The following is a 57,671-nucleotide window of genomic DNA, read 5'->3' as shown; positions in this document are numbered from 1 at the left end:
TCCCGGCCGAGGCGCTGGCGCATGAACTGAAGCGGCGCGGCCATGCCGTCCACCTGGCGACCGACCACCGGGCGACCAACTACGGCCAGGAGTTTCCGGCCGACGGCGTGCACCTGATCGCCTCGGCCACCTTCGGCAGCCGGTCGCCGGTTCGGATGGCGGCGGCGGCCGGCAAGCTCGCAACGGGAATGCTACAGTCGTGGTCGCTGGTCGGGCGGCTGAAGCCCATGGTCGCGATCGGCTTCGGCGGGTACCCGACCCTTCCGCCGATGGTGGCGGCCGTGGCGCGCCATGTGCCCACCATCGTGCACGAGGCGAACGCAGTGGCCGGGCGCGCCAACCGGTTCCTGGCCGGCAAGGTCACGGCGGTGGCCACGTCCTTCCAGACGACCGGGCTGTTGGGCGATGCCGCAGCCAAGGCGGTGATGACCGGCAACCCGGTGCGGCCGCGGGTGACGGCGGCGGTATCGCCATACGCCAAACCAGCCGCGGACGGTCCTTTCGAGCTTGTGGTGTTCGGCGGCAGCCAGGGCGCGCGGGTGTTCTCCGAGGTGATGCCGTCGACGCTGGCGCTGCTGCCGCCGGAGCTGCGGTCCCGCCTCAGGCTGGTGCAGCAGGCGCGGCCGGAGGACCGGGACGAGGTGGCGAGCGAGATCGCCAAGCTCGGCGTGAAGGCCGAGGTCGCGCCCTTCTTCGCGGACCTGCCGCAGCGGATCGGCAGGGCGCATCTGGTGATCGGACGTTCGGGCGCATCGACCGTGGCGGAACTCGCGGTGATCGGGCGACCGGCTGTACTGGTGCCGCTGCCGCATGCGCTCGACAACGATCAGAAGACCAATGCGCTGGAGCTGGAACGGGTTGGCGGCGCGGTGATGGTGGAGCAGGCCGGGCTGACGCCCCGTGGGCTCGCCACTCTGTTGCAGGAGTTCATGACGGCGCCGGACAGGCTGGCGGGGATGGCGGAGGCCGCCAAGGCGCTCGGCCGGCCGGACGCGGTTTCCAGGCTCGCCGATCTCGTCGAATTCATCGGGGCTGGCGGCAAGCCGGCGGACTTTTCCAAGAGGACGTAGATTTCCATGAAAATGCCCAGGGATATCGGGCCGGTTCATTTCGTCGGCATTGGCGGCATCGGCATGAGCGGCATCGCTGAGGTGCTGCTCAACCTCGGCTACCGCGTCCAGGGCTCCGACGTGGCCGAGAGCACCAACGTGGAGCGGCTGCGCGCCAAGGGCATCCCCGTGATGGTGGGGCACGCGGCGGAGAACCTCGGGCTCGCCGAGGTCGTGGTGGTGTCGTCCGCCATCAGGCGCGACAATCCCGAACTGATCGCCGCGCGCGACCGGCACCTGCCGATCGTGCGGCGGGCGGAGATGCTGGCCGAGCTGATGCGCTTCAAGCAGGCGATCGCGGTGGGCGGCACCCACGGCAAGACGACCACCACCTCGCTGGTGGCGGCGCTGCTCGACGCCGGCGGCATCGACCCGACGGTGATCAACGGCGGCATCATCAATGCCTACGGCACCAACGCCCGGATGGGCGAGGGCGACTGGATGGTGGTGGAGGCCGACGAGAGCGACGGCACCTTCGTGAAGCTGCCGGCGGACGTAGCGATCGTTACGAACATCGACCCGGAGCACCTGGACCACTACGGCTCGTTCGACAACGCCCGGGCGGCTTTCCGCCAGTTCGTCGAGAACGTGCCGTTCTACGGGTTCGCGGTGATGTGCCTGGACCATCCGGAGGTGCAGGCGCTGGTGCAGCGGATCGAGGACCGGCGCATCATCACCTACGGCGAGAACCGGCAGGCGGACGCCCGCTTCGTCGACGTGCGCTTCGAGGGCGGGTCGTCGCACTTCACCGTGGTGATCCACGATCGGGTGACCGGCAACGAGACGCAGATCCCGGCGCTGACGCTGCCGATGCCGGGGCGCCACAACGTCTCGAACGCGACGGCGGCGGTGGCCGTGGCGCACCAGCTCGGCATTCCGGCGGACGCGATCCGCAAGGGCCTGGCCAGCTTCGGCGGCGTGAAGCGACGCTTCACCAAGACCGGAGAGTGGAACGGAATCAAGATCTTCGACGATTACGGTCATCATCCGGTGGAGATCCGCGCGGTGCTCCGCGCAGCCCGCGACGGAGCGAGCGGGCGGGTGATCGCGATCGTCCAGCCGCACCGCTACTCGCGGCTCGCGAGCCTCTTCGACGACTTCTGCAAGGCCTTCAACGACGCCGACACGGTGCTGATCGCGGATGTCTACGCGGCCGGCGAGCAGCCGATCGAGGGGGCGGACAAACTGCATCTGGTCTCCGGCACGCGGGCCGCGGGGCACCGTGACGCGCGGGCGCTCGACGGTCCGGAGTCGCTCGCCGGCATGGTGGCCGACGTGGCTCGACCGGGCGACATGGTGGTCTGCCTGGGGGCGGGCAACATCACGCAGTGGGCCTACGCGCTGCCCAAGCAGCTCTCCGAGCTTTCGATCGCGCGGGGAGGGCCGGCGGAATGAGCGAGCCCTTCGCCGACCTCCGACCCCGTCTTGGTGACCTCTCGGCGATCCGCGGACACCTGGAGCCGAACCGCTCGCTGAAGGACCTCGTCTGGTTCCGGGCGGGTGGTGCCGCGCAGCTCCTGTTCCAGCCGGCAGACGAGGATGACCTAGCGGCCTTCCTGCCGAAGGTGCCGGCGGACGTGCCAGTGACCGTGATCGGCCTCGGCTCCAACCTGCTGATCCGCGACGGCGGCGTGCCGGGCGTGGTGATCCGGCTGTCCGCGCGCGGCTTCGGCCAGGTCGAGCCGGTGGGCGAGACGCGGCTGAAGGTCGGCGCGGCGGTGCCGGACAAGCGGCTGGCCGCGGCGGCTCTGGAGGCGGGGCTGTCGGGTTTCGCCTTCTACCACGGTATCCCCGGCGGTATCGGCGGGGCGCTCCGGATGAACGCCGGTGCGCACGGCTCGGAGACCCGCCAGCGCGTGGTGGAGGTGCGGGCCGTGTCGCGGGCGGGTGAGATCGTCACGCTCGCCAACGAGGACATGGGCTATGCCTACCGGCATTCCTCGGCTTCGCCGGACCTGGTGTTCGTGTCGGCGATCTACGAGGGCATCCCGGAGGACCGCGAGGCCATCCGGCGCGACATGGACGCGGTGACCGACCACCGGGAGAAGGCGCAGCCGATCCGCTCGCGCACCGGCGGTTCGACCTTCAAGAACCCTGAAGGACATTCGGCCTGGAAGCTGGTGGATGCGGCGGGCTGCCGCGGGTTCCGGGTCGGCGACGCGCAGGTGTCGGAGATGCACTGCAACTTCCTGATCAACACGGGCGAGGCGACCGGCCACGACCTGGAGCTGCTCGGCGAGACGGTCCGGGCTAGGGTGCTGGAGACCAGCGGGATCCGGCTTGAGTGGGAGATCAAGCGCTTCGGCGTGTTTCAGGACGGGCGCGTCGTGGAGCCCTTCCTGGGACGCTGACGGGCGGAAACGCATTCGGTCGGTGGCCGGACCGCGATCGGCCCCCCGATTATCACCTCTCCGCGGACGGAGAGGACAATGAGACTGCGGATGAGGGGCGGCGGCAATCGAACCAGCCCGGCTCGTCACGAAAACAAGAGGATTGCCATGCCCAAGCACGTTGCTGTTCTGATGGGAGGGTGGTCCTCCGAACGGCCGGTCAGCCTCAACTCCGGGCGGGCCTGCGCCAAGGCGCTGGAGGAGGCCGGCTACCGCGTGACGGCGATCGACGTGGACCGGACGATCGCCTCCGTGCTGGACGACCTGCGCCCGGACGTCTGCTTCAACGCGCTGCATGGGCCCTACGGGGAGGATGGGACCGTGCAGGGGATCCTGGAGGTGCTGGAGATCCCCTACACCCATTCCGGGGTGCTTGCCTCGGCGCTGGCGATGAACAAGCCGAAGGCCAAACATGTCCTGAAAGCGGCAGGCATCCCCGTGGTGGAGCACCGGCTCGTTAACCGTTTCGACGCGGTGAAGGCCCATGTCCTGCCGCCGCCCTACGTGGTGAAGCCGCCTGCGGAGGGATCGAGCTTCGGCGTTCTCATCGTTCCGGAGGATGCGGCTTTTCCGCCACAGCAACTCAGCAGTTCCGACTGGCCGTATGGCGATCTTGTCATGGTGGAGGCCTATGTTCCGGGCCGGGAACTGACCTGCGGCGTGATGGGCGGCAAGGCGCTCGACGTGATCGAAGTCGTGCCCGCCGGGGAGGGGTTCTACGACTACGACGCCAAGTACCGTCCAGGCGGTTCAAAACACCTCCTGCCGGCCCCGCTTAAACACTTTGTTTACCAAAATGTCCAAAAGCTTGCAGCTGAGGCTCACGAAGCACTCGGGTGCCGCGGGGTCAGTCGAGCCGACTTCCGCTTCAACGATCGGGGCGACGGAACCGGCGAGCTGGTCTGCCTCGAAGTGAACACCCAGCCGGGAATGACGGCGACGTCACTGGTTCCGGAGATGGCTCAGCACGCGGGCATCAGCTTCGCTGAGCTGGTGAGCTGGATGGTGGAGGACGCGAGTTGCAGGCGTTGACGTTCAGGTTGTTCGGGACTGTGCTGGGGGCAGGGGGGCGTCGATCCTCTTTCCGCCGCCGCGGGGTCTCGCGCCTGCACCGCACGCCGGTCTGGCGCCAGATGCAACTCCTCGCCGATCTGCCGCGCGGGGCCGGACTGATCGCCTCCGCGCTCTATCTGGCCGCCTGGGGCGGCTACGGCATGGTGCTTTCCGGCCAGACGCTCGACGTCGTCAACGACACCACCTCCGAACTCGGCTTCCGCCTTGCCGAGGTGAACATCACGGGGCAGCGCGAGCTCCTGGAACAGGACGTGCTCGACACGCTGTCGATCCCGTCCGGCCAGTCGCTGTTCCTCTACGACGCGCAGGCCGCGCGGGTGCGGCTGGCAGCGGACCCGTGGGTTTCGGCCGTTTCGGTCATGAAGTTCTACCCGGACAAGCTCCGGGTGATCCTGGAGGAGCGGGTTCCGACCGCGCTCTGGCAGAAGACGCCGACCGACCAGGTCTCGATCATCGACGGCGCCGGCAAGGTGATCACCACCCAGCTGCAGCACCGCTTCCTCAGCCTGCCCCGGGTGATGGGCGAGGGGGCGGAGACGCGGGTGGCGGAGATCATGTCGATCCTCGACGACGTGCCGGACCTGAAGGCCCGCGTCCGGGCGTCGATGCTGGTTTCCGAGCGGCGCTGGGACCTCTTCCTCGACAATGGCGTCCAGGTGATGCTGCCGGCGGACGATCCGTCCGCGGCCGTCGCCGAGCTCGCGCGGCTGGAGGAGCAGAGCGGGTTCCTGGAGCGCGACATCACGGTGGTGGACTTGCGCCTCTCCGACCGGATGGTGGTGCGCCTTTCCGACACGGCGAAGGCCGCGCGGGACGAGCTCGTCAAGGCGCGCGAGAAAGCCCTCAAAGACCGCATGAGGGACGCATGACCCGCGACGGCGATCATCGCGTCCAACGCATGCGCCCGCTGCCGGGGCGCCGACCCGTCGTGGTCTCCGTGCTCGACGTGGGCACGTCCAAGATCTGCTGCGTGATCGCCCGGTTGATGCCGCGGCCGTCCGGCGACGTGCTGCCCGGGCGCACGCACGCCATCGAGGTGCTCGGCTTCGGCTTCCAGCGGTCGCGCGGGATCAAGGCCGGCGCGGTGGTCGACCTGGAGCAGGCGGAGAAGGCGATCCGGCTGGCGGTGGACAGCGCCGAGCGGATGGCCGGGCTGACGGTGGAATCGCTGATCGTCTCCGTTTCGTGCGGGCGACTCGGCAGCGAGACGTTCAGCGCCGGGTTCGACATGGCGGGCCGCGAGGTGAGCGATGCCGACATCCAGCGCGTGCTGGACGCCGGAAGCCAACACACGGTGAAGGACGGACGGGCGGTGGTCCACGCACTGCCGATCGGCTACGCGCTCGACGGCAACCGCGGGATCCGCGATCCGCGAGGCATGCTCGGTCAGCAGCTCGCGGTGGACACCCACGTTGTGACGGCGGACAGCGCGCCGATCCGGAACCTGGAGATCTGCATCAACCGGGCCCACCTGGAAGTGGAGACGATGGTCGCCACCGCCTACGGCTCGGGCTTGGCGACCCTGGTGGACGACGAGGCGCAGCTCGGCGTCGCATGCGTCGACATCGGCGGCGGGACGACCAAGATCGCGGTCTTCGCCGATGGGCATTTCGTGCATGTGGACGGCTTCGCGCTCGGCGGCCACCACGTGACGATGGACCTGGCGCGCGGGCTTTCCTGCCGGCTTGTCGACGCGGAGCGCATCAAGACGCTGCACGGCTCGGTGATCGGCGTCGACAGCGACGAGCGCGACATGATCACGGTGGAGCCGGTCGGCGACGACGACGTGCCGACCCACGTGCCGCGCTCCCACATCGTGCAGATCATCACGCCCCGCGTGGAGGAGATCCTGGAGGTCGTCCGTGACCGCCTGCACGCGTCCGGTTTCGCTGGCCGAGTCGGCCGGCGGATCGTTCTGACCGGCGGCGCGAGCCAGCTGACCGGCCTTGCCGAGCTTGCCCGCAAGGTGCTCGGCCGCAACGTTCGGCTCGGCCGCCCCGTCGGGGTGGCCGGGCTTCCGGAGGCGGCGCGGGGGGCGCCGTTCGCCACGGCGGTCGGTCTCCTGATCTATCCGCAGGTGGCGCAGATCGAACAGTTCTCGTCCCGCCGGCCACGATTGGCGCTCGCTGCGAATGGCGGGTTCGTGTCGCGTGTGGGGCAGTGGATCAGAGAGAGCTTCTGAAGCGGGCAGAAGCCCGGTGCAGTCGCTTGCCCGATGTGTGTAGGGCGGGTTTCCCGCTGAAGTGACCTTAGAGAATGCCGGTAAACCGGACCTGGATGACGAGGATGCCATGACGATTAACCTCAAGATGCCCGATCTGACGGAACTCAAGCCTCGCATCACCGTGTTCGGTGTCGGAGGCGCCGGCGGCAACGCCGTCAACAACATGATCCAGGCCGGGCTGCAGGGGGTCGAGTTCGTCGTGGCGAACACAGACGCCCAGGCGCTGACCTCGTCCCGCGCCGAGCGCATCGTCCAGATGGGCGTGGCGGTCACGGAAGGCCTCGGCGCCGGCTCGCAGCCGGAAGTCGGCCGGGCGGCGGCGGAGGAGGTGATCGACGAGATCAACGACCATCTCGCCGGATCGCACATGGTGTTCATCACCGCCGGCATGGGCGGCGGCACCGGCACCGGCGCTGCCCCCGTCATCGCACGGGCGGCCCGCGAGCATGGCATCCTCACGGTCGGCGTCGTCACCAAGCCCTTCCAGTTCGAGGGCATGCGCCGCATGAAGATCGCGGACTCCGGCATCACCGACCTGCAGAACAGCGTCGACACGCTGATCGTCATCCCGAACCAGAACCTGTTCCGGATCGCCAACGAGCGCACCACCTTCGCCGACGCCTTCGCGATGGCCGACCAGGTGCTCTATTCCGGCGTCGCCTGCATCACCGACCTGATGGTGAAGGAAGGCCTGATCAACCTCGACTTCGCCGACGTCCGCTCGATCATGCGCGGCATGGGCAAGGCGATGATGGGCACCGGCGAGGACAGCGGCGAGAAGCGCGCGCTGAAGGCCGCCGAGGCCGCGATCGCCAACCCGCTGCTCGACGAAGTCTCGATGAAGGGCGCCAAGGGCCTGCTGATCTCGATCTCGGGCGGCAAGGACCTGACCCTGTTCGAGGTGGACGAGGCGGCGACCCGCATCCGCGAGGAAGTGGATCCGGAAGCCAACATCATCCTCGGCGCGACCTTCGACGACACGCTGGAAGGCGTGATCCGCGTGTCGGTGGTGGCGACGGGCATCGACCAGGACGCCGCCGCCATCGCGGCGAGCAACGAGGCGCATATCGCCAACATCAACAACCGCGTCGCCTCGCGCCCGCAGTCGGTGACGACGTCGGCCGCCGTTGCCGCCGGCGAAGTGCGCAACCCCTACGCGCCGCGCCCGGCCGCCGCTGCTCCGGCGCCGGCCCCGGCTCCCGCGCCGGTCCAGCACGTCGTCCATGACGAGGTGGCAGCGATCGAGGAAGCGCTCGCGCTGCCACCGATCGAACTGCAGCAGTCGGTTCCGACGACGCAGGACCCTGCCGTCACGATCTCGCCCTACCAGCCGGCCGCCTACTCCGAACCGGAGGCCGCAGCCGAGCCGGAGCAGCGTGCTGCCCCGGTGGAGATGGTCGAGCCGGCACCGGCACCCTACGTGCCGCCCGCCGCCGAGCGTCCGATGATGGCGCAGCGCTCGCGGATCCCGCCGATCGAGGACTTCCCGCCGATGGTGCAGCGCGAGGTGCGGGGCGTTGCCCAGCCGCCGATGCACGAGGAGCACGAGGAGGAGCGCCGGCCGATGAGCCTGCTTCGCCGCCTCGCCAACGTCGGGCTCGGCCGTCGCGAGGACGAGCACCTGGATTCCGGCGTACGCCCGGCCCAGCCGGCGGCTCCGGCCCGGACCCAGCCGCAGCCGCAGGCTCCGCGGATGGCGCAGCCCGCCCCGCAGGCGCCGCGCCCGCCGCAGGCCGCTCCCGCCGCCGGCGAGTATGCCAAGCGTCCGGTCCAGCCGCAGCCGCAGGCCCGCGGCGCCGCGGGGCAGCTCGACCCGCAGGGCCGGCCGCAGCCGCAGCGCCTGAGCGAGGACGACCAGCTGGAGATCCCGGCCTTCCTGCGCCGCCAGAACTGACAAAAGCAGCCTAAAGGATTACTGACCCGCGGGAGCAATCCCGCGGGTTTTTCATGTCACCGCCGGGCGGTTGGGCCACGGGTGGACCGCAAGTTCTTCGACTACCCGGTCGCGACCCTGCGGGCGCGCTGATCAGCCCATCACGGCCCGCAGCGCAGCGACCGAGCCGACGCCGATGGCGACGACCGCGATCAGCGGCAGGCGGAAGGCGGCGAGGACAGTGATCAGGCCGGCGATCGCCTCGGCTGGTCCGGCGAGCACGGCGGGGGCAACCACCGCGGTGAGGACGGCCGGAGGCAGGGCGTCGAGCGCGACGCGGATGCGGCCGGTGCGGGGCAGGCGGTCGGCCAGGAACAGGCCGGAGATCCTGGTGAGATAGGTCGCGACGCCCATGGCGACGATTGCCAGGAGATTGATCGGGTCGATGCTCATGCGGCGGCTGCCTCTTCGGTGGGCTTGGCCGTGACGATGGCGACGGCGCAGCCGGCCAGCGCGCCCGCGAGCACGTACCAGGCGCCCGGCACCAGGAGGTGCACGACGACGGCGACGAGCGCGGAGGCGGCGATCACCGGGGCGGTGCGCCAGCCCTGCCAGAAACCGAGCGCGAGGGCGATGAAGATGGCCGGGAAGGCGAAATCCAGGCCGTAGCGCTCCGGCTCCTTCACGAACGATCCTACGACGGCGCCGAGCACGGTGAACAGTTGCCAGGCGGAGAACAGGAAAATGCCGGCGCCGAACCAGTAGGCCGGCGTGATCGGCCGGCGGAGCGCCCGCCGTTCGGCGACGGCCCAGACCTCGTCGGTCATGAAGTGGACCGCCGGATAGCGCCAGGCTCCGAAGTGCTCGATCTTGTGGGCGATCGAAGCGCCCATCAGGACATGCCGCAGGTTGATGAGAAAGGCGGCGAGCGCCAGCGTCAGGGCGGGGGCCGGGCTCGACCAGAGGCTTACCGCCAGGAACTGCGAGGCGCCGGCGAACACGATGGTGGACATCGCCAGGACTTCGGCGGGGCTCAAGCCCTTGGCGGCGGCCTGGCTGCCCATGATGAGCGCGAAGGGTATCATGGCGAAGACGGGCGGGAACACGTCGACCACGCCGTCGCGGATGTCGGAAACTACGGGGGAACGCATAGGGTTATCCGGATCGATTGGCCGGCAACCCTAGACGATTCCGGATCGGCTTCCACCCGGAAAGCGGCGCTATCCGATGTCGGCGCTCCGGCCGCGGACGACGCCCGCGGCGGCCATCGCCGCCCAGGCCTTTTCCAGCGAGCCGCCGAGGTCGATGGCGCGGCAGGCATCTTCGAGGACGGTCGCCTCCAGGCCGGCGGACCGGGCATCGAGCGCCGTCCAGCCGACGCAGTAGTCGGTGGCGAGGCCGACGACGAAGACGCGGCGGATGCCGCGCTCCTTCAGGTAGCCGGCCAGCCCGGTGTGGGTGGTGCGGTCCGCCTCGCGGAAGGCGGAGTAGCTGTCGACGGCGGGGTGGTAGCCCTTGCGGATGATCAGCTGGGCATGGGGAACGTCGAGGGCCGGGTGGAGCGCGGCGCCCGGCGTGCCCTGGACGCAGTGGTCGGGCCAGAGCACCTGGAGGCCGTAGGGCATCTCCGTCGTTTCGAAGGGCGCCTTGCCGGGGTGGGCGGAGGCGAAGGAGGCGTGGCCGGCCGGGTGCCAGTCCTGCGTCAGGACGACGTTGGCGAACCGCCGGGCCAGGGCGTTGATCACCGGCACGACGGCGTCTCCGTCGGCTACCGCGAGCGAGCCGCCGGGGCAGAAGTCGTTCTGGACGTCGACGACGATCAGGGCATCGGAAGCGGCAGGCGTGACGGTCATCAAAAGGCTCCGGTCGGAAGGGGCTGATCGGAGAGTGGCAAGGGGGACGGCGCGGGGCAAGGGGGATGAGGCAATCGGGCAGTCGGCAGTGAAGGGGGCCGTGGGCAGTGGGGCTAGGGGAGGCGCCGCGATCGGGCGAACGCGGCGCCGCTCTCCTCAGAGCTTGATGTCGAGCGCCTTGCCAGTGCCGGCCGGGGCCGCGGCGGAGACCGGCGCGGAGGACGGGGCAGGGGCGGGGGCCGTGTTCCTGGGGGCCGGCGCAGACTTCACCGCGCTGTGCGACCCGCAACTCGTGCAGCTTCCAACAGACATGTCCGGGACCTCCCTTGGCTGGACGGGATCATCCTGGGATCGTGCCCTTTGTGCATTGTTAAAATGCGAAGTGTTTTGCGAGGATCGGCCATCACGTTCGCGAGATCGGCGGGTGGCGCCGGCGGAGGCGGACAGGCGGATGCGGTCACGCGCGGGGAAACGCCGTGGTCTGGGAGGCACGTCGCACCGCCCGGAGGCGGGGTCTTGAACAGCGCCCCTGAAATGGGGCGTCGCGGGCGCGGCCAGGCCGCGCTGGGAGTGGAGTGGGATGCGGCCAGGCCGCGCCCGCGTACGGGTCTCACGGAGGACGCGCCACGGGTTACCAGCCCGCGTCGCTTCTTCGACGTGGTCCTCGGACCGACCACCCCCCGAACGACGTCGCCGCCGCGCGGAAAAAGGCCGTTCCTACCGGCTCAGTTCACCGTCCCGGTCGTAGTGCCGGGCGTGCCCACGAGTGCTCCGTCCCGGGGCCGATTCCAGGAGACCGGCCGCGGGCCCGCTCCCCCGCCCGCGCTTCGGTGCTGGATCCTCGGCACGCGCCCCGCGGCAGGGGACGGGAGGAGTATGGGGGAGGTTGGAGGGGCGGGGATAAGTGGGGGGAGGGGGGGTGGGGGGATGGGGGCGAACGAACGATGAGGTTCAGAAAGGCTGCTCCTGACCCGTAGCGGAACTTCGGCAGGTCCGGTATTGGGCAACTTGCCGGCTCAATCCGTCTGGTCGGAGTGAATAGAACTGCGCTAGTGCCTGAAGATTCTGAGACGGGCGCTGGCGCGCCCAAAAGCACCGTGCGACGTTTTGGGATCAAAGTTGACGGCGCTTTGAGCCTATCAGAGCAAAGGGAGATTTGACGCCCGGCAGGGGCGAAAGAATGGTTGCCGATGCCGCTGCCCAGGCGACCTCCAGTGCCGTCCGCGCGGGGGCCCATCGCCGTCCTACCGACCCTCGTTCGGTTAAGGTTGGCAGCGATATGCCTTCCGCGTAATGTTGATTCTCGAGGGATGAGCTCGCGATGAAACTCGAAGGCAAGGTATTCGAAGCACGTCTGGATGCGCCGTCGCAAGGCGACGAGCATATCGGCGCCCGCCTGCGCGAGATCCGCAAGTTGGCGGGAATAACGCAGGCCGACCTCGCCGCCCGGCTTAACATCGGCCAGGGCGCCCTGTCCCGCGTCGAGGGCCGCAAGGACATTCTAGTCTCGACTCTGCGCGATTATCTCGCCGCCCTCGGTGCCACCTTGCGGATTGACGCCCAGTTCAGCGACTCGGCTGCACTGGTGACCAGCATGCGCGAGGCGGCCTTCCAATTCGATCCTGTCGACGACAACCAGCTTCTTCTGCCAATCATCGGCGAGGCCACGTATCCACCGCGCCGGGACATTGTGTTTAGCATTAAGCCTGAATATTGCGATGCTATCATCGAGGGCCGTAAGACCATCGAGCTGCGCCGCCGATTTCCTGCGACCGCGCCATTTGGATCCAGGGCTTTCATCTACGCCACCAGCCCAATCCGCGCCCTGCTCGGTTTGGCCGAGATCGGCGAGGTGCACTGCCGCACGCCGCGCGACATCTGGGACAGCTTCTCTGATCGCGCCTGCATCGCGCGCGAGGACTTTGATCGTTATTTCGAGGGCGTTGACAGCGGCGTCGCCATTGAACTCAAGCATGCCCGCCGTCTGCGCCGCCCGCTCGACCTGAGCGAGTTGCGCGAGCGATTTAGTTTTGAGCCTCCGCAGTCCTACCTCTATGTGACGCCCAAGATGCGGGAAGCGCTGCATTATGAGTGCTCCGAAATACCTCATTGATACAAATGTCTTCATCGGCCTTGAGGATCACGCTGAGGTCGTGCCCGTCTTCGCCGCACTTCAACAGGAAGCAGCGCGGTATGGCGTCGGCATCTGCGTCCACGCGGCGTCCGTGGACGACATCCAACGCGACAAGGACGCCGCCCGCCGCCGCGTCTCGCTGAGTAAGATTCAGAAGTTCCCGGTCATTGCCAGAGTGATCGGTCTCGACAATGCGACCCTCGAAGCGCGCTATGGCGCGTTGCGCAGACCCAACGACATCGTCGACGCCACCCTGCTGCACGCCCTGGATATTGGGGTGGTAGACTTCCTGATCACTCAGGACCAGGGTCTGCACGACCGGGCGCTCCGAGCCTCGGCGGCCTTGGCCAGCCGAGTGCTGCACGTCGCCGACGCCGTCTCCCTGCTGCGCAGCACCTATGCAAGGGTTAACGTCAACCTCCCGGCGGTGCAGGAGGTCGACGCCCACACCATCCCCATCGACGACCCGATCTTCGCGACCTTGCGCGCCGATTATCCGCCGTTCGACGCTTGGTGGCGCGACAAGTGCGTCCGGCCGATGCGAAAGTGCTGGGTGGTGTTAGACGACAGCCGCATCGCCGGCCTTGTTGTGCGTAAGGACGAAGGGCCGGGTGACACCGACGCCCGCCTCCCGGGCGGCAAGATTCTCAAAGTCTGTACCTTTAAGGTTCGCCCCGAGAGCCGCGGGGTGAAACTTGGCGAGCTGCTGCTGAAGCAGGTGCTCTGGTATGCCCAGTCGAACAAGCACGACGTCGTTTATCTGACGACCTACTCCAGCCAGACAACCCTGATCGGGCTTCTCGAATACTATGGCTTCGCCCACACCTACGACAAACCCAACGGTGAGCGGGTTTATGAGAAGGCCCTGCCGCGCGGGCGGCTGGAGGTTGCCGACGGCGGATCGCTGTTTGACCTCGCTCGGCGGAACTACCCGCGGTTCGCCGCTGGCGCGGGTGTCGAGGCGTACGCGATTCCGATCAAGGAAGAATTCCACCGGGTGCTGTTCCCGGAGTTGTTCGAACAGCCACAGATGAATCTGTTCCCGACCTCGGCCGACGTAGGTCTTCACCGGCCGGGCAACACCATCCGCAAGGTCTACCTCTGCCGGGCCCAGGCTTGGATCGCGCAGCCCGGCGCTCTGCTATTCTTCTATAAGGGTAAAGCGGTGCTGCCGCCGTCGCAGGCGATCACCACCGTCGGCGTATTCGAGGAGATGACTCTGGCGCGTTCGACCGAGGACTTGCGGCGACTAGCCGGGGGTCGGTCGGTCTATACCGACGCCCAGTTGACGGGCATGGACGCCTCCGCCGAGCGGCCGGTAAAGGTCATCAACTTCCTCCTCGCCGGGCATTTCGAGCCGCCGGTCGGACTGGCAGCGCTCAAGCGCGACAAGGTGTTCGCCGGACACCCGCCGCAGTCAATCACGCACCTTGAGCCCGACCAGTTGGCGTCGCTACTCAAACAGGTCGATCTAGGGTTCGCGGTGTGACGCGCCGGGTAGCATTGCTTGGCCTCTCGGGGGTTGGTAAGTCGACGCTCATCGACCGAGTAGCAGTATACACACCGCTACTCCACCTACCGGCCAGCAGCCTGATCAAGGCTGAGCAGCAACATCGTACCCAAGCGCCCGACACCTCTGGGGCCCTAGGCACCGGACCAGTGATCGACAGCAGGCCTTATGATCGCTGCCTTCGAACGGCTGACCCGGACGACCACCCTGCCGGTCGTGTTTGACGGGTAAAGTCTCATAGACAGCCGCAATGGCCTGATCGAAATCCCCAGCACGGTGTTCGCCGCCCTGAGCCTAGACGCCATCGCCTTCCTGGCCGCCGATCCCGCCGTGATCTTCGAGCGGCGTCGTCCCGACGCCGGACGCGAACGCCCGGCTCGAGACGTGGCAATCATCGCACATCACCAGAGTCTCGCCGAGATCGCCGCGCGGCAGATCGCCGATACGATGGAAAGACAGTCTTCCTACAAATGTCCGTGTTCCGACCTGAACCAAATGTCCGCTTCTGGCGCGTTTCGGAACTCCAGCTCCGGCGGCTCCGCATCCGTAGCGGCCATGTCGGCCTGTCGAGCCGGCGCGATCATAAGATCCGTTCCCCCTCGGAACGTCAGGACATCACCGTCCGAGCAACAGGTCCTGCCACCGCTTGTGCCGCTCCGGATCCAGGAGCTCGTTCTCGGCCAGGAGTTCCTCGATGGGGCCGATTTCGTCCGGAACATAGGGGACCAGCGTTTTGCCTTGTCCTCTCGTCCGCTCGATCGCGTCCGCCAGCAGGCCGCCGGAGGCATCGAGCGCGGCCTGGAGCGATGCGGCCGTCGTGCCGAGATGCTCCGCGACCAGTCCGTTGCGGACGCGGGTGATCGCCTCGGAGACGGCACCCGGGTCGGCTTGGCCGGCGGCGTCGATCGCGACGTCGCATTCGGAGTCGAAGCCGAGCGAGCGGTTGTTGAGGTTCGAGGATCCGATCCGCAGGAAGCGGTCGTCGACGATCATGACCTTGGCGTGGACGTAGATCGCAACGCCGTTGGCGGTCACCGGCGTGTAGATGTGGAACCGGCCCCAGCGGTCGGCCTCCCGGACGAGGCCGAGCAGCCGGGCCCGGGCCGTGTCCATCGTCTTCGCCTCGATCAGTCCGTCCGCGGAGCGGGGGTTCACGACGACCACTTCCGGCCCGTCCGGTTCCCGCAGCCGCGCAGCGATCGCCTCCGCGATGCGGCGGGAGGCGAAGTACTGGCTCTCGAAATAGATCGTGTGCCGGGCACCGGCGATACCGTCGAGGTAGAGCTGCTCGATCTCCCTGACCTCCGGCTGATCGGCATGGGCCGGCAGCGTTCTGGCGATGGCGACGTCGACGTCGGTCATCAGAGGCTCGATGGCGGCGGGCCAGATGGGTCGCGCACCGGACGGGATGGGCAGGTGCTCTCCGGTCGCCGCATGCCAGCGGTCCCGCGCGAGGTCTCCGAGCAAGCGGGCGACAGGGCCGTCGAGCACGGACGTGGCGTCGTGCCAGGGACCGTAGAGCTTTCCGCTCGGCCGCCTGCGACGCACGTCACGGTCGAGATGCTGGGGGGTGTCCCAGCGGTCCGCCGTCATGTCTATACCGCCACAGAAGGCGAGAACGTCGTCGATCACGACGATCTTCTGGTGATGCGCGGATCCGGTGGGGTGCGCCCCATCCAGCTTGAACCGGATGTTCGAGGCGGTCATCAGGTCGAGAAGCCGGAAGGGCATCGTTCCGCGGAACAGCCCGTTGAATGCGCTGAGATCCCATCGGAGAACGTAGATCTGGAGCTCCGGGCGGCGTTTGGCGATCCAGCGGAGGAACCGCCCGAGCTTGTTGGGCCCCTCCTGATGCGGTTCCGGGACCTCCAGTTTGATCCGCGTGTCGAAGTCCCAGCCGATGAGACAGACGGATTCACGGGCCTGGAGGATCGCGTCCTTGACGGCAGGGAAATAGTCACCGGCATCGACAATGACGCCGAAGCGGTTCGCGCGGGCGACCTTCCAACAGTTTGAGCCTCGCCGGATGATGCTCTGCATGAATTTGACCCCATCCCTCATACGAATAGCGAAGCCGACGCGCGATCGAACCCCGGAGCCAGGCGCTGAGGCGGTCTGCGAGCGTCGCGCTCGCGCAGGCAGCGGACAGATTGCCGACCGATGCGATACCGATCTGGACGGAAGACCGGGACCGCGCGGGACCGGCTGCACGGGCGAGAGTCTTGCCGCCTTCCGGTGTTCCACGCTCGGCCACCGCCCGCAACCGCGGCCGCCGCGCGGAGACCGCGGCGAGCTCAGACATGGCGAATTCGCCGTCGATCACAATGGGGGCCATGGTCCATCCAAGCGCGGGCAGACACAGTTGAACCCACTTGGCATCCAGTCCGTTCCGCAGCGGGAGATCGGCCGCGTCTCGGCACGCTCCAACGCCAAACGAGAGATCCGGAACCGCAGACAGCGGCTCAGGACGACAGGGGAACCACCGGGGTCACTTGGGGCTGAGACGGCTGGCGACACTCTCGCGGCCCGGCTGACAACAGCCGCCGCGGCGATAGAGCTTCAGTCGCGTTGAGGTCACCGAGGCGGTGAGTGGTTCTGGACCATCCCGGAAAGGACGTCCGAAGGCTCCGACCAAGAGCCTACATAAGACGGATGGTTCTACCGGCCCGCAACGGGCCAGACGAGCGGGCTGGCGGTGTGACGAAACACGCTCGGCGATCGCCACCGGTCCGGGGAGCAGGGAGCTCTCCGCGCGTGTTCCGCCCATCCGACGATGATTACATGCTATCCGGTCCGAAAACGCTTGCCGGCCCTACCTCAAAGTCTGAAGCCCTCGGCGTTTTCATATCCCAACGGTCCCTGATCGTGCAGCACGTGTCGCCGCCGAGTCTGGCTATGGCATCCAGCGCTGCGGGGTTCACGGCGAGGCGCTCCGTGTCGACGGCGTCCGCATGGAAATGCGCGTGCAGGATCTCGCCGAGGATGATCTGGCGCGATTTCCCGAGTTCCAGGGTCATCGTCCGCCGGCATTCGAATGCCGCGGGCGATTCTGCAATCCAGGGCGATATGACGGCCTTGCCGGGCCGCGCCGTCAGACCCGCGAGGGCCAGCTCGTTGACGCCGTCGGGAAAGTCGGCCGCGCAGACGTGCATCGCCTCGGCGATCGCCACGGACACGATGTTGACGGTGAAGACCTCCGTCAGGCGGATGTTGCGGGCCGTATGCTTGAGCGACATGTCGGGCCGGTTCTCGATCCCGAGCGCAAGGATGGGCGGGTCGGAGGAAAGGCAGTTGAAGAAGCTGAACGGGGCCGCGTTGATGCGACCCTCCGGATCGACCGTGGTGACCAGGGCGATCGGGCGCGGCACGATGGCGCCAATCATCAGCTTGTACTTCTCGCGGCCCGTAAGCGCGGTGAAATCATAGTCGATCGTCTTAGGCATCTTCGCTTTACCGCCCCTCGATGACGCGCAGGCGCTCGGCGAAGGGCGCCAGGATGTTCCGGACGTCCGTCTCCGGCGGGGGCTTCAAGAGCGCACGGCCCGCGACCTGGTCGAGATGACTGCCCATCAGGTCCGCTGCTCGAGCTGCATCCCCCTCGACGAGGGCGGCGAGGATCTCCTCGTGCTCGGTCGCGCCGCAGTCGGCCGAATGAGGACGCGCATACATCGCCAGGATGAGCGAGCAGCGGGAGACCACTTCGGTGACGTAACGGATCAGGAGAGGACGCTCGGTGAGGCGTGCCAGCACAAGGTGGAACTCGCCGGCAAGGCGGATGGATTCCGCCTCGTTGTGCCCGGCCACCGCCTTCTCGCGTTCGACATGGGCCCGAAGCGTCTCGCGGGCTTCCGTCGTGAGTCGTCCGGCCAGGCATTCGGCGACGGTGCGTTCCAGGCTGCGGCGGACGAGAAAGGCGTCGTGCGCCTCCTCCAGCGAAGGGTTGGCGACAAAGGCGCCGCGGTTGGGCAGCAGGTTGACCAGTCCCTCCACGGCAAGCCGGCCGAGCGCCTCGCGGGCGATGGTACGGCTGGTCCCGAAGGTCTCGCCGATGGCGTCCTCCGGAAGTTTCGCGCCCGGCCTGAGCTTCTGCTCGATGATGGCCTGGCGCAATGCCTCGTGGACGGCTTCGGTCCGGGACACGGACCGGGTACGGCTTGCCGCCCGGGGAGGCCCCTTGCCCTTCGCGGTGGGATCGTTCACCGAGCGGTCCGCCGCACCCGACGTCTTTCCTCGCGCCATGATCATCCGGCTTTCTTCAGTTCGACCCAATCCTTGAGGACGTCGACAGCGGCGGCATCCTCGTGCTGCTCCGCGGGCATGCGCCGCTCCTGAACCGGGAGGGCGCATTCGGAGGAGAGCACATCCGTGTCGATCGGGTGCCGCTCGGCCTTCGTCAAGGTCTCGAACGCCTTGCCCGCCTGCGCCATGGACGCGGCATAGTAGAGCTTGCCGATGCCGACGATGTTCATGGTGGCCACGCACAGCGCACAGGGTTCGCAGGTCGTGTAGAGCTCCGCACCCGTGAGGTCCACGCACTCCAGCCGGCGGCAGGCGTCCCGGATCGCCTCCACTTCGCCGTGCGAGGTCGGGTCGAAATGGGCCGCCGAGTGGTTCAGGCCCTCGCCGACGATGACGCCGTCGCGCACGACGACGGACCCGAACGGCTCCGTGCCGGGCTTCGTCAGCGCCTCTCGCGACAGGTCGAGGGCGCGTTGCATGAAGCGCTGTTCGTACATGGTCATGCTCCTGATTGGCTGAGATCAGCGGGAGTCGGGAAGGAGCCAGGCATGGCGCGGCTCCCAGGATAACGAAATCTGGCGGCCCGGCGCGAGATCGAGCGCCTCGATCTCGTGCTGCTGCTTCTGGATACGGAACTCGTGACCGGACGCCGTCTCGACAAAGACGGTCTGGGTGGAACCCACGAACTCCAGACCGATCACCGTCGCGTCGAGGCCGCCGGCCGCGCCCGCGGCGGCAAGCGCGATCCGATCGGCGGCGATCACGAAGGCGGCCTGGCTGTCGACGGGGCGGGTTTCCTTCGCGGGTACGTCGAAGCTTCCGAGCGGCGTCTCCACGGCGAGACGATTAGCGCTCGCGCCCCGCACCGTGCCGCGCAGGATGTTGTTCATGCCCATGAACTCGGCGACGAAGGCGTTCACCGGCTCGCGGTAGACATCCTGCGGGCGCCCGACCTGCTGGATCGCGCCGTCGCTCATGATGACGATCCGGTCGGCGAGAGCGAAGGCCTCGGATTGGGCGTGGGTGACGTAGACGAAGGTGATCCCCAGCTGCTTGTGGAGGCGCGAAAGCTCCGTCTGCATCCGCACCCGGAGGTGCGCGTCGAGCGCCGACAAGGGCTCGTCGAGGAGGAGGATGGACGGTTGGGTGACGAGAGACCGGGCGATCGCCACGCGTTGGCGCTGGCCGCCGGACAACTGGGCAATATCGCGGTCCGCCATGCCCGAGAGGCCCATGCGGTCGAGCCATTCCAGCGCGCGCCGCCGCCGCTCGGCCGCGCCGACCTTCTTCATCCGCAGCGGGAACGCCACGTTTTCGGCGACCGTGAGGAACGGAAACAACGCCAGCGACTGCCAGACCATCGGCGTGTCGCGCTGGAAGGCCGGTATGCCGCGCATGCTGCGGCCTCCGATGCGGATGTCCCCGCCGGTCGGCTCGTCCAGCCCGGCAATTAGGCGAAGCGTCGTCGACTTGCCGCAGCCGGACGGGCCCATGATGGCGACGAACTCGCCGGCCGCGATCTGAAGGTCGATGCCGCGGACGGCATGATGGCCTGGGAAGCGCTTGTCGAGACCCTCGAGGGCGACGAAGGGAGCGGACATGTCTGGGTCTCCGGCTCAGGTCGGGTCGGTGCGCTTGCCGACGCGCACGCCGACAAACCATTGGGCGAGAACGACGAGCGCGATGCTCACGGCCAGCACGACGGTGCCGATGGCGTTGATCTTGGGGTTCACCTGGCCTTGAAGCAGGTTGAGGATGCGGACGGGGATGGTCTCGTGAACGCCGCCGACAAACCAGGCAATCATGAACTCGTCGAACGAAACCGCTGCCGAGAGGAAGAAGGACGCGATCAGCGCCGGCCGACAGAAGGGAACGACCACCGTGAAGAGCGCGGCGGCATGCGAGGCGCCGAGGTTCCAGGCGGCTGGCTCCAGGTCGCGGCCGAAGTCGTTGAGACGCAGGCGGATCAGCGCCATGGAGAAGGAGGACGCGACGGCAGTGTGGCACGCGATGACCGCCTCCAGCCGCCCGAACAGGCCGAGCCGGGACAGGAAGGCGAGCATCGCCATGCCGAGGATCGTGACGGGCACGGCCGGCGGGATCGCGACCAGGAGAACGAAGGCGCGCTTGCCGAAGAACCGCCAGCGATAGTCCACGTAGGCCGCAGCGAAGCCGAGCAGGGTCGAGAGCACCGCCGTTCCGAGCCCGACCAGGATGCTGTTGAGGAAGGCGTCGCGCACCATCGCGTCCTCGAGGATCGCGCGGTGCCAATCCAGGCTGAAGCCGCCCCATGGGATGGTTGGAAAGCGGTTGGCGTCGAAGGAGAACACCACGATCACCAGCATCGGCGCCGCGATGAAGACGAAGAGCCCCGCGAGGAAGAGATGCTGGGCGAGACGCGACAGGCGCGGGAGTATCCGGGTGGCCATCAGCGTCCTCCTCTGCGCAAGCGGGTTCGCCGCGACAGGAGCTGGCCAAGGGCGAGCACCGCGACGAGGATCAGGAGCATTGAGACGCCGACGACGGAGGCACGGGGCCACTGCGACCCGGATTTCACGGTGTCGACGACCACGATGGAAAGTGTCGGCGGCTTGCTCCCGGTCATGAAGAGCGGGCTGACGTAGTCGCCGAAGGCAAGGAGGAAGCTTGTGGTCGCCGCAAGGGCGATCGCGGGGCGGATCGCCGGCAGCAGCACGTGGGCGACGACCCGGCTGCGCCGGCAGCCGAGGTTCTCCGCCGCCTCGATCAGCGTGCGGTCCACGCCCGCGAAGCCGAAGGTGAGGATCAGGACGGCGATCGGCAGGGTCAGGGTGAGGAGGCCGATCTGCAGGGAGAAGGCGCCGCCGAGGAGCGGCAGTGGCTCGATGCCGACAAGGCCTGCGATGCCGTTGATCACGCCCTGCGGCGACAGCACCACCTGCCAGGCGTAGATCCGCAGGATGTAGCTCGAGAAGACCGGCACCACCAGGAAGGCGACCGCGAAGTCCCTGAGGCGCGGAGGCAGGCGGAAAGCAATGGTGTAGGCGGCGGGAAGCGCGATGGCGGTCGCCAGCACCGTGGTGGTGCCGGCGACCGTGAGCGTGTGCCCGAGAGCGCGGAGAAAGGCGGTCGACGTCAGCACCTTTTCCCAGTTGTCCGCCACGAAGGCGGGCGAGAGCCGGAAGGACTTCACCTGCCAGAAGGTGATGACGACCAGGAAGACCAGCGGCCCGGCGAAGAAGATCAGCTGCCAGAGAAGGACGGGCAGCCCGAGCAGCACCGGGAACACGGCTGGCGAACCGGCTGTGGACCGGCTGCCGATGAAGAAGCTGCCAGGGCGATCGGCGGCTCCTGGCGGTGGACTGCCTGTCATGATCGTCTCCGCGGGTCGAGGGGCGTCACGCTTCGCGCAAGGTCCGGACGCTCCGGAATTCACGCGATCGCAGCGACCAAGGCCGGCGCCCGATCGGGCGGGCCCCGGTGCGGATCGTCCCGGTCGATCGGGACGATCCGCGCCCTGGATCAGAGGCTCTTGAACTCGCTCCAGACGTCGTTCCACTCCTCGATCGACTGCTGGGACGGCAGCTGGCGGAACTGGATCTTCTTGGCCTTGTACTCGTCCATGACGTTCGGCGCGTCGAGGCGCAGGCGCAGGATCTCGGCCTCCTTGGGCATCGTCTCGTTGAGAAGCTTCCAGCCCGCGATCGAGGGGATGGACTTCTTGTTGTCCACCTTGGTCGCCTGCAGCACCTGCCCCTGCGGCGAGGCGGTGTACTGGATGAACTTGCGGGCGAGGTCCTTCTTCGGCGTGCCTTTCACGATCGAGAGCGACTCCGTCCACTGCAGGCCGCCCTCCTCGGGGATGATGGTATCGACGGGCACGCCGCTCTGGCGCAGGCCGAGCGTGATCCACTCGCCGATGCCCGGGATCAGATGCGCCTGGCCGTTGGTCAGCGAGGAGAAGATGTCGGCGATGGTGTAGAAGCCCGAAGCCTGGGGCTTCAGGGAGAACAGCTTCTCCTTCAGCGCCTCGAACTTGTCGCCGTCGATGTCGAACGGCGGGCGGTTGCCGTTGGAGAGGCTGACGCAGCCCATCGACGGCAGGTACCAGTCGAAGAAGCCGACCTTGCCCTTGGCCTTCTCCGCCCACATCGCGGCGTAGGAGGAGAGCTCCTCCGGCTTGTAGATGCTGGTGTTGTAGCTGAGGCCGAGATAGCCGAAGTCGGTCATCACGCCGTATAGCTTGTCATCGAACCAGTGCAGCGGGAACTTCTGGAACTCGGGCCAGTAGTCCTGCAGGGGATAGTCGGCGGGATCGAGCTCTTCGATGAAGTCGGCTTCGTGCAGAAGATGCATGTACTCGGCATCGGCGAGAACCACGTCGAAGGAGCCGGGCGGGGACTGGTTGATGACGGCCAGCATCTGGTCGCCGCCGACATACTCCTTGATGCGGATCTTGCAGTTGTTCTCCTTCTCGAAGGCCTCGACGAGGTAGGGATCGGCGTTGCCGGGCCAGGAGAGGTAGTTCAGCACGCCGGGCTCGTCGGCAAGAGCCGGCGACCAGCGGGAGGTGGCGGCGAGCGCGCCGGCAGCGGCGCCGGCCTTGAGGAAACCGCGTCGGCTGAGGTCAGGAAGGAAGGGCTTGGGCACTGCACGGGACTCCTGATGGGAGAGGAATCTGCATGCGATAGTGCATGCAAAACATCTCCAAGCACGCTCCGTGCCATGCGTGGAATCGCTCGATCATGCCGGGTCTGCCGCCCCCTGCTTCCCGCGGGATGGCTGTTTTTCGCGGCATGTGATGAATATCTGTTCACAAAAGGACGAAGTCAGATCGTACGCAATCGTGCACACGGTTTCGCGACGGCGTCAGGATACGGAGACGCTGGAGCGGCTCGTTCATTGCGTTCAGATCACAGTGTGCGGCGAGAGCTGGCACGGCATGCCGTCCTGAGGGTCGGAATCCGGCCACCGGAAGGGCCTCGGGGCGGGCGCGGGCGGGCTTCGGTTTCATCATTCCCGCGACAGCTTGGACGACGTGCAGAGTTCGATCGACGCTGTCTTTCTCTGCTCATGCGTTTTGGTCAGCGCAGGCGAACCATCCGCGACCTTGTGAGCTCATCCGCTTCTCGGCATGGGGTCGGAGTGAGAGGGTAAATGCGTCGGTGTCCGCTTGCGCGGACCATGATTAGAGGGGGTGGTGCGATTTCGTCCGTACCAGGCTTAGCTGGTCGGCGGAGCGGGGGAGATCGACGCGTGGGTGGTCCCCCGGCGTGGACCATGACGCGTGGGGCTGGGCTGCTCCGTCACAGCCCCTCGACGAGCGCCAGCCACGCGTCCTCATCGATCACCTCGATGCCGAACTCCGTTGCCTTGGCGAGTTTGGAGCCGGCGCCAGGGCCGGCGACGACGAGGTCGGTCTTCTTGGAGACGGAGCCGGCGACCTTGGCGCCGAGGCGCTCGGCGGTGGCCTTGGCTTCGTCGCGGGTCATCTTTTCCAGCGAGCCGGTGAAGACGACGGTCTTGCCGGCGACCGGGCTGTCGACGGCGACGGGGGCCTCCATGGGTTCCGGCTCGATCTCGTTGAGGAGGCGGGCGACGGCTTCCAGGTTGTGCGCCTCGGCGAAGAAGTCGACCACGGCGTCGGCCACCACCTCGCCGATGCCGTCGATGGCGTTGAGGCCGCGCCAGGCGTCGGAGCTGCGGTCGGCGGCGGCCTGCATCTCCTCGGCGAAGTGGTCCCAGGTGCCGTAGGCGCGGGCGAGGAGCTTGGCGGTGGTCTCGCCGACGTGGCGGATGCCGAGGCCGAAGATCAGCCGGTTGAGCGCGATGCGGCGGCGGGCGTCGATGGCGTCGAAGAGGTTCTTGACGGAGGTGGCGCCGAAGCCGGGGAAGTCCTTGAGGCGCCGGAAGGAGCCAGCCTCGCGGGCCTTCAGGGTGAAGATGTCGGCGGGCTCGCGGATGGACAGGTTGTCGTCTTCGAGGGCGTGGAAGAACTCGATCTGCTTGTCGCCGAGGCCCTCGATGTCGAAGGCGTGGCGGGAGGCGAAGTGCTTCAGCTTCTCCACCTGCTGGGCCGGGCAGACGAGGCCGCCGGTGCAGCGGCGGACGGCGTCGACGCGGCCGGTCTTCTCGTTGACGTCGCGGACGGCGTGGCTGCCGCAGCGCGGGCAGAGGGTGGGGAAGGCGTAGGGCTCTGCGTCCGGCGGGCGCTTGTCGAGCACGACGTCGACGATCTGGGGGATGACGTCGCCGGCGCGCTGGACGATGACGGTGTCGCCGACGCGGATGTCGCGGCCCTCGCGGATCGGCTGGCCGGAGGTGCCGATGCCCTTGATGTAGTCCTCGTTGTGGAGGGTGGCGTTGGAAACGACGACGCCGCCGACGGTGACCGGCTCCAGCTTGGCTACGGGGGTGAGGGCGCCGGTGCGGCCGACCTGGATCTCGATGTCCTTCAGCGTGGTGAAGGCGCGCTCGGCGGGGAACTTGTGGGCGGTGGCCCAGCGCGGACTGCGGGAGCGGAAACCGAGGCGCTCCTGCAGGGCGAGGTCGTCGACCTTGTAGACGACGCCGTCGATGTCGTAGTCGAGGCTGGCGCGGTCGGCCTCGATGCGGCGGTAATGGGCGACGAGCTCGTCTACGGTGGCGCAGCGGACCATCAGCGGGTTGGTCTTGAAGCCCCAGGTCTCGAACAGGCGGACCGTGTCGTACTGGGTGTCCGCCAGGCGGGGCAGGTCGCCCCAGGCATAGGCGAAGAAGCGCAGCGGCCGCCGGGCGGTGATCGCCGGATCGAGCTGGCGCAGCGAGCCGGCGGCGGCGTTGCGCGGGTTGGCGAAGACCTTGCCGGTCTCCTCGCGCATGCGCTCGTTGAGGGCGAAGAAGTCGCCGCGGCCCATGTAGACCTCGCCGCGCACCTCCACCACGTCGGGCACGCCAGCCGGGAGCCGCTCGGGGATGTCGGCGATGGTGCGCACGTTGGCGGTGACGTTCTCGCCGGTCAGCCCGTCGCCGCGGGTGGCGGCGACCGCGAGCCGGCCTTTTTCGTAGCGGATGGAGAGCGACAGGCCGTCGATCTTGGGCTCGGCGGTGAAGACGGGGATCCGGTCGGCGGGCAGACCGAGGAAGCGGCGCACCTGCTCGACGAAATCGAGGACATCCTCGTCGGTGAAGAGGTTGTCGAGCGACAGCATCGGCCTGGAATGGCGGACCTCGGCGAAGGCGGCGGACGGCGTCGCGCCGACGCGGCGGGAGGGGCTGTCGTCGCGCACGAGGTCCGGATAGCGGGCCTCGATCGCGAGGTTGCGGTTCTTCAGCGCGTCGTAGGCCGCGTCGGTGATCTCCGGGTTGTCCTCACCGTGGTAGAGGCGGTCGTGATGGGCGATCTCGGCGGAGAGGCGCTCCAGTTCCGCGGCGGCCTCCTCCAATGTGAGCTCTTCGACGGGCTTTTCGGAGAGGGAGACGTCCGACACGGGTAACCTCGGCTTGCAACGCGATTCCGGCCGGGGATTTAGACGTGGGATTGCCGGGTGGGGCAAGAGGGTAGGGCGCGGCCGGTCGGCGGTTGCCTCAAAGGGCGGCGGCGACGGCGGTGCCGGCGATCAGCGTGGCGAAGACGGCCAGCACGATCGCGGAAACACGGGTGACGAGGCGCGGCGTCGCGGTCGATCCGGCGGAGCGGACAAGAACCTGGCCGACAATGATCCAGCCGGTGCCGACGACAACGACCGCGGACAGGAAGAGCGCGGCGTAGGGGGCGATCTCCGGGAGCGGCAGGGCGGGGAAGACCGCGAAGGCGAAGACGAGCGCCTTCGGGTTGAGGAGGGTGGTGACGAAGACGCGGAGCGGCGTCACCGGGCGGGGGGCGTGGGCGAAGCTGTCGGCGGCGGACCGCCACAAGACGACGGCGGACCAGGAGAGGTAGGCGGCGGCCGCCAGCCGGAGCGCAGCGGAGAAGGCGGGATGGCCGGCGACGAGGGGCCCGACGACAATCGTGAGGATCGCAATAGAAAGGACGTAGCCGGCGATCTCGCAAGGAACCAGGCGCAGCGACCAGCGCAGCCCGGCCGTGGCGCCGGAGGCGGCGAGAAGCGTGTTGGTCGGCCCGGGCGTGGCGAGCAAGGCAAGAACGGCGAGGGCGAAGGTCAGGAGGTCGTGCATGGGGGGAAGCTAGCACGGGTGGAGGCCGGGGCGTTTGACGGAGCGCAAAAGGGGGGTGGTCGGGCTTCGGTAGTGGGCGGTTGGCGATCGGCGGTAGGTGGTAGGCAGTGGGGAGTAGGTGGTGAGTGGTGGGCGGTGGGCGATCGGCGGTCGGCATGAAGCCGTTTCGCATATTCGTCATGGTCCGCGGAGGCGGACCACCCACGACTTTGTGGCGGCCGCCGGGTGTCGTCTTTGCCGATGGAGCATCGTCCCGGAAAAATGCGTGGGTGGTCCGCCTGCGCGGACCATGACGGCGAGAGGGGGAGAGCTGGTCCGCCTGCGCGGACCATGACGGCGCAGGGGGGGGGGCGCCTGCGCGGACCATGACGGCTAGAAGGGGAGAGCTGGTCCGCCTGCGCGGACCATGACGGCGAGAGGGGGAGAGCTGGTCCGCCTGCGCGGACCATGACGGCGAGAAGGGGAGGGCCCGACTGCCGATGCCTGACTGACGATGCCCGGCTGTCCGACAGCCGACTGTCTGCTCCCCTTGGCCACCCTGCTGGCCCGCCATGGGCAGGTGGTGGGTTATTCGCCGGCGATCAGTTTGTCGGCGGCGGCGCGGGCTTCTTCGGTGATGCGGCTGCCGGCGAGCATGCGGGCGATCTCCTCGCGGCGGTCGGCGGCGGCGATGGGCGTCACCCGGGTAGCGACGCGGGCGCCGGCGTCGACGGCCTCCTTGGCGATCAGAAGGTGGCTGAGCGCACGGGCGGCGACCTGCGGCGCGTGGGTGACGGAGAGTACCTGGACCCGGTCGGACAGGCGGGCGAGGCGGGTGCCGATGGCCTCGGCGACAGCGCCGCCGACGCCGGTGTCGATCTCGTCGAAGACGAGGGTCGGCGCGGAGCCCTTGTCGGCGAGCGAGACCTTGAGGGCGAGCAGGAAGCGGGACAGCTCGCCGCCGGAGGCGACCTTCATCATCGGACCGGGGCGGGTGCCGGGGTTCGTTTGCACCCAGAACTCGATGGTGTCGACGCCGTCGGCGGTGCGGTTTTCAGCGTCGGACGAGGCTTCGACGATGAAGCGGGCGCGCTCCAGCTTGAGGGAGGGCAGCTCGTGGGCGACGGCCTCCTCCAAGTGGCGGGCGGCGACCAGGCGCTTGGCGGTGAGTGCGCGGGCGGCGGCGTCGTAGGTCTGGCGCGCCGCCACGCTCTCCTTCTCGAGGGCGGCGAGGCGGTCCTCCCCGGCGTCGAGATCGGCCAGATCGGCAGCCATGCGGGCGGCAATCACGGGGAGCTCATCGGGCTGGACGGAGTACTTGCGGGCGGCAGCGCGAATGGCGAACAGCCGCTCTTCGGTGCGCTCCAAGTCGGCGGGATCGTAGGCGCCATCGCGCAGCGCCACCTCGAAGCCGACGCGGGCTTCCTCCAGGCTGTCGAGGGCGGTGGAGAGGGCGGTCATGGGCTCGGCGAGCATCGCGCCGAGCTCGGCCTTGCGCTCCAGGCGGCGGAGCAGGCTGGCGAGCTCGGGGATGGGGGAGCCGGAGCCGTTCAGCTGGTCGTAGGCCTCGCGGAGGTCGCCGGCCACCTTCTCGGCGCGCATCATGTGGCTGCGCCGCTCGGCGAGTTCGGTTTCCTCGCCGGGGGCGGGCGCCAGCTTGCCGAGTTCTTCCACGGCATTGCGCAGGTAGTCCGCCTCGCGGCGGGCGGCTTCGATGCGGAAGCGCAGGTCGGCGAGTGTCTTCTCCGCGGTGCGCCAGGCGCGGAAAGCAACCGCGACGGCGGCGACGTCCGCCTCCAGGCCGCCGAAGGCATCGATGAGCGAGCGGTGCTCGGCGGGATCGACGAGCGCGCGGTCGTCGTGCTGGCCGTGGATCTCGACGAGGCGGGCGCCGATCTGGCGCAGGAGACCGGCGCTGACGGCCTGGTCGTTGACGAACGCGCGGGTGCGGCCGTCGGCGGTCTGGACGCGGCGCAGGATGAGGTCGCCGTCATCGTCGATGTCGTTGTCGACGAGGAGCGCGCGGACGGGGTGGGCGGCGGCGACGTCGAAGACGGCGGTGACCTGGCCCTGGTCGGCGCCGTGGCGGACGAGCCCGGCGTCGCCCCGGCCGCCGAGAGCGAGCGAGAGGGCGTCGAGGAGGATGGACTTGCCGGCGCCGGTCTCGCCGGTCAGCACGGTGAGGCCGCGCGCAAACTCGATGTCGAGCCGCTCGATCAGGACGATGTCACGGATCGTCAGCGTCTGCAGCATCGGGCGAGCGGCACCTCCGAAGGCGTCAGCCGAGAACCGCCTTGAACGCCTTGGACATCCAGGAGTTGCCGTCCTCGCGCGGCTCCAGGCCCTTGCTCTGCAGCAGGGTGTAAGCGTCCTTGTACCAGCGGCTGTCCGGATAGTTGTGGCCGAGCACGGCGGCGGCGGTCTGCGCCTCGTTGACCACGCCGAGGGCGTAGTAGGCCTCGGTCAGGCGCTGCAGCGCCTCCTCGACGTGGCGGGTGGTCTGGTAGTCGGTGACCACGACGCGGAAGCGGTTGATGGCGGCGATGTAGTTGTTGCGGTTGAGATAGAAGCGCCCGGTCTCCATCTCTTTGCCGGCCAGCTGGTCCTTGGCCATGTCCAGCTTCTTCTTGCCCTCGGAGGCGTAGGGGCTGTCCGGATAGCGCTGGACCAGCTCCTGCATGGCGTCGAAGGCCTTGCGGGTCATCTCCTGGTCGCGCGTGACGTCCGGAATCTGGTTGAAGTAGGACTGGCCGATGATGAACTGGGCGTAGGCGGCGTCCTCGGATCCGGGATAGAGCGCGTTGTAGCGCTTGGCCGAGATCACGGCGTCGTCCCAGTTGCCGCGGGTGTAGTTGGTGTAGGCGGCCATGATCAGCGACTTGCGCGCCCACTCAGAATAGGGGTGCTGCTTGTCGACTTCCTCGAATCGCTCGGTGGCGCGCCGGTAGTCGCCCTGCTGGAGATAGGCGATTCCCTCGTTGTAGAGCTTCTCGGCGGGGATCTCGACGAATGGCTCCAGCGGCTCGTCGGACGAGCAGCCGCTCAACGGAATTGCCGAGAGAAGAGCGGCGGCGACGACCGCGATACGAAGGAACGACTGCCTCATGAAGACCCCATCGCGGCGTCGGAATTGGTCAACGTCGAACGCTCCTGCCCCGACCCGAAGCGTGAACCCGTTGGGTTCTAGCAGGACGTTCGGAGCCTGTCACGGCCCTGGACGCGCGTTCGCACGGCCATGACGACGCCTTGCGAGCCTGTTTTCCAGAGGATTGCGGCAACGCGGCGGCAGAACGTCCCCGCGACGGCCTGGCTCAGGCCTTCTGCGGCGAAAGGGCGGGGACGGACACGCCCACTGCACCGGCAGAATGGGCGCGGCGGACGGTTTCGCCGACTATCTCGTAGTTCGAGGCGTCCGCGAAGAGGGCCTTGAGCACCAGCCAGTTCATCTTGTGGCCGCCCTTGTAGGAGCGGAAGTGGCCGATGAAGGGCATGCCGGCGAGGGCGAGGTCGCCCACCGCGTCGAGTGTCTTGTGGCGGACGAACTCGTCGTTCCAGCGCAGGCCCTCGGGGTTGAGAACGCGGTCGTCGCCGATGGCGACCGAGTTCTCCAGCGAGGAACCCATGGCGAAGCCCATCTTCCAGAGCTTCTCCACATCCTTCATGAAGCCGAAGGTGCGGGCGCGGGCGATCTCGTCGCGGAAGGTGTCGGCGTCGAGGTCGAGCACGTAGGACTGGCGGCCGATCAGGCCGGTGGGGAAGTCGATGGTGACGTCGTAGCGGGCGCCTTCGTAGGGGAGCAATTCGGCGAAGGCGTCGCCGTTCTCGACCCGGACCGTGCGAAGAACGCGGACGGCCTTGCGCGACGCGTCGAGCGAAACGACACCCGCGTCATCGATGGCGGCGACGAAATCGGCCGAGCAGCCGTCGACGATCGGCATCTCGGGGCCGTCGATCTCCACGAGGACGTTGTCCACGGAGAGCGCACGCAGGGCGGCCATCAGGTGTTCGATGGTTGCGATCGAGGCGCCGGCGGCGCCGATCACCGTGCAGAGCTCGGTGGCGACCACGTGGTCGAAGCGGGCGGGGATCTCGACCTCGCGCTCCAGATCGGTGCGGACGAAGACGATGCCGTGGTCGTTGCCTGCGGGAACCAGCGTGATCGTGGCGGGCTTGCCGGAGTGGACGCCGATTCCCGACAGTTCGGTGCGCCGGGCGATGGTCGTCTGTTTGCCGATCGTGTGCCGCATTGAGATCACGTGCTTCCTGTCCTGGGGGGATCGCCACCTACCGCCCCCGCGGCAGGTGGCCGGGATTCCCTCCCGTAACCCACTCAACTCGTGAAGCGAGTCTTGGACCCACTTCCTTCAACGGCCATTAATCACGTCTGGTGCCCATCCCTGAAATCAATGTTTGTTACCGATTGTTACGCCAAGCACTTAGCAAAACGGGTTTGTTAACAAAGTGTTACCACCAGCAAGCAGAACCGCGGACCAAGCCGGGGAAAGCTGAAGCTGCAACGATCTCCAGAGGGTTCCGGAGCGACGGTCTCAGAGCGGCGCGGTGGCGGACGCGAGCCAGGCCTGGTCGGCCTCATCGAGGTGAGGGGCGATCGTGTCGAAAACCCACCGGTGGTAGGCATCGAACCAGGACCGCTCGTCGACCGAAAGAAGCGCCGGGTCGATCAGGCGCCGGTCGATGGGGGCGAGTGTGATGGTCTCGAAGCCCATCATCGGGCGTTCGCCGCCGGAAATCTCCGATGGCAGCGTGACGACGACCAGGTTCTCGATGCGGATGCCGAATTCGCCGGCCTTGTAGAAGCCCGGCTCGTTGGACAGGATCATTCCAGGCTCGAGCGCGACGTGGCTGGCCTTGGAGATGCGCTGCGGTCCCTCGTGGACGGAGAGGTAGACGCCGACGCCGTGGCCGGTGCCGTGGTCGAAGTCCAGGCCGGCGTTCCAGAGAAGCTGCCGGGCGAGGATGTCGATGTGGGCGCCGGTGGTGCCCTTGGGAAACCGGGCCATGGCGATGCGGATGTGCCCGGCGAGGACCCGGGTGTTCCGGTCGCGCATCTCAGCCGTCGGCTCGCCGACGATGACGGTGCGGGTGATATCGGTGGTGCCGTCCTCGAACTGGGCGCCGGAGTCGATCAGGTAGATCTCGCCGACGCGAATCGGACGGTTGCTCGCCGTGGAGACGCGGTAGTGGGGGATGGCGGCGTTGGGGCCTGCGCCGGAGATGGTGTCGAAGGAGAGGTCCTTGAGGGCACCGGTTTCGGCGCGGAAGCGCTCCAGGGCCTCGGCAGCGGCGATCTCCGTGAGACGGCCTTTCGGCGCCTCGCGGTCGAACCAGGCGAGAAAGCGCGTGACCGCGATGCCGTCGCGGATATGGGCGCGCCGGGTGGCGGCGAGTTCGGCGTCGGTCTTGCGCGCCTTCGGCATCGTCACCGGATCGCGACCGTCGACGATGGTGCCCCCAGACGCTGTGACGAGGTCGGCGATCCGGTAGGCGGCGGTGGCCTTCTCGGCGAGCACCTTGGTGGCTGCCGCGCCGAGGGCGGTGAGCGCCGGTTCCAGGGCGGCAGGCTCGGCGATCTCGGCGAGAGCGGACAGCTCGGCGCGGACGCTGTTGGAGAGCTTGCGGCCGTCGATGAAGAGCGTCGGCTTGCCGCTGGCCGGGACGATGGCGAAGGAAAGCGGCATCGGGGTGTGCGGCACGTCGCTGCCGCGGATGTTGAAGAGCCAGGCGATCGAATCGGGCTGGGTGATGACGCTGGCGCCCGCTCCGGCCTCGGCGACGGCCTTGCCGACGCGGGCGAGCTTGGACGTGGCGGATTCCCCGGCGATCTCTTCGGGGAACAGCGTCACCGCGCCGACCGGCGGAGCCGGTCGGTCGGGCCAGATCGCGTCGACCGGATTGCCGTCGACGGGCACGAAGGCGGCGCCGACGCTTTCCAGCGCCTTGGTGAAGCGTTCGACATCGCCGGCCGTGTGGAGCCAGGGGTCGAAGCCGATCCGCTTTCCGGGGGCAGCCGACTTGAGCCAGAGGTGCGGGGGATCGTCCACCAGATGGCGCGGCTCGAAGGCCGAGACGTCGACCTGCTCGCGGACCTGGAGGGTGTAGCGACCGTCGACGAAGATCGCAGCCTGGTCGGCGAGGACGACGCAAAGGCCGGCCGAGCCGGCAAAACCCGTCAGCCAGGCGAGGCGCTTGGCGCAATCGGGGATGTATTCGCCCTGGTGCTCGTCGGCGAGCGGCACCAGGAAGCCATCGAGGCCGCGCCGTTTCAGCTCGCTGCGCAGCGCCTTGAGGCGGGCGGGGCCGGTGGAGGGATCGGACACCACGTCGAACGTCTGGAACAAGGCAGATCTCCTGGAAGCATCGGCGCCATGAAGCGGTGCGGGAGGGGTGAGGTCAAGCGGGCGGCGACGGGGCCGTGTTGTGCGCTGCGAGGAGATCGTGTTGCATTGCACAAAGCGCAGGGCTGCCATTCCCGTCGGATGACTGGTCGCAGGACGGGGTCGGCGCCAGATTGACGAAAGCCGAATCTTTTTCGGTTCGGCGGGACCTGGACGGCGCATTTCGCCGATTCCGGGTTCTTTGATGACGATTTCAGCACCCGGTGATGACCATGGCCCGCACCCTTGCCCATCCTGCCCTGCGCACGTCCCGCGGGGCAGGGCTGTTCCGGCGGACCTTCGAAGCGATGCTCGGTTCGCGCGAGAGGCAGGCGCGGCATGCGCTTCAGCCGCATCTGCTGGCGCTCGACGACGGCGCGCTGGAGGCGCTCGGCTACAGCCGGAAAATGCTGGAGCGTGAGGGCGTTAGGTCGCTGAACCTGTGACGGTGATTCAACCGGCCTTGCGCAGCACGAGCGTGCTCCAGACGTCCTTGCGAATGGTGGCGACCCGCACGAAATCCTGCGCTCGGTAGGCGGCGAGGACGGCGGCGGCCTGTTCGTTGAGGATGCCGGAGAGAATGAGGATCGCGCCGGGTGCTGTGTTGGCGCGGATGCCGGGGGCCAGTTCGCGCAGCGGCGCGGCGAGGATGTTCGCGACCACCAGATCATAGGCGCGGCCGCGAAGAGCGGGATGGGCGAGGCCGGGCGCGACCACCGTCCGGACGAGGCGTCCGACGCCGTTCAGGTGGGCGTTTTCGGCGGCGATCTCGACTGCGACGGGGTCGATGTCGCTGGCGATCACCGGTTGGCGGGTGAGCTTGGCGACCGCGATGGCGAGCACGGCGGAGCCGGTGCCGAGGTCGAGGACGCTGCGGAAACGGCGCAGGCGCAGGATCCGGGAGATGGCGACTAGGCAGCCCCAGGTGGTCGGGTGGTGGCCGGTGCCGAAAGCCTGGTTGGCCTCGATCTCGACCCCGATCGCGCCGGCGGGCAGGTTGTCGCGATCGTGGGCGCCGTAGACGACGAAGCGGCCGGCGAGGACGGGCTTGAGGCCCTCCAGGCTGAGGCGGACCCAGTCAAGATCGGGCGTTTCAAAGACTTCGAGAGGCGCGCCGAAGGCATCGGAGCCCAGCACATCGCGGACCTTGGCCTCGATTTCGGCCGGATCCTCGCCGAAAAACCAGCTGTCGACGGTCCAGCCGTCCGGCGTCTCGAACCAGGAGACGGTGACCGCCTCCTCCTCGAAGGCTGCTTCGATCAGCCGGGCGATCCGCTCGGATTCCTCGCGATCGGCGGAGATTCGGACCTGGTACTGGGGCATGAGGCGGCCTTCCGGGACAATCTGGCGCTGGTTTAGGGGGCGGATCGGCCGGTGGCAAGAGTGGGGCGGGGTGGGCACAGGATCCTGCGCCGATTGAGAAATTTATCGATCGGGGTTCAAGCTTCCTCAAGAAGTGACCGGTACAGTCCCCCCGGTCCGATCCTGACGGCAGAGTTTTCGATGAAGAGCTTGCGATCGTTCGTGTACAGGTCGACCTATGCTGCCGCCGTGCGGGAGCGCCGGGCGGCCAAGCGATACCACGGCTCTTCACAGGTCCGGGTCAAATTGGATGGAACCGACGTTCCGGCTGCGATGGTCGATGTCAGTCTCACAGGTTTCCGGCTGAGATGTGGTGAGCCACATGACTGGCCGGAGAAGGTGGAGATCTTTATCGTTTCGCTCGGATTCACGGTCAGTGCCGCGCTCGTCTGGCGGGATAGCGATCAGACGGGCTGGCGTTTCCTGTTCAATACAAGACAGGTCGCACAGATCCAGGCGCTGATCAGAGCGCAGGCGATGAGCCGCTACCAGCGGCTGCCGATCGGCACTGTCCGCTGGGGTCTCTGACGCAGAGGCCTATTTCCGCTCCAGGAAGCTGTCGACGACCCGCTTCTGGCCGGCCTTGTCGAAGTCGACCGTGAGCTTGTTCCCGTCCACGACGGCAACGGTTCCGTAGCCGAACTTGACGTGAAAGACGCGTTCGCCGGTGGCGAATTTCGCTTCGGAAACAATGCTCTTGGCAATCAGTTCGCCCTCGATGACCCGCGGCCCACCGCGTGCCGAGTAGCTCTGGGAGGGCGACGAGAAGCCGCCGTGGCCGGACTTGTTGCGTTGGGCGCGCTGCCAGCCCGGGGTCTCGTAGGAGGACTTGAAGGTCTCCACCTGGTCGAAGCGGGAGGCGCCGTAGGGGTTCCGTTTTCCGGCGGCGGTGTAGTCGTCCTTTCCGGCGCCGTAGCCGGCTACGTAGCTGTTGTAGCCGCCATAGTTGGACTGGCTCTCCTGGACCTCAACATGCGCTTCCGGCAATTCGTCGAGGAAGCGGGAGGGGAGGGACGATTGCCACGATCCGTGGATGCGCCGGTTGGCGGCGAACCAGATCAGGCAGCGCTTTTTGGCGCGGGTTATCCCCACGTAGGCAAGGCGGCGCTCCTCCTCCAGGCCCGACCGGCCGCCCTCGTCGAGGGCGCGCTGGTGGGGAAAGAGACCCTCCTCCCAACCGGGGAGAAAGACGGTGTCGAACTCCAGGCCCTTGGCGGAGTGGAGGGTCATTACCGAGACCTTCTCCTCGTTGCCGTCGGCGGCATCGCGGTCCATGACGAGGGAGATGTGCTCCAGGAAGCCGCCCATGGTGTCGAAGCCATCCATGGCGCGGATCAGTTCCTTGAGGTTCTCCAGGCGGCCGGGGGCGTCGGCGGAACGGTCGTTCTGCCACATCTCGGTGTAGCCGCTCTCCTCCAGGATGAGCTCGGCGAGATCGGTGTGCTTCATGGCGTCGAGCTGGCCGCGCCAGCGGTCGACGCTGTCGATGAAGTCGCGCAGGGCGAGGCGGGTCTTGCCCTTGAACTCCTCGGTGGCGATCAGCTCGCGAAGCGCCTGGGTAAGCGGCACCTGGTTGGCGCGGGCGTATTCGTGGAGGACGCGGACGGTGGTGTCGCCGATGCCGCGGCGGGGCGTGTTGATGATGCGCTCGAAGGCGAGGTCGTCGCCGAGCTGGGAGACGATGCGCAGGTAGGCGAGGGCGTCGCGGATCTCCTGGCGCTCGTAGAAGCGCGGGCCGCCGATCACCCGGTAGGGCAGCCCCATGGTGATGAAGCGCTCTTCGAACTCGCGCATCTGGAAGGAGGCGCGGACGAGGATGGCGATGTCGTCGAGGCCGGTGCCCTTGCGCTGGAAGCGCTCGATCTCCTCGCCGATGGAGCGGGCCTCCTCTTCGGAGTCCCAGGCGGAGGCGACGCGGACCTTGGGATCGTCCGGATCGCCGTCGGCGTCGGTGAAGAGGGTCTTGCCGAGACGGGCCTCGTTGTGGGCGATGAGGTGGGAGGCGGCGGCGAGGATGTGGCTGGTGGAGCGATAGTTCCGCTCCAGCCGGATGACCTTTGCGCCGGGAAAGTCGCGCTCGTAGCGCAGGATGTTGTCCACCTCGGCGCCGCGCCAGCCGTAGATCGACTGGTCGTCGTCGCCGACGCAGCAGATGTTCCGCGAGCCCTGGGCGAGCAGGCGCAGCCAGAGATACTGGACGACGTTGGTGTCCTGGTACTCGTCGACCAGGATGAACTTGAAGCGGCGGTGATACTCGGCGAGGACGTCCGGGTTGTCGCGCAGGACCGACAGCGTCTCGAGCAGGAGGTCACCGAAGTCGCAGGCGTTAAGCACCTTCAGGCGAGCCTGGTAGTCGGCGTAGAGTTTGCGGCCCATGCCGTTGACGTAGGCGCGCGCCTCGCCTTCGGGGATCTCGTGCGGGCGCAGGCCCTTGTTCTTCCAGCCGTCGATGGCGGAGGCGAGCTGGCGGGCGGGCCAGCGCTTCTCGTCGATGCCTTCGGCGACGATCAGCTGCTTCATGAGGCGGAGCTGGTCGTCGGTGTCGAGGATGGTGAAGTCGGACCTCAGACCGGCGAGCTCGGCGTGGCGGCGGAGCATCTTGACGCCGATCGAGTGGAAGGTGCCGAGCCAGGGCATCCCCTCCACGGTGCCGCCGACCAGCTTGCCGATACGCTCCTTCATCTCCCGGGCGGCCTTGTTGGTGAAGGTCACCGACAGGATCTCGGAGGGGAAGGCGCGGCGGGTGGCGAGGATGTGGGCGATGCGGGTGGTGAGGACGCGCGTCTTGCCGGTGCCGGCTCCGGCCAGCACGAGCACCGGCCCGTCGAGCGCCTCGACGGCTTCGCGTTGTTCGGGGTTCATGCCCTGGAGATAGCCGCCAGGCCGGGGAGCCGCGGCCGCCATGGCGCGTGCGGCAATGCCGGCGGACGGACGATCTTCAGGCTCGTCGCCCGTCGGTCCGGGCTGATTCTTCATCGGATGCATGGGAGAACGATATAGCAACGCCGCCGCAGGAGCGAGGGGGGCAGATTGCGATTCGGTGGAATAGCTTCTGGTGGTGTCAGCAGCGGGGGTGCAGACGCTTGCGGCCCGGCACTCCGCTCTCCCGGTTTCCGTAGGGTGACGTTCGACGAAAATGCTTATGATAAATAATGCAATATAATACGCATAATTCCGATTTATTTAAGCATTTTGTGAAAAAGATACGATGTCTGAACGTTACCAAGGACGATGCCAGATGGCACGCTTGTTCCAGTCCCTTCGAATCTCCGCCGCCCTCAGTCTCCTGGTCGGTGCCGCCTTGCTGGGGATCGTCGCCAGCCTGGGTGTGACCGGGTCCGTGGTCAACGCCTTCCGGACCGCCGCCGACACCACGGCCGCGTGGCAGGAAGCCGCCAGTAGCGGCGATGAGCTGCAAATCGACCTCCTGCAGCTTCGCCGCCACGAAAAGGACTTCCTGTTGCGAAGCGATGCGAAGTATCTGCAGAGCCATCAAGCCGCGAGCCAAGTCGCCGTGGCGGACAGCGCCAAGCTCAGGCAGGCGCTGACTGCGCTGGATCCGGCAAGTGGGGCCACCTTCGACAAGATAGATACGGAACTCGCCCACTACATCGAGGCCTTCGATGCTCTCGCCCGGACCCGCATGGCGATGGGTCTTACAAAGGACGACGGCTTCGAGGGCGGGCTCCGTGCGGCAGTCCGCGGGATCGAGGAGAAGATCAAAAGCGTCGGGAACCTCAAGCTGCGCGTTGCCATGCTGGAAATCCGCCGGTCCGAAAAGGACTTCATGCTCCGCCGCGAAGAGGAGTATCGGACGGCGGTGCTGGATAAGGCCGGCGCGTTGAAGGCCGCTATTCAAGATGAGAACCTGGGTTCGGTCGTGCCTGCGGACCTTCTCGACGCCTACGTCACCGCCTTCAGCGCCTGGGCGGACGCGGCCAAGCAGATGGTGAGCGAGCAGAAGGTCCTGTCGGAAGCGTACGCTCGGCTCGAGCCCGAAGTGGATTCGGTGGTCGACCGGGCAACCGATGGCGCTCACGCCGTCGCGGTCGAAATGGACGCCGTCGCGGCTCGGGCCTGGACCGAAATGGTCGTAGCGGGCGTGGTGATCGTCCTGGTGCTGGTGGTTTTCGGTTGGGGCATCGGTCGCACGATCTCGCGGGCGATGGCGGGCACCGCGGCTGTGGCGACTTCGCTGGCCAATGGTCACCGGGGGCTCGCCATCGGGGGCGGTGAGCTCTCCAACGAGATCGGATCGCTTTCCCGGGCCCTCGCCACGCTGCAGACCAACCTGATGGAGGCTGAGGCGCATCAGGCTCGGCAAGCGGAGATCGAAGCAACCGACCGCGCAAGGCTCGACCGGCGTAATGCGATCGCGCAGTCCTTCGTGTCGTCGATGGCGCAGATGTCGGCCCGGTTCGCGGGCGCCTCGAGCGAACTGTCGACCGCAGCACGGGATCTTTCGGCCACCGCGGAGGAAACTTCCCGGCAGGCGCAGGCGGTGTCCGGATCGGCTGAAGAAGCATCCGCGAACGTCCAGACGGTGGCATCGTCGGTGGACGAACTGGCGACCTCCGTGCGCGAGATCAGCGTGCAGGTGACCCATTCGGCAACGATTTCGGAAGCTGCCTACGCCGAAGCGATCAACTCGGCCGAGCGGGTCCGCGGACTGGCGGAAGCTGCGACGGCGATCGGCGACGTCGTGGCGCTGATCAAGGGAATCGCCGACCAGACCAACCTGCTTGCCCTCAACGCAACGATCGAAGCCGCACGAGCCGGCGAGACCGGCCGCGGCTTTGCCGTCGTGGCCGGCGAGGTGAAGGAACTGGCAACCCAGACCGCCAAAGCCACCGACGAGATCTCCAGCAAGATCCACGAGATCCAGCAGGCGACAAGCGGCACGGTGAAGTCGATCGAGGAGATCGTGCAGCGGGTGAACGCGGTGAAGACCATCGCCTCCAACATCGCCAGCGCAGTGGAGCAGCAGGGCGCGGCGACTTCGGAAATCGCCGCGAACTGCCAGAATGTGGCGATCGGCACCGGCGTGGTGACCGACACCATCTCCGGCGTGGGGCGGGCAGCGGAAACCACCGGTGCGGCATCGTCGCAGCTGATGACATTGTCGGGCGGTCTGTCGGCGCAGGCCGCCGACCTGAAACGCGTGGTGGAAACCTTCGTCCGGGATCTCGACGCCGCCTGATCGGCGCGGCCGGGGCCATCGGCCAACGCAAGGGCGCTCCCTCGGGAGCGCCCGATCAGCGTTTCGGCATGGCGATGGAGCGGCCTATGCCTTCGGGGCGGGGAGCGGCGAGGCTTTCTGCGACCCAGGTTTCGAGGCGGGCGCGGGCATCGGCGGGGAAGGGGGAGACCTTGCGGGTCTCCAGGCCGACGTGGAGGAGCATCTGCTCGGAGGTGGCGTGCAGGCGGCCGGTAGCGGCGTCGCGCAGCATCTGGAAGGTGTGCAGGCGCTTGTCGTCTACGGCCAAGGCGAGGATGTCGACGCGAAGGCGGGCGGCGGGAAGCACCTCGGCGAGATAGCGGACGTGGACCTCGGCGGTGAACACCGTCCACGGCGATTTCGGCGCATAGCCGGGGCCGACGGCGAAGTGGTCGAGCGCCCGGTCGAGAGCCCTGTCGAACATGACGTGGTAGTAGGCCATGTTGAGGTGGCCGTTGTAGTCGACCCAATCGGGTTCGACGGCAGCCGCGACCTGGAAGATCCCGTCCGTCACGGCTTCAGCCCGAGATCGAGGCGTTCCGTCTCGATGCCGTGTTCGGCAAGGAAGGACTGGACGCTGCCGTCGCCGATCAGGTGCGCCGCACCGACGGCGACGAACTGCGTGCCGGACCCGTCGAGGATCTGGCGGATCCGATCGGCGAAGCGGCGGTTCCGTTCTGTGAGCATGCGCGCATAGACCTCCGGGCCCATGTCGCGGAACTGCTCCAGGACCTCGCGGTCGATGGCTTCGGTGTCGCCGGTGAGCCAGGAGAGATACATCGACTCCATGATGGCCGGTCCGGCGTCGATGGTGTCGAGCGTGGACTGCAGAACCGCGATCTCGGCCTCCGGGCTGAGGTTGGAGAAGATCTCCAGCTGCTCGCGGGCGCTCTCGAAGGCGCGGACCGGGGTGCGGCTCTGACTGGCCATCAAGGCGAGCTGGACGTCGGGGCCGGCCTCGGAGAAGCCGGCGTCCTTCATGATCTTCTGCGAGATGGTCATCGCCGCCAGCCACGGGCGGAGGGGCTCCAACGTGGCGAAGGGCAGGCCGACCTTGTCGGCGGCGGCGCGGACGCGGGCGAGGTCCTCCGGCGAAAGGCGGGCGGAAAGCGGGCGATCGGGGCTGGTGCCGAGCGTGGCGAGCGCCACGGTGAGCGAACCGGCCTCGTCGAGCAGGTTGACCTCCATCCAGATCGAGCCGCTCTCCTTGATGGCCTCCGCGACGCGGGGGGTGAGCCAGTCGGCTTCGGGCTTGACGATGTGGAAGGTGCCGAACAGATAGATCGTGGAATCGGCGTCGCGCAGGGCCCAGAGCGCCGGCTCGGCGGTGGCGGGCAGCGGGGCGGCGGCGAGCGCAACGGCGGCGAGGCTGGCGCGAAGCGAGCCGGCGGCGATGCGCGGGGGGCGCCGCACGGCGGGCGCGGACGGGCTCGCAGCGGGGCCTTCGTGGACCAAGCTCAGCGTCTCCTCAAGGCGAAGGACCGACCCGTTGTCGTCAGAATCGCGGAGGCCGCGATTCCCCGCCGGGCTCTCACTCCGGTCCAGACCATGCGCACAAGCGGTGTCGCCGTCAAAGGTTTTGGCGTCAGGCGCGCGGGTTTGGTAGGGTCTTTGCGACATAACCGGACGGTCGAGGGACGGCTGCAATCCGGTGGGAGTGCGTGATATGGGCGTGGTGGCGAGGCTGGCGAGAAACGAGAGCGGAATCAGCGCCGTGGCGGCTGCCCTGGCGGAGCGGTTCGGCGACCGGTTCAGCCGCGCCGCGGCGGTGCGCGAGCAGCACGGGCACACGACGACGCGGATCGAGAATCAGCCGCCGGACGGGGTAGTGTTCGCGACCTCAACGGAGGAGGTGGCGGCGGTGGTGCGGCTCTGCGCCGAGCACCGCGTGCCGGTGATCCCGTTCGGCACGGGCACCTCGCTGGAGGGGCACGTGAACGCGCCGGCGGGCGGCATCTCGATCGACCTGATGCGGATGGACCGGATCCTGGCGGTGCGGCCGGAGGACCTGGACTGCACGGTGGAGGCCGGCGTGACGCGCAAGCGGCTGAACGAGACGCTGCGCGACACCGGGCTGTTCTTCCCGATCGACCCGGGCGCGGACGCCTCGATCGGCGGCATGGCGGCGACGCGGGCGTCGGGCACCAATGCGGTGCGCTATGGCACCATGAAAGACAATGTGCTGGCGCTGACGGTTGTGACGGCCAGCGGCGAGGTGGTGCGGACGGGGACGCGGGCGCGCAAGTCGTCGGCCGGGTACGACCTGACGCGGCTGATGGTGGGCTCGGAGGGAACGCTCGGCGTGATCACCGAGATCACGCTGCGGCTGCAGGGCATTCCTGAGGAGATCGCCGGGGGCGTCTGTCCGTTCCCGAGCGTGGAGGCGGCCTGCGAGACGGTGATCACGACGATCCAGGCAGGCATCCCCGTGGCGCGGATCGAGCTTCTCGACACGCTGCAGATCCAAGCGGTGAACGCCTATTCCAAGCTGAACCTTCAGGAGACGCCGACGCTGTTCGTGGAGTTCCACGGCACCAAGGCCGGGGTGGCCGAGCAGGCGGAGATCTTCGGCGGGATCGCGGCCGATTTCGGCGGCGGGCCGTTCGTGTTCGCCACGAAGGCGGAGGAGCGGACGCGGCTCTGGCAGGCCCGGCACGATGCCTATTGGGCGTCGGTTGGGCTGAAGCCCGGCTGGAAGGGCACCTCCACGGACGTCTGCGTGCCGATCTCGCAGCTGGCGGCCTGCGTGACCGCAACCCTGGACGACATCGCGGCGACGGGGCTGATCGCGCCGATCGTCGGCCATGTGGGTGACGGAAACTTCCACGTGCTGGTGCTGACCGACCCGGCCGATGCGGCGATGAACGCGGCGGCGGACGGTTTCATCGAGCGGCTGAACTGGCGGGCGATCGAGATGGGCGGCACCTGCACCGGCGAGCACGGGGTGGGGCAGGGCAAGATCAAGTACTTGCCGCGGGAGCACGGCGCGGCGCTCGGCCTGATGCGGGCCGTGAAGCAGGCGCTGGACCCCCTCGGCATCCTCAACCCCGGCAAGATCCTGGCCCGGCACGATCCCGACACGACCGGGCAAAGCGGAACACGATGAACTCGATCTACTTCGGCGTTGGCCTGACGATCATCCTGGCGCTGGCAGCGGCGCTGGTGGGGCCGTTGTTCATCGACTGGACCGCCTATCGCGCGGCCTTCGAGGAGCGCGCGGCGATCGTGCTCGGCCACCCCGTGCACGTGCTGGGGACGGCGGATGCGAGCCTGCTGCCCTATCCCAAGCTCGCCTTCACCGATGTGGCGATCGGCGATCCGGACAACCCGATGATGACGGTGGCCCGGTTCGACCTGGAGGTGGAGCTGTTCCCGCTGCTCTCCGGGCTGATCACCGTGACGCACATGCGGCTGGACGAGCCGGAGCTGACGGTGCGGGTGGCCGAGGACGGCAGCTTCGAGTGGATCACCGACAACGTCCGTGCGCCGGTCGAGCCGAACCAGGTGTCGCTCGATCGGGTGGAAATCGCCGGCGGCCGGCTGGTGCTGGAGGATGCCCGGCACACGACGCCGCTGTCGGTGGAGAACATCAACGCGCATCTCGACGCCCGTTCGCTGATCGGGCCCTACAAGCTCGACGGAAGCGTGACCGTGGACGGCGAGCCGGTGGGCGTGCGGCTATCGACCGGCACGCGCGAGGCCGACGGGGCGATCGTGCTGAAGGGCGTGATCACGCCGGCCAACCAGCCGGTGAGCTTCGGCTTCGACGGCAAGGCTCGGGTGGAGGAGAACCGCCCGAAGTGGGAAGGCACGCTGCAGCTTTCCCGCGTGATGGAGAAGACCGACCAGGACACGGTGCCCTGGCGCGTCGAGGCGAAGGCGGAGGCGGATCCCGCCCGGCTGCTCGCCAAGGAGCTTGAATTCCACTACGGGCCGGAGGACCGGCCGTTCACGATCACGGGCGCGGCGACCGTCGACTACCAGGCCGAGCCGGTGTTCGACGCGGTGCTTTCGGCGCGGCAGCTGGATCTCGACCGCACGCTGGGTGAGGGGCCGGACAAGCCGGTGGTGTTCGGGACGATGCTGAAGGCGCTGTCCGGCACGATCGCCGGTCTGCCGCGGCCGCCGATCCCCGGGCGGATCGGCTTCGACATCCCCGGCATCGTGGTGGGCGGCAGCATCGTCCAGAACCTCCGGCTCGATGTTTCGACCACCGATACCGGTTGGCACGTGGAGACGCTGGAGGCAGCGCTGCCGGGGCGCACCGACGTGGTGGCGCAGGGCATGGTGACGGTGGACGGCGAGCTGTCCTTCGAGGGAACGTTGGCTGCCGCGTCGGAACAGCCGGTGACGCTGGTGTCGTGGTGGCATCCCGGCCGGCCGGCGACCAAGCTGGACGCCTTCCGCGGGCGGAGCCAGATCGGCATTTCGGCCGGCGGGGTGACGCTGAAGAACCTGGAGGCGTCGATCGGACCGGCGGAGGTGACCGGCGAGGCCGGGTTCGTGCCGTCCAAGGGCGGGCGGCCGCCGCGGCTCTGGTTGGCGCTCGACGCGGACAAGCTGGACGTGGCGCAGGTGCAGGCGATCGCTGGGCTGACGTCGGGCGAGGACGGCTCAAGTCCGTTCGCCGGAGCCGACGTGGACGTGGAGATGACGGCGAAGTCGCTGACGGCCGGCGAGGCGCGGGCGGAGGGTGTGGACGTTCGGGCGACGCTCGCCGGCGGGTCGCTGTCGGTGGACCGGCTGGCGATCCGGGATCTCGCGGGCGCGCGGCTGTCGGCGGCGGGGACGGTGACCAACCTGTCCACCACGCCGGACGGATCGCTGCAGGCGGAGATCTCGGCGGAGCGGCTGGACGGGGTGGTAGCCCTGATCCGGGCGCTGGCGCCCGGGTCGGAGGCGGCACGAATGATGGCGACGGCCGCGCCGGTGCTGGCGCCGGCGAAGCTGACCGCCGTGGTGCAGGCGCGAGGCGGGGAGAGTTCCACCGACCTTGGCGTGACGCTTGAAGGGTCGGCGGGCGGTTCGCAGATGACCGGCAAGCTGGCTTTCGCAGGGCGGGTTGACGCCTGGCACGATGCGACGGTGGACGTCGACGTGGCGCTGCAAGGGCCGGACGGCGCAAGGCTGATGCGCCAACTCGGCTTCGCGGTGGCAGACAACGGCGCGCCGGGGGGCGGGCGGCTGGACGTGGCGGCGGAGGGCGTTCCCGCGCGCGGCCTTTCGTTCAGGGCGAACGGCTCGCTGGGTGGGACGGCGCTCAGCGTTTCCGGGACGACGGTGGCGGAAAAGAACAAGGCGCCCCGGGTGAGCTCGACGGTGGAGCTTTCGAGCGAGGACGTGGGGCCGATCCTGGCCCTGGGCGGGAACCTGATGGCGGACCTCCTGGCGACGACTCCGGTAGACCTTGCCGCCGAGGTGGCGGTGGACGGGGCGAAGGTACGGATCGCGCAACTGAAGGGCACTGCCGACGGGCAGCCGGTGAACGGCGACATCGGTGTGGACTTCTCAGCCGACCGGCCGCGGGTGACGGGGACGCTGTCGCTGGCGTCGCTTTCGCTGGAGGGGCTGGGGGAACTGGCGCTCGGGCCGGGCACGCTGGCGATGCCGATCGTGGAGAGCCGCAACCCGTGGCCGGAAGCACCGTTCGGGGCCGGGGCGATCGACGGCATCGACACGGACGTTTCGCTGAGCGTGGGGCGGGTGGAGCTGCCCGCTGGGCTTGCGCTGGACAACGCGGCTTTCGCGGTGCGCAACACGGCCGCGAGCCTCGGCTTCGACGAGATCAAGGGCGTGCTCTCCGGCGGGACGGTGGAGGGCGCCGTTTCGGTGAAGCGCGACCTGGAGGGCAGCGCCGCCGTCGACGGCCGGTTCCGGCTGGCGGGAATTCCGGCCGAGGCGCTCGCCTGGAGACGGGACGACCGGGCGGTGGTTTCCGGAACGGTGGACGCGGACTTCGACATGGCCGCGAACGGGCGGACGGTGGCGGGGCTGATCGCCTCGCTGGGTGGCGGCGGAACGGTGCAACTCGCCGACGGGGCGATCCGATCGATGAACCCGAACGCCTTCTCGGCGGTGATGCGCGCCGTGGAAGGCGGGCTGGACCTCAACGACGAGAAGATACGCGAGGTGTTCACCGCCAACATCGACAGCGGAGACCTCGCGTTCGAGCGGCTGGAGGCGGCCTTCACGCTGGCGGCAGGAACCTTGCGGGCGCCCAACATCGCGGTGACCTCGGCCGGAGCGACCACATCAGGCACCGGAACGGCGGATCTTTCGCGTTGGACGGTGGAGAGCGACTGGCAGTTTTCGATCGATCCGGGCCTCGACAAGGTGACCGGGGCGGTGCCGCAAGTGGCGATCCTGTTCCGCGGGCCGATCGACGAGCCGCGGCGGAGCGTGGATGTGACTGCGTTCGCCGCCTACCTGACGCTGCGCTCCTTCGAACAGGAGGTGCGCAAGGTGGAGATCATGCAGGCCGACATCCTGGAGCAGGAGGCGCTGCGCCGAGGCATCGCCCGCACCGAGGAGGAGGTGACGCGCCGGATCCGAGCCGAGGAGGAGGCGCGGCTGAGGGCCGAAGAGGAGGCGCGTCGGGCCGAGGAAGAGGCGCGGCTCCGAGCGGAGGCCGAAGAGGCCGCGCGGGTGCAGTCGGAGCGACGCGCGATCGACGAGGCGGCGCGGCTGGAGGCGGAACGCCTTGAGGCCGAACGGCTTGCGCGCGAGGAGGCGGCGCGGCTGGAGGCGGAGGAGGCCGCACAGATGGAGGCCGAACAGCGCGCCATCGAAGAGGCGATCCGCCAGGAGGCCGAGCGCCTCGCAGCCGAAGGCGCGGCGCGTGCCCAGCCCTCGGACGGTTCGCTGCAAGGGCTCGACACCTCGCCGTTCGGCGATCCTCCTGCCGACGGGCTGCCGGCGGGCGACCGCGACGGCATCGAACAGCGTGCCCTGCCGCCGCCGGAGGGCGCCGACGCGGCCGGCACCGCTGAATCGCCGGACGACTTCTTCGCGCGGATCCAGCGGAGCCTGAAGGCGCAGCAGGACGCGGACGGCGCGCTGCCGGGCGTGAGCGTTCCCGCGCAGTAGGGCGAGGGCACCCTGGCGGGACGGGAGGGCCGGTCGCGGCCGTCTTCCGCCGGCCGAACCTATCGCAAGAAAGCCGTGATCCGGAGTCACCCAAGGCAAGCGGAGACTTTGCCGCCGTGCGCCCGTGCGTCGCCACGGGCCGCCGGCGCAGCTTGAGGGGAACCGGACCATGCGCCTTGCCTTCGTTGCCACGCTTCTTGCCGGAAGCGCTCTTGCCGGACCGGCGTTCGCAGCCGACGGTGACATCCGGACGGTGGTGCTCTCCTCCGGCGGGCTCGCCGAGATCACGCGGCAGGCCGAGGTGGGCGGCGGCACGACGGAGGTCTCCATCGAGGTGCCGCTGGAGCAGGTCGACGACGTGCTGAAGAGCCTCGTCGTCCGCGACCCCAAGGGCGGGGTGGCCGGCCTGCGGCTCGGCGGCCCCGATACACTGGCCGAGACGTTCCGCAGCATGCCGTTCTCGCCGGAGGACCTGGCGTCCGTCGCGGGGCTGGCGAGGGGGCTGCAGGGGACGGAGGTGTCTGCCACCAGCGGCGGGCGGACGGTGAGCGGCGTGGTCCTCGGCGTGTCGGAGCGGCGCGAGAAGGACGAAGCGACGGTTCAGGTGCTGTCCGTGTTGACGAAGGACGGGACGGTGGAGGCGCTGGCGCTGGGGCCGGATGCCTCGGTGGCGGTGCTGGATCCGGCGATGCGGGAAAAGCTTGCACGGGCCACCGCAGCGCTCGGCAAATCCAAGGCCGACGGGGCGCGGACCGTGGTCGTCGGTCTGACCGACGGGCCGAAGCGGACCGTGGCGGTGTCCTATGTGGTGGCGGCGCCGATCTGGAAGACCGCCTACCGGGTGGTGACGGGGACGGACGGGTCGGCGCGGCTGCAGGCCTGGGCCGTGGTGGAGAACGCCACGGCGGACGACTGGAAGGGCGTTTCGGTGGTGCTCTCGTCCGGTGCTCCGGTGACCCTGCGGCAGCGGCTGCACAGCCTCTACTGGCGGGACCGACCGGAGGTGCCGGTGGATGTGGCCGGCGTGACCGCGCCGCCGCCGGACACCGGCCCGACCGCGGTGGGCGGCGCGCTGGGCCGGCTGGCGCAGGATGCGGCGAAGTCGGCCTTCGCGGCCGCTCCGGCGCCGATGACGGAAGCGGCGGAGATGGCGATGGACATGCCGATCTCGGCGGCGGTGCAGACGACGGCGGCCGTCGAGGGGGATGTGGCGGCGAGCTATCCGCTGCCGGCGCCGGTGGATCTTGCGGCGGGAGAGACCTTGAGCGTGCCGATCGTCGACCGGGAGATCCCGGCGGAACGGATCGGCCTCTACCGGCCGCAGAGCGGCAGCCCGCACCCGGTGGCGGCGGTGATGCTGACCAACGACACCGGGGCGGCGCTGCCGCCAGGCATCCTCACCGTCTACGACGGGCGCGACGGCTACGTGGGCGACGCGTCGATCCTGCCGTTCCCGGCGGGCGAACAGCGGATGGCGAGCTTTGCCGCCGACCGCAAGGTGACGGTGCGGGAGGAGCAGACCGGTGACCAGTCGATTGCCAGCCTGAAGGTGGTGGACGGGATCGTAGAGGCGACCTACGGCGTGGTGAGCACCACGACCTACCGGATCAAGGGCGCCGCCGACGGCGAGCGGACGATCGTGATCGAGCATCCGGCGCGGGACGGCTGGACGCTTTCGGTGAAGGGCGGGGAGGAGATGGCGCGGACCGCGACCCACAACCGGCTGAAGGTCAAAGTGCCGGCTGGCGCGACCGCGGCGGTGGAGGCGGTGGAGCGGCGAACGGACCTGACCCGCCTGATGCTCGCCGATGTGGACCAGGCGACGCTGGAGCTGTGGTCGGAGACTGCGCCGGACGAGGCGATGCGAGAGAAGCTGGCCGAACTGATCGCCGCCCGGCGGGAGGCGGCGGCGGCGGAAAGCAAGCTGGCCGAGATCGACGAGAGGACCGCTCGGATCGTCGACGACCAAGGACGCCTGCGGCAGAACCTGTCGGCTGTTCCCTCGGGCAGCGAACTTGCCGAACGGTATCTGGCGAGCCTCGCCGGCACGGAGGACGAGCTCGGCCGGCTGGCCGACGAGCGGGGCGGCGCGGAGACGACGCTGCGCAGGCTGCGGGACGCGGTGGACGCCGTGATCCGCTCGTTCTGAGGCGAGGGACAAGTCCGGGCCGGCCGGATCGACCGGCCCGGAGGGACGCCCTACTCGATGCGGACGGCGGCGAAGCGGAGTTCGCCGGCGGGGTTGGCGAGGAGCAGGAGGGCGGCCTTGCGGCCCATGTCCTTCAGCTTCTTGACCGCAGCCACCACGCCCTCGGCGGTGGTGACGCTCTCCTGGGCGACCTCGACGATGGTGTCGCCGGCCACGATGCGCTTCTCGGCGGCGGGAGAGCCGGCCTCGACGGCGGTGACGACGACGCCCGCCTTCACGGACTCGCCGATCTGGAACTGGGTGCGGGCCGCCTCGTCGAGAGCCCCGAGGGTGAGGCCGAGGACCTTCTCGGCGGGCTTCGGGGTGTCGGCGTCGGGCTTGTCCTGGGCCTGGGCGGCGGCGAGCTTCTCGCCTTCCTCCAGGCGGCCGAGGGTGACCTTGACGATCACCTCCTTGCCCTTGCGGATGACCTTGACGTCGACGGCCTGGCCGATCGGGGTGTTGGCGACGAGGCGGGGGAGCTCCCGCATCTCGCCGATCGGGCGGCCGTTGAACTCGACGACCACGTCACCGGCCTCGATGCCAGCCTCGGCGGCGGGGCCGCCTTCGGTGACGCCGGCGACCAGCGCGCCGCGCGTGGAGCCGATGCCGAGGCTCTCGGCGAGGTCGTCGGTGACCTGCTGGATGTTGACGCCGAGCCAGCCGCGGCGGGTTTCGCCGAAGTTGCGGAGCTGGTCGACGACGCCGGTGGCGATCTCGGTGGGGATGGCGAAGCCGATGCCGATGGAGCCGCCCGACGGGGAGATGATGGCGGTGTTGATGCCGACCACCTCGCCGTTCATGTTGAACAGCGGGCCGCCGGAGTTGCCGCGGTTGATGGCGGCATCGGTCTGGATGAAGTTGTCGTAGGGCCCGGAGTTGATGTCGCGGTTGCGGGCGGAGACGATGCCCACGGTGACGGTGCCGCCGAGGCCGAAGGGATTGCCGATCGCCATCACCCAGTCGCCAACGCGCAGGCCGGCACTGTCGCCGAAGCGCACGGCCTTGAGCGGCTTGGTGGGCTTGACGCGGAGCACCGCGAGGTCGGTCTTCAGGTCGCGGCCGATGATCTCGGCGGTGAGCTTGGAGCCGTCGGAGAAGTTGGCGACGATCTCGTCCGCATCCTCGATGACGTGGTTGTTGGTGACGATGATGCCGGAGGCGTCGATGACGAAGCCGGAGCCGAGCGACTGGACGCGGCGGGGGCCGTTGCCGTTGCCGCCGGGCTCACCCGGGCCGCCGCGGCCGGGGTTCTGCTGATCGAAGAACTCGTCGAAGAAGTCCTGGAAGGGGGAGCCCTCGGGCACCTGGGGCAGGGGCACGGAGCGCTGCTCGGAGACCGTTTGCGAGGTCGAGATGTTGACCACCGCGTCGAGCAGGTCCTCGGCGAGGTCGGCGACCGATTCGGGGCCCTGGGCCGTCGCCTGAGCCATCGCCGGGGGCGCGACCACGAAGGAAGCGCCGAGGATGGCCGCGGAAAGAACGGCGGCCAGGGGCCGACGCAGCGACATCGGGAATGCGTTCATCAAGGCCATAGGCCGTTCACCTCCAAACGAACCAGGGCGCCGCCGACGCGCGCCACCCGCTCATGCCATACCGGAAACCAGCGTATCGCCAAAAATGTGGCGCGACATTCCCCTGTCGACCTCCGCTGACGGAAAATTGCGCGCGCGGAGCAGAAAAGCGCTCCGTCGGTCACCGCCGTGGCGATCAGCTGCGCGCCAGCCAGACGATGATCACGCCGACTGTCATGGCGGCGATGCCGCCGATGCGCAACGTGGCCTCGGGAACACCGATGATCTCGCGCAGGCCCTTCTTCATCAGCGCGGGAGCCGCCGCATAGAGAACGCCTTCGATGACGGCGACAAGCCCGAGGGCGGCGACGAAGTCGTTCATGCCGGCTCTTTCCGCAGGTCGAACGCGATCGTCGGACGATTGCGGGACCGTTCAGTGTCTTGGCGCCCGCCCGAGCGGGCGATCGCGGGGCGGAGCCCGGCCGGGTCGACCGGCCGGGCTCGCGTCGTCAGGGCGTCGTCGGCGCCGGAGCCGGGGCGGTCGCCTGCGGGGCAGGGGCAGCCGGGGCAGCCGGGGCCGGGGCGGTCGCGGCCGGAGGCGCGGCGCCGGGCGCGTCCGAGGAGTTGAAGAAGCGGAAGAACTCGGAAGTTGGCGACAGCACCATAGTGGTGCCGCTGCCGGCGCCGAGCGCCTCGCCATAGGCCTGCATCGAGCGGTAGAACTCGAAGAAGGACGGGTCCAGCGAGTAGGCTTCGGCGAAGATCCGGTTCTTTTCCGCGTCGCCCTCGCCGCGCAGGAAGTCGGCGTCGCGCTGGGCCTCGGCGACGAGCACGGTGGCGGCCCGGTCCGCCTCGGCGCGGATGCGCTGGGCTTCCTGGGTGCCTTCGGCGCGCAGCTCGGCGGCTTCGGCCAGACGCTCGGATCGCATGCGGTCGAAGGTCCGCTCCAGCACGTCCTCGAGGAGCTCGGTGCGGCGGATGCGCAGCTCGACGATGGCGATGCCGAGCGAGGCGGCTTCCGGACGGACGAGGTCGGAGACCTCGCGCATCATTTCGGCGCGGGCGGTGGAGAGCGCCGCGTCGAAGGAGCGCGAGCCGTAGACCCGGCGAAGCGCGGAGTTAAGCCGCGTGCGCAGGCGGTCCTCGGCGAAGACCTTGTTGCCGGACACCGACTCGCGGAAGGAGCGGGCGTCGACGATGCGGTAGGTGGCGAAGGCGTCGACCAGGTAGGGCGAGCCGTCGTTCACCTGGACGACGTTGTTCTCCAGCTCCAGCGTCTGCAGGCGCTTGTCGATGATCTGGACGGTGTCGACCATGTTGGTCGGCACCTTGAAGTAGATGCCCGGATCGGTGATGACGCGCTGGATCTCGCCGAAGCGGAGCTGGATGGCCTGGTCGCGCTCGGTCACCACAAAGGTGGCGGAGTAGACGACGAGGAGGGCGATCGCCGCGACGATCAGCGTGAGGGGAAAGGCGATGGCGCGCATCAGCGGGCGACCTCCCCTTCGGCGGCCGGGGCACGGCGCTGCAACTCGGGCAACGGCAGGTAGGGGACGACGCCGGAATTGCCGGCGCTGTCATCGACGATGACCTTCTCGGAGCTGGCGAGCACGCCCTGCATGGTTTCGATGTAGATGCGGCGGCGCGTGACGTCCGGGGACTTGGCGTATTCCTCGTAGACGTCGCGGAAGCGCTGGGCCGAACCGGTGGCCTGGGCGATCACCTGTTCGCGGTAGCCGCGGGCGGCCTCGCGGACCTGGGAGGATTCACCGCGGGCGTCGCCGAGGCGCTTGTTGGCGTAGGCCTGGGCGTCCTGCTGGAACTTGTCGCGATCCTGTCGGGCGCGCTGCACCTCGGCGAAGGCGTCGGCCACTTCGCGCGGGAAGTTGGCGCGGACGATGTTCACGGAGTTGACGGTGATGCCGGCCTCCTGGGCGTCGAGGGTCTGCTGGATCAGCGCCTTGATCTGATCGGGCGCGGTCTGCAGGCCGGAGGTGCGGAACTCGTCGGCGCGGGTGCGGGCGACGTATTCGCGCATCGCGGATTCGGACAGGATCCGGACCAGCTGCGGCTGCTCGGACACCTTGAAGAGGTAGTTCACGGGGTCGGAGATGCGCCAGAGCACGGAGAACTCGACGTCGACCAAGTTGCGGTCGCCGGTGAGCATGATGCTGTCGGAGGCGCCGCCGTTGCGCGAGCCGCCGATGTTCTCCTGGTTCTCCTTGAGGACCTGGGGCTTCTCGACGGTTTCGATCGGCCACCAGTGGAAGTGGATGCCGGGATCGTTGATCTCGGGCTTCACCTCGCCGAAGCGGAGTTCGACGCCGACTTCGTCGGGCTGGACCACGTAGACGCTCTCGTAGAGCCAGAAACCGAGCACCGCGAGGAGAATGAGGGGGGCCGCCAGACGGCCGGAAGAAGCGCCGCCGGAGCCGCCGCCGCCCGGCAGGACACGGCGGAGCCGATCCTGGCTGCGGCGCAGAAGCTCTTCCAAATCAGGCGGGCTACCGCCTCCGGATCCGCGTGGAGGCTGGCCCCATGGACCATTGCCGCCTCCCTTCCATCCGCCGCCGCTCTGGTTGCTCCAAGGCATAGGCCCGTGTTCCTCTCGTCTGAAGCGTTTTCGTGTTGGTCTCGCGGCTTATACGGGCTTTGCGCGATGTCAGCAACGCACGCCCCGGGCCCCAAGTCCGCCTCGTGCAAGTGGGGAGAGGGAGGGAGCAAGTCAACGAGAGCGCAAGCGAAAGTACGGATGGTATCGCCCGGCAAGGTTAAGCCGGCATGGCCGAGCGCCGCTCAGGCCGTCGGGGCGATCCGTTCGTAGGTGACGGCGCGGGCGTCGGCGGTGTCCTTCGGGCCGCGCGGGAGCGGCTCCTCGTCGACCGGACGCCAGACGGCGGGGTCGATCGCAGGGAAGCGGGTATCGCCCGCCGGGCTCGCGGCGATGTGGGTGACATAAAGGCGATCGGCCAGCGGAAGGGCTTCGGCGTAGAGGATGCCGCCGCCGATGACGAGGACTTCGTCGACACCGCGCCCGACGGCGATGCCGCGGGCGAGCTCCAGAGCTGAGGCGAGATCGCGAGCGATCAGAATCCCTTCGGCCGCGAAGTTCGGATCCCGGGTGAGGACGATGTTGTCGCGTCCGTCGAGCGGCTTGCCGATCGACTGGAGCGTCTTGCGGCCCATGACCACCGGTTTGCCCATGGTCAGCCTGCGGAAGCGCTTGAGATCGGCCGACACCTTCCAGGGCATGTCGCCGTCGGCGCCGATAACGCCGTTGTCGGCGATGGCGACGATGATCGCGATGCGAGGGGCGGCTGCTGTCACGGTGCGCTGCCGGCCAGCTGGGTAAGGGCGTCGCCTTCCAGGCGGACCGGGATCCAGCCCCGCATCAGGACGCCCTTCTGGGCTTCATAGAAGTCGATGGCCGGCTGGTTCCAGTCGAGCACCTCCCATTCGAAGCGGGTCAATCCCTCGTCGAGGCAGCGGCGGGCGAGCGTGGCGAGCAGGGCCTTGCCTATACGGCGGCCGCGGTGCTCCGGGCGCACGAAGAGATCCTCCAGGAAGAGGCCGTGTCGGCCGGTCCAGGTGGAGAAGGAATAGTACCAGAGCGCGAAGCCGGCCGGCTCGCCGTTCCAGGTGGCGATCTCGCAGAAGACGCGCGGCGCCGGGGAGAAGAGCGCGGCGGCGAGGTCGTCCGGCGTGGCGGCGACGGCGTCGGGCATCTTCTCGTAGGTGGCGAGGTCGATGACGAGCGAGTGGATGAGAGGCGCGTCGGCGGGGACGGCGGGACGGATCAGCAGCGACATGGGGCGGGTATAGCGCGGTCGAACGGCGTCGTCATGAGGCGGGACAGGGAAATCGGTCGGAAGCGGTGGTCAGTTCGGCTGCCGGTTGACGATCAGGATGTCGAGGTCGCGCTCGGGCCAGAAGTCGGTCTTCTCCATCACGAAGGTGGTGGGGCCGGTCTTGGTGACGCCCTCGCCGCAGAAGGACACGAGGTTCTCCGGCGCGCCCTTGTCGACGGTGAGGCGGAAGGACTTGATGGTGCCCTGCCAGTTGCGACCGGTAACGAGGATGTAGGAGAGGCGGCTCTCCGTCAGGCCCGATCCGTAGGGATCCTCCGGGGTGACGAACTTTGCGACCGACTTGGCGAAGTCGCCGTCCAGGCAGTAGCGGGCCTTGTAGTCCTGGTACTGCCGACCCTGGAGCTTGCCGTCCTCGATGAAAGTCAGGCCGGCGGTTCCGCCGAGGCTCGGCGTGTAGCGGTGGGAGACCGCGACCTCGCGGCCGGCCGGGAAGGTCATATCCCAATAGTAGGTGGTCTTGAGGGTCCAGTAGGGTTCGTAGTGATCCTCCATGCCCTTGCCGATGTCGTAGGTGTCCTTGACGAGGATGCCCTGACGGATCCAGGCGTCGAGGGTTTCCTGCGGCAGCGCGGCGATCGCCTTGCGGGTGGATTCGGCGAAGGGCATCGAAGGGACGCCGGCGTCGCCCAGCGTCTGCGTAATGTCGATGCCGGCGACGAAGGCGCGCTGCTGGAGGTTCACCGCGACGGGCTTGCCGTCGACCGTGACCGTGAAGCCGAGGAAGTTGTCGTCGTCGGGGTTGGGGATGGAGACCGGCAGAAACGGGTTGCCGTCGATGTCCGGCATCGGGAAGGCGACGGTGAAATCCAGCTCCTGGTCGGTGGTGTTGAGGAAGCGGTAGTCCACACGCACCTCGGTGGGGGAGACGAAGAGCTCCTCGTGCTCCATCGAGACGGATTCGTTGACGAGGAAGATGAGCCCTCCGGCGCCGATTTCGGCGGTGGAGTCGTTGGCGCGCGCAGGTGCGGCGAGGGCGAGCGCGGCGGCGAGGAGAAGGGCGGGGCGGATCATCATACGGCGACCGCGGCCTTGATGGCGGGGTGGGGGTCGTAGCCTTCGATGGCGACGTGTTCGTAGCGGAAGTCGAGCACGGAGCGGATGCCGGGCGCGAGCTTCAGGCGGGGGAGCGGGCGCGGGGCGCGGGAGAGCTGCAGGCGGGCCTGGTCGAGGTGGTTCAGGTAGAGGTGCGCATCGCCGAGGGTGTGGATGAACTCGCCGGGCTTCAGGCCGGTGGTCTCGGCCATCATGGCGGTGAGGAGCGCGTAGGAGGCGATGTTGAAGGGCACGCCGAGGAAGACGTCGGCAGAGCGCTGGTAGAGCTGGCAGGAGAGGCGGCCGTCCGCGACGTAGAACTGGAACAGGGCGTGGCAGGGCGGCAGCGCCATGCGCGGCACGTCGGCCGGGTTCCAGGCGGTGACCATCAGGCGGCGGGAGTTCGGGTTGCGGCGGATCTCGCTCTCGACCCAAGCGATCTGGTCGACGACGGTGCCGTCCGGACCTGGCCAGGAGCGCCACTGGTGGCCGTAGACGGGGCCAAGGTCGCCGTTCTCGTCGGCCCACTCGTCCCAGATGGAGACGCCGTTCTCCTTGAGGTAGGCGATGTTGGTATCGCCGGCCAGAAACCAGATCAGCTCGTGGACGATGGACTTCAGGTGCAGCTTCTTGGTGGTGACGAGGGGGAAGCCCTCGGCGAGGTCGAAGCGCATCTGGTGGCCGAAGACGGAGAGCGTGCCCGTGCCGGTGCGATCGGACTTCTCAAAGCCGTCGGCGAGGATGCGTTCGACGAGGTCGTGGTACTGGCGCATGGGCACGGCTCCGGGCGGCCGTTCGCACGCGGCCGGGGACGGCGTTTCACCCAACCCTTAACCTCCCCGGAAGGGTGAGGGAAGCGGCAGGCGTGTCGCGTCCACAATGAAGCGCCGGGAGGCGGCGGGGATCAGCCCTCCGGGAGGGGGAGGACCTGGCCGGTGACGGCGCCGCCGTCGACGACGAATTCGGAGCCGGTGGAATAGCTTGCCTCGGTGAACATGAAGCGGACCATGCGGGCGACCTCGTCCGGGGTGCCGAAGCGGGGGATCGGCTGGTTCGCGGCGATCTCGTCGGAGATGGCCTCCGTCATCGGGGTGCGGATCGGTCCGGGGTGGAGGGAGAGCACCTGGATCCGGTCGGCGGCAAGGTCGAGGGCGGCGGCCTTGGTCAGCCCACGGACACCCCATTTGCTGGCGACATAGGCGGCCAGGCCGGCGTATCCCTGGAGGCCGGCGGTGGAGGAGGTGTTGACGATCATGCCGCCGCCGGCGCGGCGGATGGCCGGGCTGGTGGCGTGGAGGCCGAGGAAGACGCCGGTGAGGTTGACGTCGATGATGCGGCGGAACTGATCGGGCGTGCAGGCGCCGATGCCGCCGTAGCCGAGGATGCCCGCGTTGTTGAAGAGCGCGTTGACGCCGCCGAACAGGCGCTCGGCCTCCGCGACGGCGGCCTGCCAGTCGGCTTCGCTTGCGACGTCCAGGTGGCGGTAGACGGCCGGGCCGCCGAGTTCGGCTGCGAGCGCGAGGCCCTCGTCGTCGATGACGTCGGCAACCATGACCTTGGCGCCGGCGCCGGCGAGCTCGCGGGCCACGGCCGCGCCGATGCCGCGGGCGCCTCCGGTGACGATGATGGAGAGTTCGGATACGGCGCGCGTCGTCATGATCGTCTCCCTGCGGTCGTTGGGCGGTGTCGGGGCGGAGTGCCGCCCTCGCCATGGCCGAGAACCCGACCTTCGGCGAGCCGGCAGGCGCGGTCCATGATCCGGATCAACCGGGATCGGATGGAGCGCTCTTCACAAGGGACGGCTTGCGGCCTATATGTGTGGGTGCCGGGGCAACCCGGCTATGGCGATAAATCGGCTGCGTAATAAACCTATCGGACCCGGGGGCGGTACCCGGCGCCTCCACCCGAGCCCGCGGCGCGAAAGCGGCGAAAACGCGGGCTCCGGCGGGGGCGAAATAGGATCGACGAGGGTGTAAAGGTGGTTCTTTCGCTCGGCATTGTACCGCCGTTATCGGGCTAAACCTATAGTTGCGAATGACAACTATGCTCCGGTCGCCGTCGCCGCGTAATGCGGTGCTAGCACTGGGAATCAAGCCCTGAGGGGTAGCACTTTCAGGCGGGGTTCGGAGGCACCTGGCAACAGAAGCCTCCACTTCCTTTTTCAGCTCCGGATCATCCAGACCGGCTCCTCGCATGTGACGTGCGTGCGTCGCGACGCCGCTCGTCGTGAACAGAACGGCTGTTCGCGGGTTTGAGGGTTGGCGAAAACCCCATTTCGCGGACGAGGGGTGTCCGGTAGAGTCGCGGCGTTTCCGGTTCGACTCGGAAGCACCGGCGACCGGCCGACGGGGCCGAGGTTTGGTGAGGGACGATGGCCGAGGATCTGATCCGCTACGACGTGCTGACCCAGGAGGCGCTCCGGGGCGTGGTCCGCAAGGTGCTGACCGAGGTGGTGCGCGCTGGCCTGCCCGGCGACCATCACTTCT

At 68.4% G+C, this 57,671-nt stretch carries 46 protein-coding genes and 1 other RNA gene (2 of these 47 only partly in view); 17 read left to right on the top strand and 30 right to left on the bottom strand.

Annotated features, from left to right (window positions below):
* The 7 genes from murG to ftsZ form a co-directional block, all read left to right on the top strand.
* Positions 1-1,070: the 3' portion of an undecaprenyldiphospho-muramoylpentapeptide beta-N-acetylglucosaminyltransferase gene (gene murG / locus HZ321_RS11810; RefSeq protein WP_181702539.1), read on the top strand. Its footprint begins 49 nt before the window's first position; the window shows 1,070 of its 1,119 coding nt (coding positions 50-1,119); its start codon lies beyond the left edge, outside the window; the stop codon is at positions 1,068-1,070.
* Between the two features lie 6 nt (positions 1,071-1,076).
* Complete coding sequence (gene murC / locus HZ321_RS11805) at positions 1,077-2,504, top strand: UDP-N-acetylmuramate--L-alanine ligase (protein ID WP_181702538.1); 1,428 nt, start codon at positions 1,077-1,079, stop codon at positions 2,502-2,504.
* Entirely contained in the window at positions 2,501-3,460 is a 960-nt protein-coding gene (gene murB / locus HZ321_RS11800; RefSeq protein WP_181702537.1) for a UDP-N-acetylmuramate dehydrogenase, read from the top strand. Before murC ends, murB begins: the two co-directional genes overlap by 4 nt.
* A gap of 147 nt (positions 3,461-3,607) precedes the next feature.
* Positions 3,608-4,531: a D-alanine--D-alanine ligase gene (locus HZ321_RS11795; RefSeq protein ID WP_181702643.1), complete on the top strand. Its 924-nt coding sequence runs from the start codon at positions 3,608-3,610 to the stop codon at positions 4,529-4,531.
* 101 nt (positions 4,532-4,632) lie between these two features.
* A complete protein-coding gene (locus HZ321_RS11790) occupies positions 4,633-5,442 on the top strand; it encodes a cell division protein FtsQ/DivIB (protein WP_181702536.1) in 810 nt (269 codons plus the stop codon).
* Positions 5,439-6,755: a cell division protein FtsA gene (gene ftsA, locus HZ321_RS11785; RefSeq protein WP_181702535.1), complete on the top strand. Its 1,317-nt coding sequence runs from the start codon at positions 5,439-5,441 to the stop codon at positions 6,753-6,755. The genes HZ321_RS11790 and ftsA overlap by 4 nt, the downstream gene beginning before the upstream one ends.
* A gap of 109 nt (positions 6,756-6,864) precedes the next feature.
* Positions 6,865-8,691 (top strand): cell division protein FtsZ, encoded by a 1,827-nt coding sequence (ftsZ, locus tag HZ321_RS11780; protein WP_181702534.1) that lies wholly within the window; start codon positions 6,865-6,867, stop codon positions 8,689-8,691.
* 132 nt (positions 8,692-8,823) lie between these two features.
* Here the strand turns inward: ftsZ and HZ321_RS11775 are convergent, their stop codons facing one another.
* From HZ321_RS11775 to pncA, 3 genes are all read right to left on the bottom strand, one after another.
* Positions 8,824-9,123 (bottom strand): AzlD family protein, encoded by a 300-nt coding sequence (locus tag HZ321_RS11775; RefSeq protein ID WP_181702533.1) that lies wholly within the window; start codon positions 9,121-9,123, stop codon positions 8,824-8,826.
* Positions 9,120-9,821 carry an AzlC family ABC transporter permease gene (locus HZ321_RS11770; RefSeq protein WP_181702532.1) on the bottom strand — a complete coding sequence of 234 codons (702 nt, stop codon included), beginning with the start codon at positions 9,819-9,821 and terminating at the stop codon, positions 9,120-9,122. The genes HZ321_RS11775 and HZ321_RS11770 overlap by 4 nt, the downstream gene beginning before the upstream one ends.
* A 69-nt stretch (positions 9,822-9,890) precedes the next feature.
* Positions 9,891-10,523 carry a bifunctional nicotinamidase/pyrazinamidase gene (gene pncA, locus HZ321_RS11765; protein WP_181702531.1) on the bottom strand — a complete coding sequence of 211 codons (633 nt, stop codon included), beginning with the start codon at positions 10,521-10,523 and terminating at the stop codon, positions 9,891-9,893.
* Between the two features lie 1,321 nt (positions 10,524-11,844).
* Between pncA and HZ321_RS11760 the strand changes: the two genes are divergently transcribed.
* Together HZ321_RS11760 and HZ321_RS11755 are read left to right on the top strand one after the other, a co-directional pair.
* On the top strand, positions 11,845-12,636 hold the full coding sequence (locus tag HZ321_RS11760; protein WP_181702530.1) for a helix-turn-helix domain-containing protein: 792 nt from the start codon (positions 11,845-11,847) through the stop codon (positions 12,634-12,636).
* On the top strand, positions 12,611-14,146 hold the full coding sequence (locus HZ321_RS11755) for a GNAT family N-acetyltransferase (protein WP_181702529.1): 1,536 nt from the start codon (positions 12,611-12,613) through the stop codon (positions 14,144-14,146). The genes HZ321_RS11760 and HZ321_RS11755 overlap by 26 nt, the downstream gene beginning before the upstream one ends.
* Positions 14,147-14,782: 636 nt before the next feature.
* On the opposite strand, the gene HZ321_RS11750 is transcribed toward HZ321_RS11755, so the two are convergent.
* From HZ321_RS11750 to HZ321_RS11685, 14 genes are all read right to left on the bottom strand, one after another.
* Positions 14,783-16,207: a phospholipase D-like domain-containing protein gene (locus HZ321_RS11750; RefSeq protein ID WP_181702528.1), complete on the bottom strand. Its 1,425-nt coding sequence runs from the start codon at positions 16,205-16,207 to the stop codon at positions 14,783-14,785.
* 737 nt (positions 16,208-16,944) lie between these two features.
* The gene (locus HZ321_RS11745) at positions 16,945-17,610 is read right to left on the bottom strand and encodes a flavin reductase family protein (protein ID WP_181702527.1); all 666 of its coding nucleotides are present in this window, start codon (positions 17,608-17,610) and stop codon (positions 16,945-16,947) included.
* A 7-nt stretch (positions 17,611-17,617) separates the two neighbouring features.
* Entirely contained in the window at positions 17,618-18,367 is a 750-nt protein-coding gene (locus HZ321_RS11740) for a GntR family transcriptional regulator (RefSeq protein WP_425305391.1), read from the bottom strand.
* A gap of 41 nt (positions 18,368-18,408) precedes the next feature.
* Entirely contained in the window at positions 18,409-18,903 is a 495-nt protein-coding gene (locus tag HZ321_RS11735; RefSeq protein ID WP_181702526.1) for a nucleoside deaminase, read from the bottom strand.
* Positions 18,904-18,927: 24 nt separating this feature from the next.
* Positions 18,928-20,007 carry an ABC transporter ATP-binding protein gene (locus tag HZ321_RS11730; RefSeq protein WP_181702525.1) on the bottom strand — a complete coding sequence of 360 codons (1,080 nt, stop codon included), beginning with the start codon at positions 20,005-20,007 and terminating at the stop codon, positions 18,928-18,930.
* Positions 20,008-20,022: 15 nt separating this feature from the next.
* Positions 20,023-20,835: an ABC transporter permease gene (locus HZ321_RS11725; protein ID WP_181702524.1), complete on the bottom strand. Its 813-nt coding sequence runs from the start codon at positions 20,833-20,835 to the stop codon at positions 20,023-20,025.
* Complete coding sequence (locus HZ321_RS11720; protein ID WP_181702523.1) at positions 20,835-21,758, bottom strand: ABC transporter permease; 924 nt, start codon at positions 21,756-21,758, stop codon at positions 20,835-20,837. The genes HZ321_RS11725 and HZ321_RS11720 overlap by 1 nt, the downstream gene beginning before the upstream one ends.
* 149 nt (positions 21,759-21,907) lie before the next feature.
* Positions 21,908-23,035 carry an extracellular solute-binding protein gene (locus HZ321_RS11715; RefSeq protein ID WP_181702522.1) on the bottom strand — a complete coding sequence of 376 codons (1,128 nt, stop codon included), beginning with the start codon at positions 23,033-23,035 and terminating at the stop codon, positions 21,908-21,910.
* A gap of 656 nt (positions 23,036-23,691) precedes the next feature.
* Entirely contained in the window at positions 23,692-25,854 is a 2,163-nt protein-coding gene (ligA, locus tag HZ321_RS11710; RefSeq protein ID WP_181702521.1) for an NAD-dependent DNA ligase LigA, read from the bottom strand.
* 97 nt (positions 25,855-25,951) lie between these two features.
* Positions 25,952-26,542, bottom strand: a complete 591-nt coding sequence (locus HZ321_RS11705) for a LysE family translocator (RefSeq protein ID WP_181702520.1) — start codon at positions 26,540-26,542, stop codon at positions 25,952-25,954.
* 567 nt (positions 26,543-27,109) lie between these two features.
* Positions 27,110-28,774 (bottom strand): DNA repair protein RecN, encoded by a 1,665-nt coding sequence (gene recN, locus HZ321_RS11700; RefSeq protein ID WP_181702519.1) that lies wholly within the window; start codon positions 28,772-28,774, stop codon positions 27,110-27,112.
* Positions 28,775-28,799: 25 nt separating this feature from the next.
* Positions 28,800-29,627, bottom strand: coding sequence for an outer membrane protein assembly factor BamD (locus HZ321_RS11695; RefSeq protein ID WP_181702518.1), 828 nt, complete (start codon positions 29,625-29,627; stop codon positions 28,800-28,802).
* Between the two features lie 205 nt (positions 29,628-29,832).
* Positions 29,833-30,768: a UDP-3-O-acyl-N-acetylglucosamine deacetylase gene (gene lpxC / locus HZ321_RS11690; RefSeq protein WP_181702517.1), complete on the bottom strand. Its 936-nt coding sequence runs from the start codon at positions 30,766-30,768 to the stop codon at positions 29,833-29,835.
* A gap of 300 nt (positions 30,769-31,068) precedes the next feature.
* Entirely contained in the window at positions 31,069-32,880 is a 1,812-nt protein-coding gene (locus HZ321_RS11685; protein WP_244635803.1) for an aminopeptidase P family protein, read from the bottom strand.
* A 269-nt stretch (positions 32,881-33,149) separates the two neighbouring features.
* On the opposite strand from HZ321_RS11685, the gene HZ321_RS11680 reads away from it, so the two are divergent.
* Entirely contained in the window at positions 33,150-33,362 is a 213-nt protein-coding gene (locus HZ321_RS11680) for a hypothetical protein (protein ID WP_206682771.1), read from the top strand.
* Positions 33,363-33,369: 7 nt separating this feature from the next.
* On the opposite strand, the gene HZ321_RS11675 is transcribed toward HZ321_RS11680, so the two are convergent.
* Positions 33,370-34,239 carry a 50S ribosomal protein L11 methyltransferase gene (locus HZ321_RS11675; RefSeq protein ID WP_181702514.1) on the bottom strand — a complete coding sequence of 290 codons (870 nt, stop codon included), beginning with the start codon at positions 34,237-34,239 and terminating at the stop codon, positions 33,370-33,372.
* A 180-nt stretch (positions 34,240-34,419) separates the two neighbouring features.
* Here HZ321_RS11675 and HZ321_RS11670 point away from each other — a divergent pair, with 180 nt between their 5' ends.
* The gene (locus HZ321_RS11670; protein WP_181702513.1) at positions 34,420-34,806 is read left to right on the top strand and encodes a PilZ domain-containing protein; all 387 of its coding nucleotides are present in this window, start codon (positions 34,420-34,422) and stop codon (positions 34,804-34,806) included.
* 9 nt (positions 34,807-34,815) lie between these two features.
* Here the strand turns inward: HZ321_RS11670 and HZ321_RS11665 are convergent, their stop codons facing one another.
* Positions 34,816-37,254 (bottom strand): ATP-dependent helicase, encoded by a 2,439-nt coding sequence (locus HZ321_RS11665; RefSeq protein WP_244635802.1) that lies wholly within the window; start codon positions 37,252-37,254, stop codon positions 34,816-34,818.
* A gap of 262 nt (positions 37,255-37,516) precedes the next feature.
* Between HZ321_RS11665 and HZ321_RS21500 the strand changes: the two genes are divergently transcribed.
* Positions 37,517-39,478, top strand: coding sequence for a methyl-accepting chemotaxis protein (locus HZ321_RS21500; protein WP_194304011.1), 1,962 nt, complete (start codon positions 37,517-37,519; stop codon positions 39,476-39,478).
* Positions 39,479-39,533: 55 nt separating this feature from the next.
* On the opposite strand, the gene HZ321_RS11655 is transcribed toward HZ321_RS21500, so the two are convergent.
* Together HZ321_RS11655 and HZ321_RS11650 are read right to left on the bottom strand one after the other, a co-directional pair.
* Positions 39,534-40,010: a thioesterase family protein gene (locus HZ321_RS11655; RefSeq protein ID WP_342343841.1), complete on the bottom strand. Its 477-nt coding sequence runs from the start codon at positions 40,008-40,010 to the stop codon at positions 39,534-39,536.
* Entirely contained in the window at positions 40,007-40,951 is a 945-nt protein-coding gene (locus tag HZ321_RS11650; RefSeq protein WP_181702511.1) for a TraB/GumN family protein, read from the bottom strand. The genes HZ321_RS11655 and HZ321_RS11650 overlap by 4 nt, the downstream gene beginning before the upstream one ends.
* A 211-nt stretch (positions 40,952-41,162) precedes the next feature.
* Between HZ321_RS11650 and HZ321_RS11645 the strand changes: the two genes are divergently transcribed.
* From HZ321_RS11645 to HZ321_RS11635, 3 genes are all read left to right on the top strand, one after another.
* On the top strand, positions 41,163-42,602 hold the full coding sequence (locus HZ321_RS11645) for an FAD-binding oxidoreductase (protein WP_181702639.1): 1,440 nt from the start codon (positions 41,163-41,165) through the stop codon (positions 42,600-42,602).
* On the top strand, positions 42,599-46,582 hold the full coding sequence (locus HZ321_RS11640; protein WP_181702510.1) for an AsmA family protein: 3,984 nt from the start codon (positions 42,599-42,601) through the stop codon (positions 46,580-46,582). Before HZ321_RS11645 ends, HZ321_RS11640 begins: the two co-directional genes overlap by 4 nt.
* A gap of 169 nt (positions 46,583-46,751) precedes the next feature.
* The gene (locus HZ321_RS11635; protein ID WP_181702509.1) at positions 46,752-48,731 is read left to right on the top strand and encodes a DUF4139 domain-containing protein; all 1,980 of its coding nucleotides are present in this window, start codon (positions 46,752-46,754) and stop codon (positions 48,729-48,731) included.
* A gap of 50 nt (positions 48,732-48,781) precedes the next feature.
* Here HZ321_RS11635 and HZ321_RS11630 read toward each other — a convergent pair whose 3' ends face one another.
* The 9 genes from HZ321_RS11630 to HZ321_RS11590 all read right to left on the bottom strand — a co-directional run bounded on the left by HZ321_RS11630 (position 48,782) and on the right by HZ321_RS11590 (position 56,842).
* Positions 48,782-50,296 carry a Do family serine endopeptidase gene (locus tag HZ321_RS11630; RefSeq protein WP_206682775.1) on the bottom strand — a complete coding sequence of 505 codons (1,515 nt, stop codon included), beginning with the start codon at positions 50,294-50,296 and terminating at the stop codon, positions 48,782-48,784.
* Between the two features lie 184 nt (positions 50,297-50,480).
* A complete protein-coding gene (locus HZ321_RS11625; protein ID WP_181702507.1) occupies positions 50,481-50,666 on the bottom strand; it encodes a DUF2065 domain-containing protein in 186 nt (61 codons plus the stop codon).
* Positions 50,667-50,793: 127 nt separating this feature from the next.
* Positions 50,794-51,771, bottom strand: a complete 978-nt coding sequence (gene hflC / locus HZ321_RS11620; RefSeq protein WP_181702506.1) for a protease modulator HflC — start codon at positions 51,769-51,771, stop codon at positions 50,794-50,796.
* Positions 51,771-52,877 (bottom strand): FtsH protease activity modulator HflK, encoded by a 1,107-nt coding sequence (hflK, locus tag HZ321_RS11615; RefSeq protein WP_181702505.1) that lies wholly within the window; start codon positions 52,875-52,877, stop codon positions 51,771-51,773. The genes hflC and hflK overlap by 1 nt, the downstream gene beginning before the upstream one ends.
* 203 nt (positions 52,878-53,080) lie before the next feature.
* The gene (locus HZ321_RS11610; RefSeq protein WP_181702504.1) at positions 53,081-53,611 is read right to left on the bottom strand and encodes a dihydrofolate reductase; all 531 of its coding nucleotides are present in this window, start codon (positions 53,609-53,611) and stop codon (positions 53,081-53,083) included.
* Positions 53,608-54,093 (bottom strand): GNAT family N-acetyltransferase, encoded by a 486-nt coding sequence (locus HZ321_RS11605; RefSeq protein ID WP_181702503.1) that lies wholly within the window; start codon positions 54,091-54,093, stop codon positions 53,608-53,610. The genes HZ321_RS11610 and HZ321_RS11605 overlap by 4 nt, the downstream gene beginning before the upstream one ends.
* Positions 54,094-54,162: 69 nt before the next feature.
* Complete coding sequence (locus HZ321_RS11600; RefSeq protein ID WP_181702502.1) at positions 54,163-55,164, bottom strand: DUF4424 domain-containing protein; 1,002 nt, start codon at positions 55,162-55,164, stop codon at positions 54,163-54,165.
* A complete protein-coding gene (locus HZ321_RS11595; RefSeq protein WP_181702501.1) occupies positions 55,164-55,958 on the bottom strand; it encodes a thymidylate synthase in 795 nt (264 codons plus the stop codon). Before HZ321_RS11595 ends, HZ321_RS11600 begins: the two co-directional genes overlap by 1 nt.
* A 131-nt stretch (positions 55,959-56,089) precedes the next feature.
* Complete coding sequence (locus HZ321_RS11590; RefSeq protein ID WP_181702500.1) at positions 56,090-56,842, bottom strand: SDR family oxidoreductase; 753 nt, start codon at positions 56,840-56,842, stop codon at positions 56,090-56,092.
* Between the two features lie 127 nt (positions 56,843-56,969).
* On the opposite strand from HZ321_RS11590, the gene ssrA reads away from it, so the two are divergent.
* Both ssrA and HZ321_RS11580 read left to right on the top strand, forming a co-directional pair.
* Positions 56,970-57,339: a transfer-messenger RNA gene (gene ssrA / locus HZ321_RS11585) on the top strand.
* A gap of 217 nt (positions 57,340-57,556) precedes the next feature.
* Positions 57,557-57,671, top strand: the start of a protein-coding gene (locus HZ321_RS11580) for an SspB family protein (RefSeq protein ID WP_181702499.1). The gene runs 446 nt beyond the window's last position; the window shows 115 of its 561 coding nt (coding positions 1-115); the start codon lies at positions 57,557-57,559; its stop codon lies beyond the right edge, outside the window.

Source organism: Chthonobacter albigriseus (assembly GCF_013839445.1).
Lineage (GTDB): Bacteria > Pseudomonadota > Alphaproteobacteria > Rhizobiales > Pleomorphomonadaceae > Chthonobacter > Chthonobacter albigriseus.
This window is presented reverse-complemented; position numbering and strand designations above follow the sequence as displayed.

Coding starts and splice junctions, on each gene's coding strand:
- HZ321_RS11600 (WP_181702502.1), bottom strand. CDS start 55,164: ATGATCCGCCCCGCCCTTCTCCTCGCCGCCGCGCTCGCCCTCGCCGCA.
- HZ321_RS11755 (WP_181702529.1), top strand. CDS start 12,611: ATGAGTGCTCCGAAATACCTCATTGATACAAATGTCTTCATCGGCCTT.
- HZ321_RS11605 (WP_181702503.1), bottom strand. CDS start 54,093: ATGTCGCTGCTGATCCGTCCCGCCGTCCCCGCCGACGCGCCTCTCATC.
- HZ321_RS11730 (WP_181702525.1), bottom strand. CDS start 20,007: ATGTCCGCTCCCTTCGTCGCCCTCGAGGGTCTCGACAAGCGCTTCCCA.
- murC (WP_181702538.1), top strand. CDS start 1,077: ATGAAAATGCCCAGGGATATCGGGCCGGTTCATTTCGTCGGCATTGGC.
- hflC (WP_181702506.1), bottom strand. CDS start 51,771: ATGCGCGCCATCGCCTTTCCCCTCACGCTGATCGTCGCGGCGATCGCC.
- HZ321_RS11590 (WP_181702500.1), bottom strand. CDS start 56,842: ATGACGACGCGCGCCGTATCCGAACTCTCCATCATCGTCACCGGAGGC.
- HZ321_RS11750 (WP_181702528.1), bottom strand. CDS start 16,207: ATGCAGAGCATCATCCGGCGAGGCTCAAACTGTTGGAAGGTCGCCCGC.
- recN (WP_181702519.1), bottom strand. CDS start 28,774: ATGCTGCAGACGCTGACGATCCGTGACATCGTCCTGATCGAGCGGCTC.
- HZ321_RS11735 (WP_181702526.1), bottom strand. CDS start 18,903: ATGTACGAACAGCGCTTCATGCAACGCGCCCTCGACCTGTCGCGAGAG.
- HZ321_RS11745 (WP_181702527.1), bottom strand. CDS start 17,610: ATGCCTAAGACGATCGACTATGATTTCACCGCGCTTACGGGCCGCGAG.
- HZ321_RS11670 (WP_181702513.1), top strand. CDS start 34,420: ATGAAGAGCTTGCGATCGTTCGTGTACAGGTCGACCTATGCTGCCGCC.
- HZ321_RS11705 (WP_181702520.1), bottom strand. CDS start 26,542: ATGCACGACCTCCTGACCTTCGCCCTCGCCGTTCTTGCCTTGCTCGCC.
- hflK (WP_181702505.1), bottom strand. CDS start 52,877: ATGCCTTGGAGCAACCAGAGCGGCGGCGGATGGAAGGGAGGCGGCAAT.
- HZ321_RS11795 (WP_181702643.1), top strand. CDS start 3,608: ATGCCCAAGCACGTTGCTGTTCTGATGGGAGGGTGGTCCTCCGAACGG.
- ftsZ (WP_181702534.1), top strand. CDS start 6,865: ATGACGATTAACCTCAAGATGCCCGATCTGACGGAACTCAAGCCTCGC.
- HZ321_RS11695 (WP_181702518.1), bottom strand. CDS start 29,627: ATGAGGCAGTCGTTCCTTCGTATCGCGGTCGTCGCCGCCGCTCTTCTC.
- HZ321_RS11680 (WP_206682771.1), top strand. CDS start 33,150: ATGGCCCGCACCCTTGCCCATCCTGCCCTGCGCACGTCCCGCGGGGCA.
- HZ321_RS11775 (WP_181702533.1), bottom strand. CDS start 9,123: ATGAGCATCGACCCGATCAATCTCCTGGCAATCGTCGCCATGGGCGTC.
- pncA (WP_181702531.1), bottom strand. CDS start 10,523: ATGACCGTCACGCCTGCCGCTTCCGATGCCCTGATCGTCGTCGACGTC.
- HZ321_RS11720 (WP_181702523.1), bottom strand. CDS start 21,758: ATGACAGGCAGTCCACCGCCAGGAGCCGCCGATCGCCCTGGCAGCTTC.
- HZ321_RS11725 (WP_181702524.1), bottom strand. CDS start 20,835: ATGGCCACCCGGATACTCCCGCGCCTGTCGCGTCTCGCCCAGCATCTC.
- HZ321_RS11790 (WP_181702536.1), top strand. CDS start 4,633: ATGCAACTCCTCGCCGATCTGCCGCGCGGGGCCGGACTGATCGCCTCC.
- murB (WP_181702537.1), top strand. CDS start 2,501: ATGAGCGAGCCCTTCGCCGACCTCCGACCCCGTCTTGGTGACCTCTCG.
- HZ321_RS11635 (WP_181702509.1), top strand. CDS start 46,752: ATGCGCCTTGCCTTCGTTGCCACGCTTCTTGCCGGAAGCGCTCTTGCC.
- ftsA (WP_181702535.1), top strand. CDS start 5,439: ATGACCCGCGACGGCGATCATCGCGTCCAACGCATGCGCCCGCTGCCG.
- HZ321_RS11675 (WP_181702514.1), bottom strand. CDS start 34,239: ATGCCCCAGTACCAGGTCCGAATCTCCGCCGATCGCGAGGAATCCGAG.
- HZ321_RS11760 (WP_181702530.1), top strand. CDS start 11,845: ATGAAACTCGAAGGCAAGGTATTCGAAGCACGTCTGGATGCGCCGTCG.
- HZ321_RS11665 (WP_244635802.1), bottom strand. CDS start 37,254: ATGAAGAATCAGCCCGGACCGACGGGCGACGAGCCTGAAGATCGTCCG.
- HZ321_RS11770 (WP_181702532.1), bottom strand. CDS start 9,821: ATGCGTTCCCCCGTAGTTTCCGACATCCGCGACGGCGTGGTCGACGTG.
- HZ321_RS11630 (WP_206682775.1), bottom strand. CDS start 50,296: ATGAACGCATTCCCGATGTCGCTGCGTCGGCCCCTGGCCGCCGTTCTT.
- lpxC (WP_181702517.1), bottom strand. CDS start 30,768: ATGCGGCACACGATCGGCAAACAGACGACCATCGCCCGGCGCACCGAA.
- HZ321_RS21500 (WP_194304011.1), top strand. CDS start 37,517: ATGGCACGCTTGTTCCAGTCCCTTCGAATCTCCGCCGCCCTCAGTCTC.
- HZ321_RS11595 (WP_181702501.1), bottom strand. CDS start 55,958: ATGCGCCAGTACCACGACCTCGTCGAACGCATCCTCGCCGACGGCTTT.
- HZ321_RS11625 (WP_181702507.1), bottom strand. CDS start 50,666: ATGAACGACTTCGTCGCCGCCCTCGGGCTTGTCGCCGTCATCGAAGGC.
- HZ321_RS11645 (WP_181702639.1), top strand. CDS start 41,163: ATGGGCGTGGTGGCGAGGCTGGCGAGAAACGAGAGCGGAATCAGCGCC.
- HZ321_RS11640 (WP_181702510.1), top strand. CDS start 42,599: ATGAACTCGATCTACTTCGGCGTTGGCCTGACGATCATCCTGGCGCTG.